Raw genomic sequence first — 57,671 nt, 5'->3', positions numbered from 1 at the left:
GTGTATCTGTAGCGGGTGCGTTAACTGAGGAAATGGTTCGTACAATGAATGACGATGCAATTATTTTTGCAATGGCAAATCCGGTTCCAGAAATTATGCCGGAAATTGCAAAAGCAGCAGGCGCAGCTGTTGTTGGGACTGGTCGCTCTGACTTCCCGAACCAAGTAAATAATGTACTAGCATTCCCTGGTATTTTCCGTGGTGCACTTGATGTACATGCTACGCAAATTAATGAAGAAATGAAAATGGCAGCTGTACAAGCCATTGCAGAGCTTGTAACGGCAGATGAGTTAAATGCGGATTATATCATTCCGGCACCGTTTGACGCGCGTGTAGCGCCTCAGGTAGCGGCTTACGTTGCGAAAGCGGCGATGGAGACAGGAGTAGCTCGCCGTCAAGTAGATCCAAATGAAGTTGCTGAGAAAACAAAAAAATTAGCGCTGATTGGTAAAGAGTAAGCGAGGAATTTCCATTGACATCATCAAATACAAAAGTATATCTCGAAATTGTAAAGAAAATCCGTTCCATTATGGAAGAGGATGGTTTAGTAGCAGGTGATCGATTACCATCTGAGCGTGAGTTAAGTGCACGTTTAAATGCCGGGCGTTCATCTGTACGGGAAGCATTGCGAGCTTTAGAACTCGTAGGATTAATTGAAACAAGACGCGGAGAAGGGACGTTTATTCGAAACTTTTATGATAACGGTCTTGTTCAACTAATCGCACCATTTTTATTACAAGATGAGAAAACAATTCGTGATTTGTTACAGATGAAACGATTACTTGAAAAAGATATTCTTCGAATCGTATGTGATTTACCGAAAGAAACGTTTTCTAATGTATTAGGTATGTTGCGACAAGTTCTTAAAAAGGACGAAAGTTCAATCCAGGAGTTCCATCAAACGTTTTTTAAAACACTTATTGAACAAGTGGACAATTATTTACTGTATCGTGTTTGGAGAATTGTAAATGATTACGTTGCGACTCTTTCTTATGAAATTTCATTAGAATCTATAGAAACTTATAGAAAGCTTTATGAAGCGCTATACGAGAAAAAAGAAGAAGAGGCGCTAAAAATATATGATGAATTAATGGGAAACATGCAGTTTCACTCGTAATGTATAAAATTTGTCGAAATGACCATGACACGTTATGACAAACAATCTATCGCATAGCGGTTAAAGTTAAACGTAAAGAGAGAGGTTATGAGTGCGTGTTCAAAAAGGAGCGATCTTTACTGGACTTTTTGAACATCCTCTATTAGACAGATTGAGAAGACAAGGCTAACATCGAATTTTGGTGTTAGCCCAGTTTTCTTCTTACCCTAACCTTAGCTCTCAACAAAGGGGGTCAAATTGTGCTAAGAGATTTATTCGTAAAAAAGAAAAAGTATGCTGCAATTCCTTCAGAACAAGTACGAAGAGATGTGCCGGACGGTGTTATGACAAAATGTCCGAAATGTAAGAAAATCATGTATACAAAAGAGCTTCTGAAAAATTTAAAAGTATGTGTGAACTGTGGTTATCATCATCCGATGAATGCGTGGGAGCGCCTTGACAGTGTATTGGACGAAGGTTCATTTCGTGAGTACGACAAAGAGATGGTTTCGGTAAATCCACTTGGGTTCCCAAATTATGAAGAGAAGCTAGAGAGTGATCGCAAGAAAACAGAATTAAACGAAGCGGTTGTGACAGGTGAAGGAACAATTGATGAAATGCTTGTTGTGATTGCAGTAATGGATTCTCGTTTTCGAATGGGCAGCATGGGCTCTGTTGTAGGCGAAAAAATTGCACGTGCAGTTGAAAAAGCATACGAGTTACAAGTTCCATTTATTATCTTTACTGCATCGGGCGGCGCGCGCATGCAAGAAGGTATTTTAAGTTTAATGCAAATGGCAAAAACGAGCGTAGCTTTGAAAAAACATAGCAATGCTGGAGGATTATTTATTTCTGTTATGACTCATCCGACAACAGGCGGTGTTTCGGCAAGTTTTGCTTCACTTGGTGATTATAATCTTGCAGAGCCAGGTGCACTTATCGGCTTTGCTGGTAGACGTGTAATTGAACAAACGGTGCGTGAGAAACTGCCAGAAGACTTTCAAACGGCAGAATTTTTATTAGAGCACGGTCAATTGGATGCGGTTGTGCATCGCAATGATATGAGAGAATCGCTCCGTAAGATTTTAGAAGTTCATCAAGGAGGGGAAACGGCTGTATGGCAGAGTTAGAATTTGAAAAACCAGTTGTTGAGCTAAGAAATAAGATTCGTGAACTAAAAGACTATACGAACAACAGCCAGATGGACTTCAGTGAGGAGATTCGTATTTTGGAAGGGAAGCTAGAAAATCTAGAGGAAGAAATATACGGCAATATGAAAGTATGGGATCGCGTTCAAATTGCTCGTCATGCAGAACGACCGACAACGCTCGATTATATTGAGCACTTATTTACTGATTTTTTTGAATGTCATGGAGATCGTCTATATGGCGATGATGCAGCGATTGTCGGCGGCATTGCGAAATATGATGGGATGCCTGTAACGGTAATTGGGCACCAGCGCGGGAAAGATACGAAAGAAAATATTCGTCGTAATTTTGGAATGCCTCATCCAGAAGGATATCGAAAGGCGCTACGTTTAATGAAGCAAGCTGAGAAATTTAATCGCCCGATTATTTGCTTTATTGATACGAAAGGTGCGTATCCTGGTAAAGCTGCTGAAGAACGTGGTCAAAGTGAAGCGATTGCCCGTAATTTATTTGAAATGGCAGGGCTTACTGTACCAGTTATTTGTATCGTTATTGGTGAAGGTGGTAGCGGTGGTGCACTAGGTCTTGGAGTAGGGGATTACATTCATATGCTAGAAAATTCCACTTATTCTGTTATTACACCAGAGGGAGCGGCAGCGATTCTTTGGAAAGATGCAGGAAAAGCGAGGGAAGCTGCTGAAGCGATGAGAATTACGGCAGCGGATTTGAAAGAATTAGGTGTAATTGACGAAATTATTCCAGAAGCGCGTGGCGGTGCGCATCGTAACATTTTAAAACAATCAGAAAACATCGACCTAATGCTCAGAAAAACATTCCAGCAATTAAACGGTATCTCGAAAGAGGAATTAGTCGAAAAACGTTATGAAAAATATATGAAAATTGGGCAAGTTTCGTTTTCAAACGCTTCCATTTGGATAAAATAAGAAAAGCGTGCGTTCCACTTCGCGAATGCACGTTTTTATTGTGAAAAGACACATCTTCTCCATTGTATTTTTATATTTCTTCATGTTATTTTATTATAAGGCAAATAATCTTTATGAGGTGAGTACAAATGAAACGTATTGGTGTATTAACAAGTGGTGGAGATTCACCTGGTATGAATGCTGCCATTCGTGCAGTTGTTCGTAAAGCGATTTTCCATGATATAGAAGTATATGGTATTTACCATGGATACGCTGGATTAATTTCTGGTCATATTGAAAAATTAGAACTTGGTTCTGTAGGCGATATTATCCACCGCGGTGGTACAAAATTATATACAGCGAGATGTCCTGAGTTTAAAGACCCAGAAGTACGACTAAAAGGAATCGAGCAATTAAAGAAGTTTGGTATTGAAGGACTTGTTGTTATTGGTGGAGACGGTTCTTACCAAGGTGCTAAAAAATTAACAGAGCAAGGATTCCCATGTGTCGGCGTACCAGGTACAATCGATAATGATATTCCTGGAACAGATTTCACAATCGGTTTCGATACAGCGTTAAACACTGTTATTGATGCGATCGATAAAATTCGTGATACAGCTACATCTCATGAACGTACATATGTTATTGAAGTAATGGGGCGTCATGCTGGAGATATCGCATTATGGGCTGGTTTAGCTGATGGTGCAGAAACAATCTTAATTCCAGAAGAAGAGTATGACATGCAGGATGTAATTGCTCGTTTAAAACGTGGTAGTGAACGTGGAAAGAAACATAGTATTATCGTGGTAGCTGAAGGTGTTGGAAGTGCAATTGACATCGGTAAGCAAATCGAAGAAGAAACAAACTTTGATACTCGTGTAACTGTATTAGGTCACGTACAACGTGGTGGATCACCAAGTGCACAAGACCGTGTTTTAGCAAGCCGTCTTGGCGCGAGAGCAGTTGAACTGTTGATTGAAAACAAAGGTGGACGTTGCGTAGGTATTCAAAATAACCAACTTGTTGATCATGACATTATCGAAGCGTTAGCTCAAAAACATACGATTGATAAAGATATGTATCAGTTATCAAAAGAATTATCTATCTAATCGGCGTAATGTCAAATACTTGGGAACGGTTTCATAATTTTCGGAGGTGCAATATGCGTAAAACAAAAATTGTATGTACTATAGGTCCTGCTAGTGAAAGTATTGAAAAATTAGAGCAATTAATCGGAGCGGGTATGAACGTTGCTCGTTTAAACTTCTCTCATGGTAGCCATGAAGAGCATGGAGCGCGTATTAAAAACATTCGCGAAGCTTCAAAGAAAACTGGTAAAACAGTTGCAATCTTACTTGATACAAAAGGTCCAGAAATCCGTACACATGATTTCGTAGACGGACAAGCTGAACTAGTAACAGGTGCAGAAGTAGTTATCTCTACAGAGCAAGTATTAGGAACTGCAGAGAAGTTCTCTGTATCTTATGCTGGTCTTTATGATGATGTAGACCCAGGTTCTCGCATTCTAATTGATGACGGTCTTATCGAACTAGAAGTGATCGAGAAAGCTGCCGGAAACATCCGTACAAAAGTATTAAACAGCGGAACTGTAAAAAATAAAAAAGGTGTTAACGTACCAAACGTAAGCATTAAGCTTCCTGGTATCACTGAAAAAGACGTACAAGATATCATATTTGGTATCGAGCAAAAAGTTGATTTCATTGCAGCATCTTTCGTACGTAAAGCAGCTGACGTATTAGAAATCCGTGAATTATTAGAAGCACACAATGCAGGGTTCATCCAAATCGTACCAAAAATTGAGAACCAAGAAGGTATCGATAACATCGATTCAATCTTAGAAGTTTCTGACGGTTTAATGGTAGCTCGTGGTGATATGGGTGTGGAAATTCCGCCAGAAGAAGTACCATTAGTACAAAAGCGTCTAATCAAAAAATGTAACGTATTAGGTAAACCGGTTATTACAGCAACACAAATGTTAGATTCTATGCAACGTAACCCACGTCCAACTCGTGCGGAAGCGAGTGACGTAGCGAACGCAATCTTCGACGGTACAGATGCAATCATGCTTTCTGGTGAAACTGCAGCGGGTCAATATCCAGTAGAAGCAGTAACAATGATGGCGAACATCGCAGTACGTGTTGAAAAATCATTGCAATATGAAGATATGTTCAAAAAACGTATTAAAGAGTTCACTCCAACAATTACAGATGCGATTAGTCAATCTGTTGCACATACAGCGCTTGCTCTTGATGTAGCTGCAATTGTAGCTCCAACAGAAAGTGGATACACTGCAAAAATGATCTCTAAATATCGTCCGAAATCTCCAATCGTAGCTGTAACATCTGACGAGCAAGTGGGTCGTCGTCTTGCACTTGTTTGGGGTGTGCAAGCATTTATGGCTGGAAAACGTGCAGCATCTACTGATGAAATGTTAGATACTGCGATTCAAACGGTTATGGATGCAGGTCTAATCGAACTTGGAGATACTGTTGTAATTACTGCTGGTGTTCCAGTTGCTGAAACTGGTACAACAAACTTAATGAAAATCCATGTTGTTGGCGAAGAGATCGCTAAGGGACAAGGGATTGGTCGTAAAGCAGCAAAAGGTAAAGTAGTTGTAGCGAAAACAGCTGCAGAAGCTGTAGCGAACGTAACAGAAGGTGACATCCTTGTTACAACAAGTACGGATAAAGATATGATTCCTGCAATTGAAAAAGCGGCAGCTCTAGTTGTAGAAGAAGGCGGCTTAACAAGCCATGCAGCTGTTGTAGGTGTATCAATCGGCATTCCAGTTATCGTTGGTGTAAATGGTGTAACAGCAACTCTAAAAAATGGCCAAGAAGTAACAGTTGATGCAGCGCGCGGAATTGTTTATAATGGACATGCGGAAGTGCTATAAGAAGTAATATGGAGAGAAGGATAGGAGTCCTTCTCTTTTTTTTTACAATTTAAAGATAAAAATCATTCTGAAAAAGTGGGGCTTTCATTAGTCGAAAAGGATTACCCCTTAGATAGGTGTTGTTTGAAGTCTTAAAACCTTGTAAGAAGGAATTGTTTTGTGATTAGTAAGGGAAAGTCTAATGTACTTCTTGGAGGGAATTAAGGGCTATCTCGACGTTGTGAGCGCATTTTATTAGCTCAGTGCCTTGTTTTTATTTGAATGAAATGAGGGGTATTGTGCTTTAAATATAACGAAGGAAAAGGTGTGAGAGTATGAAGTGGCTTCTGTTTCTTTTTATTTTAATTCCTACAGTTGAAGTGACAGTGCTCATTGGTTCTAGTCATTTAATTGGCATGTGGCCAACTTTCGCTATGATTGTGTTTACGGCTGCCCTTGGTGCTTATTTAGCAAAACAACAAGGGTTTATGGTACTAAGAGAAATTCAGTCAAGATTGAATAGAGGGGAAATGCCAGGTGATGCCGTATTAGATGGGATCTTTGTCTTTATAGGTGGAGTCCTTCTGTTAGTACCTGGATATGTAACGGATATAATAGGGTTTGTTTTTATATTTCCACTAACAAGAAAGCTATTTAAGCCTGTTGTAATGAAATGGTTAGAGTGGAAATTAAGAAGGAACACAACCGTTATCGTGCAAAAATAACACTTAGAACGCGATTTGTTCTAAGTGTTATTTTTTGTCGAATTACAAAATGTATAATTATTCATTTGTAGAAAAAGGAAGAAATACCAATAATAATTATGTGTAAAACAGAATAAAAATGTAAAACGGTGTTTAAAAGGGTGTTTTTATGCAAAAACAAGGGAATTACCCATAACATATGGATAATTCCCTTGTTCTATTTGTGAGTAGTAAGACCCCGTCTCAAGGTTCAGAGGGAAACGAGGAAGAGAAGGTGGGCTGATGAAGAAAACCCCACGGATTAAAGTTTTACTTTATTTTAATGGTGACCCTTTAATAAATTTCCATAAATCATGAAATACATGGGCCTTGTGCAATGTGTTTAATAGTACTAATGTAACTGGACCGATGATTAATCCTAAAAAACCATATAGTTTAAATCCGACGAACAATGCAATAAGCGTCGATAATGGATCGAGTCCGATGTTGGATGATAACACTTTTGGTTCCATGATTTGTCTTTGAACAATGACAACAATATATAAAATAAGTAGGCCGATTGCGAAGGCTGTATCTCCTGTGAAAAATACATAGATAACCCAAGGAACAAAGACTGCTCCTGTTCCTAAATAAGGAAGTAAGTCTACAATTCCTGTAATGATTGCAATTGTGATAGCATACGGTACACGTAAAATTAATAATCCGATTAGTACGATGACGGTTGTCATAGACACAAGTGTGAGTTGTGCCTTTACAAACCCAAATAGTGCTTTTCGTAAATCGACAAAAATAGTTTTTCCGTATCCGTGTAGGCGATTTGGCAGCAAGCGTTTTCCTTTATGAGCAAGTGCATGCCAATCAAAACTAATAAAGAAAGTTGCTAATAAGATAAAGACAAGAACTGTTAAAGTTGTTGGGAGTGCACTAATGAAGTTTGTTAATCCGCTTATAATAGCAGTCAACAAGTCCTTCATCTGCTTTGTTGCGTCCGTTCCTAGATTTTGAATGTTTTGTGTAATGGTATATTGTTGTGATTCACCAAGATGATTAAATTTAGAAATTAAATCATCATATAAAGGCATAATATTATTGAGTGCAAATTGCTGTGCATACTGTACAATTGCTGGAAACTTCTCTGTGACGATTTGTAGTAAGTAAGTTGTGGCGGAAATCGCTTCTGTTACAAGATACGTAACGAGTCCGACTAAGGCGCCAAACACGAGAACTAAGCTGACGAGTACCGCTAAGGCACGGGGAAATTGTAATTTTTGATTGAGAAAATTTACGACTGGATTAATCAAGTAAGCAAAAGCTAATGCGATGATAAAAGGGTATATAAGACCTGAAACATACAAAAGCGCATAAAACCCAATTATTGTTGCTAGAATGACAAATATAAGTCGCAATATCATATACAGTGAGTTTCGATTCAAAGGTGTTTACCTCCCATTCCAAATCGTATTTATGTTATAGTGGAATGATGGATTTATCCCGCTATTTACGGGCGGTGTAAAGCAATTTGCTCGTAAAAGCCTGACGGCGAGGGCTAATTGACAGTAAAAAATCCCCTATACTGATTGACAAGAGCCTCATTTAATCTACTTTTTATTTTACCTGTTTCTTATAAGAAAAGAAAGGAGAGTGCTTGTCTTTCTTGGTAAATGTAAACATCGTATTTAAGGGGTTGAAGGTCTGTATATATCATCTATATTGATTGATAAATACTTATCGTTTATAGCATGTATAACGATGTGTTTAACAGAATTTTTTTTTGTAAACAGGTTCATTATTTTCAGAAAGGAAGTGTAATCATGATTAGTCAATCCACGTTATTTTTATTCATACTTCTTATTATTGGACTTATTGCTAAAAATCAATCACTCACTGTAGCAGTTGGTGTTTTATTTTTATTAAAGTGGACGTTTTTAGGAGATAAGATTCTACCATATCTACAAACAAAAGGAATTAATCTTGGTGTAACGGTAATTACGATTGCGGTTCTTGTTCCAATAGCTACGGGTGAAATCGGATTTAAGCAGTTGAGTGAAGCGGCTAAATCTTATTACGCATGGATTGCTTTAGCGTCAGGAATAGCGGTCGCTCTCTTGGCAAAAGGAGGAGTACAGTTATTAACGAGTGATCCTCATATTACAACTGCGCTCGTATTTGGAACAATTATAGCAGTTGCGTTGTTTAATGGAGTCGCTGTAGGACCATTAATTGGAGCGGGAATTGCGTATGCGGTGATGAACATTATACAAATGTTTAAGTGAAAAATTTTATTGTAATATAAATTTTTTGAATTCTTTCCATTCACAAAAGTCAGATAATTGTTTATAATGTAATTAGAAAACTTTTCAAAGGTTACATAGCAGCGAAGACTTACACCAGATAAAATAAAAACAACATAAAACAATTTTTACTGATGTTGTTTTATGTTGTTTTTATCATAAACTCTTCGAAACTAGTTTTCCTCACCATCTGTTGTTCTAAGCGTGAGGATTCGAGGAGAAACTCACGCTCATGCTTTACAACAAGCAATGGAACTACAAGATGGGAACATCACAGCAAATTTGCATGATCGTGCATTTTGCTTGCCTAAAGAGTGAACGGGCGTTCATAATTTATATGGGGAAGCAAACAAATATAAGGGAGCAAGGTTGGGAGAATTTTCAGAAAAAGGAGAGAGTGTAATGACTGTTATTCGAGGTTTAGAAGGGGTAGTAGCAACAACATCATCCGTGAGTTCTATTATTGACGATACATTAACGTATGTTGGGTATAATATTGATGATTTAGCGGAAAACGCTACGTTTGAAGAAGTGGTATACTTACTGTGGCATCGTAAACTTCCTAATGAAGAGGAATTAAATGAGTTAAAAGAATCTTTATCGGAATATTCTAAAGTTCCAAGTGAGATTTTATCATATTTAAAACAAGTAGATTTAAAGATTGCACATCCGATGTCAGTTTTACGAACAGCGATTTCCATGTTATCATTATACGATGAGAGTGCTGAATTAATGGATGAGAAGTCCAATTATTTGAAAGCGGTTAAATTACAGGCTCAAGTAGGTACTCTTGTTGCAGCATATGCAAGAATTCGTAAAGGTTTAGAAGTTGTTGAGCCACGAAAAGATCTATCATTAGCTGCAAACTTTATCTATATGTTAAATGACCGCGAACCAAATGAAGTAGAAATCGAAGCTTTTGATAAGGCGCTTGTGCTTCATGCGGATCATGAATTAAATGCTTCTACATTTACAGCACGTGTTTGTGTTGCGACGCTTTCAGATGTATATTCTGGAATTACAGCAGCAATTGGTGCTTTAAAAGGACCTCTTCATGGCGGTGCGAACGAAAATGTAATGAAGATGTTAAAAGAGATTGGTGAAGAAGAAAATGTAGAGTCCTATATTCATAACGCACTTCAAAATAAAGTTAAGATTATGGGATTTGGCCATCGCGTATATGAAAATGGTGACCCACGTGCGAAACATTTACGTGAAATGTCTAAGAGATTATGCGTGCTTTTAGGAGAAGAGAAATGGTATAATATGTCTATCAAAATCGAAGACATTGTCACAAAAGAAAAAGGTCTTCCACCAAATGTCGATTTCTATTCTGCTTCTGTTTACCATTGTTTAGGAATTGATCATGATTTATTTACACCAATCTTTGCGATTAGTCGTATGTCAGGTTGGTTAGCTCATATTTTAGAGCAATATGAAAACAACCGTTTAATCCGTCCGCGTGCTGATTATAATGGACCAACGCATCAACGTTATATCCCATTAGCGCAACGATAAGTTAAAAACACTATTTTGATAGTGTAAATACACTTTCAAAAGTCTGATTTTTTTGCAAAGATGTAATGATTGGAATATTTTAATTTGACTAACGGTTTGAACTGAGGGTTTTATTCCCTCAGTTTCATACATATGAAATTTCAAACATGGGGGTTATCACAGTGACGACAGGAGAAAAAATTACTGTAACGAATGGTGTTATGAATGTACCGAACAATCCAATTATTCCTTTTATTGAAGGAGATGGAATTGGACCAGATATTTGGGCAGCAGCATCTCGTGTATTAGAAGCGGCTGTTGAAAAAGCTTATGATGGTGAGAAGAAAATCGTTTGGAAAGAAGTGCTTGCAGGGGAAAAAGCATTCAACCAAACAGGTGAATGGTTACCAGAAGAGACGTTAAATGAGATCCGTGAATACTTGATTGCAATTAAAGGCCCACTTACAACTCCTGTTGGTGGTGGTATCCGTTCTCTAAACGTAGCACTTCGTCAAGAATTAGATTTATACGTATGTTTACGTCCAGTTCGTTATTTTGAAGGTGTTCCTTCACCTGTAAAACGTCCGGAAGATACTGATATGGTAATTTTCCGTGAAAATACAGAAGACATTTATGCTGGTATTGAATATGCACAAGGATCTCCAGAAGCGCAAAAAGTGCTTGAGTTCTTAAAAGAAACAATGGGTGTAAATAAAATTCGCTTCCCAGAAACATCAGGAATTGGTATTAAACCAATTTCAGAAGAAGGGACAAAGCGTCTTGTTCGTGCTGCGATTCAATATGCAATTAACGAAAAACGCTCTTCTGTTACATTAGTTCATAAAGGAAACATTATGAAATTTACAGAAGGTGCTTTCAAAAACTGGGGCTATGAAGTAGCGGAACAAGAATTCAGTGATAAAGTATTTACTTGGGCTGAATATGACCGCATTGTTGAAAAAGATGGTAAAGATGCAGCGAATAAAGCGATGGCAGCAGCTGAAGAAGCTGGTAAAATCATCGTTAAAGATTCTATTGCAGATATCTTCTTACAACAAATTTTAACACGTCCACGTGAGTTCGATGTTGTTGCAACAATGAACTTAAATGGCGATTATATTTCTGATGCACTTGCAGCACAAGTAGGTGGCATTGGTATTGCACCTGGTGCAAACATTAACTATGTTACTGGGCATGCTATTTTTGAAGCTACACATGGTACAGCTCCAAAATATGCAGGTTTAGATAAAGTAAATCCATCTTCTGTCCTTCTTTCGGGAGTATTATTATTAGAGCATTTAGGATGGAATGAAGCTGCGAAATTAGTAACTGCTTCAGTAGAAAAAACAATTGCTTCAAAAGTGGTAACATATGACTTCGCACGTCTTATGGATGGTGCAACTGAAGTGAAATGTTCTGAATTTGCTGATGCCCTTATTAATAATATGGACTTAGCGGTAATCAAAAACGCATAATTTAAAGTGAGGGAGAAATTATGACAATCAAACGCAAAAAAGTATCAGTCATCGGTGCAGGATTTACAGGAGCAACAACAGCATTCTTATTAGGACAAAAAGAGCTTGCAGATGTTGTATTGGTGGACATTCCACAACTGGAAAATCCAACAAAAGGGAAAGCGTTAGATATGTTAGAAGCAAGCCCTATACAAGGTTTTGACGCTAACATTATCGGCACGTCTGATTACGCAGATACTGCTGATTCTGACGTTGTTGTTATTACAGCGGGTATTGCACGTAAACCAGGTATGAGCCGTGATGATTTAGTAGCGACAAACTCTAAAATTATGAAAAGTATTACACAAGATATCGTAAAACATTCACCAAACGCAATTATTGTTGTGTTAACAAATCCAGTTGACGCAATGACATATTCTGTATTTAAAGAAGCTGGATTCCCGAAAGAGCGCGTTATCGGTCAATCTGGTGTATTAGATACAGCGCGTTTCCGTACATTCATCGCACAAGAATTAAATCTTTCTGTTAAAGACATTACAGGATTCGTTCTTGGTGGTCACGGTGATGATATGGTACCTCTTGTACGTTATTCTTATGCAGGCGGTATTCCGTTAGAAACATTAATTCCAAAAGAGCGCTTAGATGCAATCGTAGAGCGTACGCGTAAAGGCGGCGGTGAAATTGTAAGTTTACTAGGAAACGGTAGTGCATACTACGCACCAGCTGCTTCTTTAGTTGAAATGACTGAAGCGATCTTAAAAGATCAACGCCGCGTATTACCGGCTATCGCATACCTTGAAGGTGAATATGGATATAGTGACCTTTACCTAGGTGTACCAGTAATTCTAGGTGGTAACGGAATTGAAAAAATTATCGAATTAGAACTTCGTGAAGAAGAAAAAGAAGCGTTAGATCGTTCAGTAGAATCTGTACGTAACGTTATGAAAGTTCTTGTTTAATACAAAATATATGGTAGAAAAAGATTCGGACTCCGAATCTTTTTCTACTATTTAGAGTATTATTTTTTTAAAATAACATGAAAACGCTATCATTAATTGTATCCTACAATGGAAACATAGACTTATAATATACATTGCCCTCATTATAGTAGCGCTTCGGATAATATATTGCTTTTGGTAGGATAATAAAATAAAACTTGGAGGGGGATTGTAACATGTTAAAGAAAAAAATTCAAATTGGTCGTCGAATGGATGAGATTACAGTAGGAGAAAAGTTATCTATCACTGAAAAAATTGAGGATAAAGATCTATTATTGTATTTAGGATTAACAAATGATTCCAATCCGTTATATATCCAGCATGATTATGCATCCCAAACTCCGTATGAAAAGCCAATTGTACCAAGCATTATGTTAACGGGTATAATTACAACGGCAGTTACAAAATATTTACCAGGTCCAGGTAGTCATGTTGTTAGGAAAGATCTAACTTTTGTGAAACCAGTTCATCATTATGAAACATTGCAAATTCATTTTGAAGTTGTAGCGGTTTCGGAGGAAGAACATACAATTGATATGCGTGTATTCGCTTATGATGAAAAAGAAGAAGTAGTTGTAAAGGGTGTATTAACGGTAGCACCGCCTTACAAATCGGCTTCTATTTTAGAAAAAGCATTAGATAATTTTTAATAATGAGTTCGTGTGTAATAAAAAATCGTACTAATCTATCATATGATAGATTAGTACGATTTTAAGTATAACTTAACTGAAAAAACCTTCTACAAACCCTTCTGAGAAATCAACGATGCTAGTGTGTAATGTTCCCCAGTTTGAAAAGCAGACAGTAAAACCAACTACAAATAATAAAGTGAAGCCAGGTAGTACCCATTTTTTGCGATTCATTTTGAATCCTCCCTTAATTTATAAATCTTTATGTTTAAATTTAATAATGTTAATTGTTACATTTTAAGGAGAGAGAAGCCAAGTGGGTATCTGTCTTTAACCACGTGGCCAAAGAATAATAAACACACCAATAAGGCAAAACGCTGCACCAGCCCAATCGAACAAATCAGGTGTTTTCTTATCAATCATCCATCCCCATAGTAAACTCATTACAATAAACACGCCGCCGTAAGCTGCGTATATACGGCCGAAACTAGAAAATACTTGGAATGTTGCAATTACGCCGTATAAGCATAAAATGATCCCGCCAATTAGGCCAAACCAAATGGAACCGCCTTCTCTTATCCATTTCCAGATGAGGTATCCACCACCAATTTCAGCTAGTCCGGCAAGAATGAAAATAACAGCTGCTTTAAACATGAATATGTACCATCGCTTTCTATTAGATATATTTTCCTGTATAACTATAGTACAATCAAACTTAGTGAATAGACAATTCTATTGAGAGGGGAATTGTTTTCTAGTATGATGAGAATAACGGGGAAATACTAGGATGAAGAAGGTTTCAAGTCTATAACTTGGAGGAAGAGAATGAGTAATAGAATTTTAGTTGTTGATGATGAGGAGTTTATTTTAACTTTAATTGAATTTAATTTGCAGCAAGCAGGATTTGAAGTCATAACAGCAATGGATGGCGAAGTGGCACTGCATAAAGCGACAACTGAACGTCCAGACCTGATCATATTAGATTTAATGCTTCCGAAAATGGATGGTATGGAAGTGTGTAAAGAATTACGTTTACAGCGTATTATGACACCTATTTTAATGTTAACAGCGAAAGATGATGAATTTGATAAGGTGTTAGGTCTTGAGCTTGGGGCAGATGATTATATGACAAAGCCGTTTAGTCCGAGGGAAGTTGTTGCTCGTGTGAAGGCAATTTTACGTCGTACGAAATTGCAAGAAGAACAAGTTCCAGAAGTGCAGGATGAAAATAGCATTATGATTACTGATTTAAAAATTTTACCTGAGTTTTACGAGGCGTATTTCCAGGGGGAAAAGCTAGAGCTAACGCCGAAAGAATTTGAGCTACTTGTATATTTAGCAAAGAATAAGGGCCGTGTGTTAACACGTGATCAGTTACTAAGTGCTGTATGGAACTATGATTTTGCTGGAGATACAAGAATCGTCGATGTTCATATTAGTCATTTACGAGATAAAATTGAAAAGAATACGAAAAAGCCAGCATACATTAAAACAATTCGTGGATTAGGTTATAAATTAGAGGAGCCAAAGGGGGATGAATAAATTCCGCTCGAGGCTTCTCTTTACATTTGTTTCTCTGATTATTCTTATTTTAGTTGGACTAGGGGTACTGCTCGAAACGGTGTTTGAGAACTACTATATTGATCACGCGAAAGAAAGAACAGTAAAAGAGACAAGATATGTTGCTTCATTGGTAGAGGTAGAAGGCATTGATCGCGTTTTAAAAAAGCCAAACATATTTGAGCAATTTGAAGAGCAAGTTCCTGTTTCAATTATATTTGTTGATGAAGAGAAGAAGGTCAAATATAGTAACAGCAAAGAATCTGTATTTAGTCAAGCAACAATTGAGGAACTTTCCTCTGAAACAGCAAAACAAAAAAATAGAGTGATTACGAAGGAAACAAGTGATAACAATGTATTTTATCATGCAGTGTTTGTTCAAGATACAGAGGGGAAACAAGGGTATATCATTATAAAGAGTACAATAGCTCCTTTGCAAGATGTTCACCAAAAAACGTGGGGATTATTAATTATAGGATTTGTGATTGCTTGTCTTGTTGTTGTTTTTCTTGGTGTGAAAATTACAGGTCAATATATTCGTCCGATAGAGTCTGTTACGAAAGTAGCGATTGAATTAGCGAAGGGGAATTATAAGGCACGTGCTTATGAAAGTCATTCAGATGAAACTGGGATGTTAAGTAAGGCAATTAATATTTTAGCGCGTAATTTACAAGAAATGACGTTAGAGCAAGAAATGCAACAAGATCGTTTACATACACTGATTGAAAATATGGGAAGCGGTATGATTTTAATTGATAGCCGCGGCTATATAAGTCTTGTGAACCGCTCGTATAAAGAGATTTTTCATGTAACGGATGAAGAATATTTAGATCGCTTATACTATGAAGCGTTTCTTCATGCAGAAATCATTGAACTTGTGGAAGAAATTTTTATGACAGAAGTAAAAGTGCGGAAGCAAATGCTGCTGCCACTTAGTATTGAAAGAAAACATTTTGAAGTATATGGCGCGCCGATTATCGGGACGAATCATGAGTGGAAAGGGATTGTTCTTGTATTCCACGATATAACAGAACTAAAGAAACTAGAGCAAATGCGAAAAGACTTTTTAGCGAATGTTTCCCATGAACTAAAAACGCCAATTACTTCTATTAAAGGATTTTCTGAAACACTACTTGATGGAGCGATGGAAAATCAACAGTTTTGTGAGCATTTTTTACACATTATTTTAAAGGAAAGCGAACGTATGCAAGGCTTAATCGAAGACTTGTTGGATCTATCAAAGATTGAACAACAAGGCTTTAAGCTAAATATGGGTACCGTTGATATAAAAGGATTACTGGAAGAAATTCAAATGGTACTAGATAAAAAGTCACAAGATAAAGATATTATTTTACAAGTGGACATTAACAAGTCAGTTTTTGTTATTGGGGATTCTAGTCGGTTGAAGCAAATCTTTATCAATTTAATTAACAATGCAATTCTGTATACACCTTCTGGAGGTACGGTATCTGTTAAGTTGTTTGAAGATGATCATAGTGTATATATCAAAGTGTCTGATACAGGAATTGGGATTAGTAAAGAGGAAATTCCACGTATTTTTGAACGTTTTTATCGGGTAGATAAAGCAAGAAGTCGAAACACAGGCGGGACAGGGCTTGGATTATCGATTGTAAAACATTTAGTAGAAGCGCATCATGGGACAGTTACTGTAGAGAGTGAAGTAGGAGAAGGAACAACATTTACAGTAACCTTGCAAAAAGTCGCTTTAGGGAAATGAGTTTCACATTCCCTTAGATGATGGACATTTACATTATATTAACAATAGCTTCATTAAACATTAATAAAGTCCTGTTAATATAATAGATGAAAACCCCTTCATCCAAGGAGTAATTTTGGACGAGAATAGGTGCTCTATTCTCGTCACTTCCCTTTTTGTGAAATTGCTTTATGTAACTTTTGTCAAAGTGTTATACGAATAGGATACGGAGATTTCATTCATGAGATATTGTGAAAACATCTCCATTGTATATTAAATATATGTAGTAGGAAGAACCGTTGTTTTTCTTCTCTCTGTTAGTCGTGTTAATATAGAGAGAAGGAAAAGACGGTTTTTTCTATATAAAAACTCGTTGAAAATTTGTATGAGGAGGTTTTCGATTTGGAAAAAAAGGTTGTATTAGTCGATGGAAATAATATCGCGTATCGTGCTTTCTTTGCACTGCCGCTTTTAAATAATGACAAAGGTATACATACGAACGCAATTTATGGTTTTACGATGATGTTAATGAGAATATTAGAAGAGGAAAAACCAACGCATATGCTTGTTGCGTTTGATGCGGGGAAAACAACATTTCGCCACAAAACATTTAGTGAATATAAAGGAGGGCGTCAAAAAACGCCGCCTGAATTGTCAGAGCAATTCCCATTTATTCGTGAGCTACTAGACGCGTTTCATGTGCCACGTTATGAGTTAGAGAACTATGAAGCAGATGACATTATGGGTACACTGGCAAAAGAAGCGAGTGAACAAGGTGCCCACGTAAAAGTTATTTCTGGAGATAAAGATTTACTGCAGCTTGTTTCTGATAACACGCTTGTATGTATTCCGCGTAAAGGAATTACAGAAGTAGATGAATATACGAAAGAAGCTTTATTTGAAAAATATAGTTTATCACCACAGCAAATTATCGATATGAAGGGTCTCATGGGAGATCAATCTGATAATATTCCAGGTGTGCCAGGTGTTGGTGAGAAGACGGCAATTAAATTGTTAACGCAATTTGAAACAGTAGAAGCCGTATATGAGAACATAGACAAAGTAAGCGGAAAGAAACTAAAAGAAAAATTAGAAGCAAATAAAGAGCAAGCGCTCATGAGTAAAGAACTTGCGACGATTATTACGGATGCTCCGATTACAGTACATGTGGATGATATCGAATATAAAGGATATGAAGCGAGTGACGTCATTCCGATGTTCGAGAATTTAGGCTTTACTTCCTTATTAAATAAGCTTGGTGCGTCTTCTGAAGAAACGGCGCCAGCTGAATTAGATGATATTTTGTTTGATATTGTAGAAGAAGTAACAGAAGAGATGCTACAGCAAGATAGTGCGATTATTGTGGAAGTACAAGAAGATAATTACCATAGAGCCGACATTCAAGGGTTTGGTATTCAAAATGAAAATGGTTGCTATTTCATCCCGAGTGATATTGCGCTCAAATCTGAAGCTTTTATGAAGTGGCTTGCAGATGATGAAATGAAAAAGTATACGTTTGATGCGAAACGTGCCATTGTTGCACTTAAGTGGAAAGGTGTAGAAATTAGAGGGGTCGATTTTGACTTGCTAATTGCCGCTTATTTACTTGATCCAGCTGATACAGATAAAGATTTCCGTGCCGTAGCGAAAATGAAAGAAACACATGCTGTTCAATCTGATGAAGAGGTATATGGAAAAGGTGCAAAACGTACGGTTCCTGAGCAAGAGGTAGTGGCAGAACACGTAGCTCGAAAAGTACATGTACTATACGATGTGCACAAAACATTTGTAGAAGAACTACAGAACAATGAACAATATGAACTGTTTACAGAGCTAGAAATGCCGCTTGCCCGTGTGTTAGCTGAAATGGAAGTAAAGGGCGTCAAGGTTGATACAGAGCGCTTACGTAATATGGGAGTTGAGCTTGCTAGAAGGCTTAAGGAAATGGAACGAGAAATTTATGAGCTTGCTGGAACAGAGTTTAACATTAACTCACCGAAGCAGCTCGGCGTAGTTTTATTTGAAAACTTAAATTTACCGGTTATTAAAAAGACAAAAACAGGGTATTCTACATCGGCTGATGTATTGGAAAAATTAATGGGGCATCATGAAATTATCCCTAATATCTTACATTATCGTCAATTAGGGAAATTGAATTCTACCTACATTGAAGGATTATTAAAGGTAGTTCATGAAGATTCTTCTAAAATTCATACCCGTTTTAACCAAGTACTGACGCAAACGGGCCGACTAAGCTCTACAGAACCAAATTTACAAAATATCCCGATTCGCTTAGAGGAAGGAAGAAAGATTCGCCAAGCATTCATTCCTTCAAAAGAAGGATGGGTTATGTATGCAGCCGATTATTCACAAATTGAACTGCGTGTCTTGGCGCATATTGCAAACGACAAAGGGTTAGTGGAAGCGTTCCAGCATGATATGGATATTCATACGAAAACAGCAATGGACGTATTTGGCGTTGGAAAAGATGAAGTAACATCGAATATGAGACGTCAGGCAAAAGCTGTTAACTTTGGAATTGTATATGGTATTAGCGATTATGGACTTTCGCAAAACTTAGGAATTACACGAAAAGCGGCAGGGGAATTTATTGAAAAGTATTTTGCGAGTTTCCCTGGAGTAAAAGAATATATGGATGAGATTGTACAAGAAGCAAAGCAAAAAGGGTATGTTTCTACATTATTAAATCGCCGTCGTTATATTCCAGAAATTACGAGTCGCAATTTTAATTTACGCGGCTTTGCTGAGCGTACTGCGATGAATACTCCAATTCAAGGTAGTGCAGCTGATATTATAAAAAAAGCGATGATTATTATGGCAGACCGCCTAGAAGAAGAAGGTTTACAAGCGCGTCTTCTTCTTCAAGTACACGATGAATTAATTTTTGAAGTGCCAAAAGAAGAAGTAGAAAAGTTAGAGAAGCTTGTACCTGAAGTAATGGAGCATGCAATTGAACTTGCAGTTCCGCTAAAAGTTGATTACTCTTACGGTCCAACTTGGTATGACGCAAAATAAGGAAGTGATTGAATGCCTGAATTACCAGAGGTTGAAAATGTTAGAAGGACACTTGAAAACCTTGTAACCGGAAAAATAATTAAAGATGTGATTGTAACATATCCAAAATTAGTAAAGCGACCAGATGACGCTGAGCTCTTTAAAGAAATGTTACGCGGTGAAACGATTGAACGGATTGAACGAAGAGGTAAGTTTTTACTTCTTTATGTAACAAAGTACGTTATTGTTTCACACTTGCGTATGGAGGGGAAATATTTACTTCATAAAGAGGACGAACCAATTGATAAACATACGCACGTGCGTTTTCAGTTTACAGATGGTACAGAGTTACACTATAAAGATGTGAGAAAGTTTGGTACGATGCACCTCTTTAAAAAAGGTGAAGAATTCGACAAAATGCCACTTGCTGATTTAGGGCCTGAGCCATTTGACGCTGAACTGACACCAGGATATTTGCAGGAGAGATTGAAAAAGACAAACCGCAAAATAAAAGTTGTACTATTAGATCAACGTCTTTTAGTTGGGCTTGGGAATATATATGTAGATGAAGTTTTATTCCGTTCCGGGATTCACCCGGAACGAGAAGCTTCATCTTTAACGAAAGCCGAAATAGAAAAAATTCATGAGGCAACTGTCGCAACATTAGCGGAGGCTGTTGAGCGCGGAGGAAGTACAATCAGAACGTATATCAATTCGCAAGGACAAATCGGCTCGTTCCAAGAGCTTCTAAATGTGTATGGAAGAAAAGGTGAACCATGCGTAACGTGTGGGAGTGTGATTGAAAAGACAGTGGTTGGTGGACGAGGAACGCATTATTGCCCTATGTGCCAGCCAAAAAGCTAAGAAAGATATTGTTTTCTAATAACATCGGATAGGCATTTGTCATATACATACAGCAAAGCTATGTATAGGGAAGGAGCTTACCGATGTATCATTATTTCTCTCTTATTTTATTAGCTTTTACATTAAGTTTAGACAGCTGTAGTGTAGGGCTTACGTATGGTTTGCGGAGCGTGAGGATTCCGTTAAAATCGATACTTATCATTGGAATGTGTTCAGCGGCTGTCATGCTTGTTTCGATGGGAATTGGACATATGATTGCTAAGGTGTTTTCTCCAGTGATTGCAACGCGCATTGGCGGAATCGTTTTAGTGGCTATTGGTGCATGGGTGTTGTATCAGTTTTTTCGGAGTGAGAAAAAAGACGAACCGCAGCAAGAAGAGAAAGTTTGGAAGTTAGAAATTGCTTCGCTTGGATTAGTCATTCAAATTTTACGGAAGCCGACTGTTGCCGATTTTGATAAATCAGGCACAATTTCTGGTGGAGAAGCCTTGCTTTTGGGGATCGCTCTTTCAGTAGACTCGTTTGGAGCAGGAATTGGTGCATCCTTACTAGGATATACTCCTGCTATGATGGCGGTGTTAGTTGCCGTTATGAGCTCTCTGTTTTTATTTATTGGAATGAGGCTAGGAACGGTTTTATCGAATATGCGATGGTTACAAAAATTTACGTTTCTACCTGGGATTTTACTTATTATTATTGGAATTTGGAAAATGTAAGTGGGAGCGTGGAACATAAGTTTCACGCTTCTATTTGTAAGGAGGAGAATGATGACAATTGTAATTGGATTAACAGGAGGCATTGCAAGTGGGAAAAGCACTGTTTCGCAAATGTTTCGTGAGTTAAACATTCCTGTTATAGATGCGGATATTATTGCTAGGGAAGTTGTAGAACAAGGTAAAGAAGCATATAAAGAAATTGTAGAGGTATTTGGTGAAGAAATACTGCAAGTAAATGGGGAGCTAGATCGTCAAAAGCTTGGAAGTATTGTATTTCATAATGAAGAAAAACGATTGCATTTAAACAAAATCGTTCATCCTGCTGTTCGGAAAGAAATGAATGCTCAGAAGGATATGTACATAAAGGAAGGCGTGCAAGCGGTTGTACTAGATATTCCACTTTTATTTGAAAGTAAGCTAACGAGTCTTGTTGATCAAATTTTAGTTGTAGCTGTATCACCTAGTACGCAGTTAGAGCGTTTAATGAAGCGGAATGGTTTTATAGAAGAGGAAGCAAAAGCACGCATTCATTCACAAATGTCTTTAGCAGAGAAAGTAACATTAGCTAATAAAGTTATTTATAATGATGGCACAATTGCGGAGACAAAAGCACAATTACAGCTCATTTTAAAAGAGTGGAACATCATTAATTAAAAAAATGTAAAATTAGTGAAAATGCTTAGTGACATATCTCCTTTTTGTGTTATACTATTATTGGGATTAGAGATAAATAGTATAACGCATTCAAGGGGGATAACATATTATGATTCGTGTGGCAATTAATGGATTTGGACGTATTGGGAGAATGGTATTTCGTCAAGCAATAAAAGAAAGCGCATTCGAAATTGTAGCAATCAACGCAAGCTATCCATCAGAAACATTAGCGCATTTAATCAAGTATGATACAGTTCATGGCAAGTTTGACGGAACAGTAGAAGCATTTGAAGATCATTTATTAGTGGATGGGAAAATGATTCGCCTTCTAAACAACCGCGATCCAAAAGAATTGCCTTGGAAAGACTTAGGTGTTGAAGTTGTAATCGAAGCAACGGGTAAATTTAATGCAAAAGAAAAAGCGATTCTTCACGTAGAAGCTGGGGCGAAGAAGGTTATTTTAACGGCACCTGGTAAAAATGAAGATATAACAGTTGTAGTTGGTGTAAACGAAGAACAATTAGATATTACAAAACATACTGTTATTTCAAATGCATCTTGTACAACAAACTGTTTAGCGCCTGTTGTTAAGGTGCTAGATGAACAGTTCGGAATTGAAAACGGTTTAATGACAACTGTTCACGCTTATACAAATGACCAAAAAAATATTGATAACCCACATAAAGATTTACGAAGAGCACGTGCTTGTGGACAGTCTATTATTCCTACAACAACAGGTGCTGCGAAAGCATTAGCGAAAGTTCTTCCGCACTTAAATGGAAAACTTCACGGAATGGCACTTCGCGTTCCAACACCAAACGTGTCTCTTGTTGATTTAGTAGTAGATGTAAAACGTGATGTAACAGTTGAAGAAATTAATGAAGCGTTTAAAACTGTTGCAAACGGTGCGCTGAAAGGAATTGTAGAGTTCAGCGAAGAACCTCTTGTTTCTATCGATTTTAATACAAATACACATTCTGCTATCATTGATGGCCTATCTACAATGGTAATGGGAGAGCGTAAAGTTAAAGTGCTTGCTTGGTATGATAACGAGTGGGGTTACTCTCGCCGTGTTGTAGATCTTGTGAAGTTAGTTGTCACTGAACTAGCAAAACAAGAAAATGTACAACACATTTAATGATAGAAAAGGAGGCAAGCGATTGCTTGTCTTCTTTTTTTTACTTTTTTTGAAAAGGAAAAATATTATTCAAGTATATCTTTGTCAATGGTACATATGAAAGAACATTGTGATTGCTGTATTTGTGAATTAAATATTCTTTTTGGGAAAAAGTAAAGAAGAGAATATGACAAAAAAACGAAAAAACTGTTGTTGCAAAATGAAAATAAACAAAGTATACTAACACTCGTAAACTTAAGAGCTGAGGTACGTAGTCACTACTTAAAGGGTTAGGACCTCTCTGGACTAACTTTCCCCCGTGGTAGTGGAGCAAGCCAAATTGCAAATTAGTTTTCAATTCGAACAGTTAGATTAAATTTACAAGGGGGAACTGTAGAATGGATACTATGGACACGATGGGCCGTCACGTAATCGCTGAACTTTGGGATTGCGATTTTGACAAGCTTAATGATATGCCGTTTATTGAACAATTATTTGTGGATGCAGCACTAAGAGCAGGTGCTGAAGTACGTGAGGTTGCTTTTCATAAGTTTGCACCGCAGGGTGTAAGTGGAGTGGTAATCATTTCGGAATCACACTTAACAATTCATAGCTTTCCAGAGCACGGTTATGCAAGTATTGATGTTTATACTTGTGGGGATCGTATTGATCCAAATGTTGCTGCAGAGTATATTGCAGAAGGTTTAAATGCGAAAACGCGAGAGAGCATCGAGCTTCCTCGAGGCACAGGTAGCTTCGAAATTAAGCATAGAGAAACAAAAGCTCTTTAAAAAAAAACATAATTGATTTAAAATGTAAAGAGGTGTATAATGCACCTCTTTTTTTAGTTTATATAAGGTGGAATTTCTGTTAGTAAGAGAACCATACCAATTAAATTTTTATGAGGAAACGAATCTCCTGTCTAATTATGTTGTTTTTAATGGATTTTGAGTTGGGAGTATTACTACCCATGAAAGTAGGGTAAGTGTGAAGTTGAAGTGGTAAGCATAGATAAATAGGTTATATAATGTTGTATATATTTTCACGTGTAAGTAAAGTAAGAAAAATAAAGATTAAATTGCAAGGGAGTGAATGAGTTGCGTTGTCCATCCTGTTTTCATAATGGTACAAGAGTATTGGATTCACGTCCGGTAGATGAGGGGCGCTCCATTCGAAGAAGAAGAGAGTGTGAAAGTTGTTTAAATCGATTTACGACATTTGAACGAGTAGAAGAACCACCTCTTATTGTTGTAAAAAAAGAGGGAACAAGAGAAGAGTTTAATAAAGAAAAGATTTTGCGTGGATTAATTAAAGCGTGTGAAAAAAGACCTGTATCATTAAAACAATTAGAAGAAGTAACGCAAAATGTAGAGCGTGAACTTCGAAATTTAGGAATATCAGAAGTGAAAAGCGATATGATCGGCGAAATCGTCATGGAAGCACTTCGAGATATTGATGATGTTGCTTATGTACGATTTGCTTCTGTATATCGTCAATTTAAAGATTTAAATGTATTTATTGAAGAATTAAAAGATATACTGCAAAAAGAACGAGAATAAAGTGGAACTTGGAGCCTACAAATAGTGGGGGAAAGAGCTAGAAGCGTAAGCTATTAGCTCTTTTTCACTAAGGAGTTATATACGTAGAATGGGCGAAAGAAAGGAATTGCAAGGATGGAAAAACAGTCATGGATGGAGCTATTGCCAATTGATCGTTATAAAGTAAGTGCAAAAGGGTTGCTGCATAGTTACGATCGCAAGGTATTAACGATGTTATATCAACCATTAGTAGGTAGCAAGGCTTTTAGCCTATACATGACGATGTGGGGAGAGTTAGAGCAGGATCGTGTATTTGGAAAAGAGAATACACATCACTCTCTTATGGTAACGATGCAAATGCAGCTTCCAGAAGTGTATGAAGAACGGGTGAAATTAGAAGCGATTGGGCTTTTAAACGTATATATAAAAAAAGAAAAAGATATTCGAATGTTTATATACGAGCTTCAGTCGCCGTTATCACCAAAACAATTTTTTGATGATATTGTCCTGAGCATCTTCTTGTATAATCGATTGAGTCGTGCAAAATATAATCAAGTTAAGCAATATTTCTTAGAAGAAGAGTTTGATTTTACTTCTTATGAAAATGTTACGCATTCCTTTAATGATGTATTTGGGTCTTTTAATCCAGGTCAATTTGAACATGCACAAGAGGAACTTCGAATTCCGAGTAACGCAGTTATGCCTGGCAATGCGAAAGGAACGGCTCCTAATCTTTGGAACGATTTCTTTGATTTTTCTTTATTTGTGGAAGGGTTATCGACTCTTGTGCCGCGAAAAGCGATTACGGATCAAGTGCGGGAATGTGTGGTTACACTTTCCTATGTGTATGGTGTGGATGTGCTATCGATGCAAAACATTGTGCTTGGAGCAATGACAGAACTGCAAACGATTGATATGGAAAGGCTTCGCAAAGGAGCGCGTGATTGGTATCAATTCGAAAATGGTCAAGCGCTTCCAGTGTTAAGTGAACGAGTGCAGCCTCATTCTTCACGTACGATGAAAGAGAAAGAGCCGTCTACCCAAGAAGAGATGCTCATTAAACAGCTGGAAGAGATTCCACCAAAACAATTGTTAAAAGAAATCTCAGGCGGTGCAGAAGCGACAAAAGCAGATTTGCAAATTGTAGAAGAAGTAATGATGAATCAAAAATTAACGCCAGGTGTTGTCAATGTACTGATTTATTATGTAATGCTGCGTTCAGATATGAAGCTTTCCAAAACATATGTTGAGAAAATCGCAGGGCATTGGGCACGAAAAAAGGTCGGTACCGTATCAGAAGCAATGGCATTGGCGAAAGAAGAGAATCGCCAATATCAAGAGTGGGCTGAGACGAAGAAGAAGGGCCGTACATCGAAAAAAACAGTACGGAAAGAAATGGTGCCAGATTGGCTGAAAGAACAAGCGAAGGAACAACCAAAAGAACAGTCTAAAGATCTTGCAAATGTGCCGGAAAAACCGAGCAAGTTAGAAGAAGAAAGAAAGAGATTGGAAGAAGAGTTAAAAAAATATAAGCGTGATTAATAGAGGAGAATGAACGCTCTTTGAGGTGAAAGAATGGAGCATATTCAAAATTCATTTGCAAAGTTAATGCAAAATGAAAATTTTAAAAATAGATATGAAGTGTTAAAAGCAGAAGTTATGGCTCATCCGCGTATAAAAGAGTTTGTAGAAGAACATAAAGGTGAAGTCACGACTTCCATGATAGAGCGAAGTCTTGTGAAGCTATATGAATACATTGGACAAAGCGTTGGATGCGCAGATTGCCCAAACTTAGAATCCTGTAAAAATATGATTCAAGGGTATGAACCGAAATTGATTATTCAAGGTAAGATGATTGATATTCAATATGATCGCTGCGTAAGAAAAGTGGCTTATGATGAGAGGAAGAAACAAGAGAAGCTCATTCAAAGTGTATATATGCCGAAGGATATATTGCAGGCGTCTATGTCTTCTCTCGATTTATCTGATGGAAATCGCTTTGAAGCAATTCGTGCTGCGAATGAATTTTTAAGTGAGTATGAGCCAGGGAAGAAAGTACAGGCATTGTACTTCTATGGACCGTTTGGTGTTGGGAAAACATTTGTTTTGGGAGCAATTGCTAATGAGTTGGCTCAGAGGAAGGTCAGTTCAATGATTGTATATTTGCCTGAATTTTTACGTGAAATAAAAAGTTCGCTGCAAAATAATACGATTAGCGAAAAAATTGACGCAGTAAAATATGTGCCGGTATTAATGTTAGATGATATTGGAGCAGAAGCGATGTCAAGCTTTGTCCGTGATGATGTACTAGGTGCCATTTTACAATTCCGTATGCTTGAAAACTTACCAACGTTCTTTACGTCTAATTTTGATTTTAAACAGTTAGAACATCATTTAACGTATACACAGCGCGGAGAAGCAGAAGAAATGAAGGCGGCTCGGATTATGGAGCGCATTAAATATTTAGCGAAGCCGGTTCCGATTGGCGGGAAAAACCGTCGTCATACGTAAAGAGCGAGCATAATGCTTGCTCTTTTTATTTATCTATACGTTTGAAAATTCATACGAGCTTGTATCATTTTTTTTCTACTCCCTTAATATATATAAAATTAGCAAGGATTATAGGATGAAGCTTTCATCAGTATGGAGAAGTTATTTCTACATAGAGCCCAGCTTACACGAACTGAACTCTTATGGGGCTTGAGAGAAAGCAACTCTGTAAGCGGGATAAAAGGGGGGGCAAGAGTGATTGAAATTTGTTTCGAAGAAAAAAATGATGCTGCGCACGTATATCAACAACTGATAAAGAGAACGGAAAAGCTATATAAAGAAACGAGTGTTTATTTATATGAACAAAAGGTAACAATTCATATTCCAATATGCGAATCGAATTATATTGAGAAAGTTTTAATACCAGTACTCCTTTATTTTATTGTTAATATAAAACAAAATGAATGGATTCGTGCCATTTTAAAAGAAAAGTTTTTTTACGAAGAACAAGAAGAATGCCATCAAATTTTACATATGGCACATGCTATTTTAAATGGAAAACGAAAAGGGCTTGCTTCGGATTTAACACGTAATCAAATTGAAGATCGTATTATGTCTTCTTTAAAAGGGTGGATCTGTGACCCGCTTTCGTTTTCTTTTTCATCTTATATTCGTTTTCGTCTCCGCGCATATAGGGAGATGATTCATCGACTTGCGGAAGTAGCGATTGATGAATATAAAATGGAACAAGAATATCAAATGTTTGTAGAAATGCTACGGCAACAGGTGAGTAGCCGTAAATCACGGTTATCTTGCATACATCTTGTATTTGATGAAAGCTTTATTTTTTATGATGAAAAAGGAATACGTTTAAAGCAGGAGAAATTGGTTCAATATATAGATGAGGAGTTACTAACTAAGCAGAGTGTATATATTGACACGAAGGTAATTGCACCGCTTCTTTCTATTGCACCGAAAACGATTTATTTGTATACGAAAGAGCAAGATCACAATATGATCGTTACCCTTCAAAATGTATTTCAAGAACGAGTTCAATTATGTGCACTACATGAATTTGAGCGCAACGTGAAAAATTTAAAAAATAAGGGGAACGCCCTTGATTTTCTAAGTTTTTGAGCATATAATTACCTACATAAATGAAATATATTGAAATGTCACGATGAGGACAAGAGTAATTTGCTACGATTCTCAGAGAGGGAAGCCTTAGGGTGTGAGCTTCCTAGTACGAGTTTATTACTTACCACCTCTAAACTTTAGCAGTGAACGTTTTTCTAGTAATTGCTAACGGTCAACACCGTTATGTTGTACTTGAGCAATTAACAATTTGGTTAATTGAAACAAGGGTGGAACCACGAATTCAACACTCGTCCCTTTTTACGGGATGAGTGTTTTTTATTTTGAGAAAAAGAGGAGTGACCAGTGATGGCAGATGTAGTTAAAATTACTTTCCCTGATGGAGCTGTGAAGGAGTTTCCAAAAGGAACAACAACTGAAGAAATCGCAGCTTCTATTAGCCCAGGCTTAAAGAAAAAGGCTGTGGCTGGAAAATTAAATGATGAGATGATTGATCTTCGTACACCAATCGAAGAAGATGGTGCAGTTTCAATCATTACATTAGACTCTGAAGATGGCTTGTACATTTTACGTCATTCAACAGCTCATCTTTTAGCGCAAGCGTTAAAACGTTTATATAAAGATGTGAAACTTGGTATTGGTCCAGTAATTGAAAATGGCTTCTACTACGATATCGATATGGAAGAGGCAATTACAGTTGAGGACTTCCCAAAAATCGAAAAAGAAATGCAAAAAATTGTGAACGAGAACTTAGAAATCGTTCGTCATGAAGTACCACGTGCTGAAGCACTTCGCCGTTATGAGGAAATTGGAGATGAGCTAAAATTAGAATTAATTAACGATCTTCCTGAAGATGCTGTTATTTCAATCTATGAACAAGGTGAATTTTTCGACCTTTGCCGCGGTGTTCATCTTCCATCTACAGGGAAAATTAAAGTATTTAAATTGTTAAGCGTTGCGGGTGCTTACTGGCGCGGCGATAGCAATAATAAAATGCTACAACGTATTTACGGTACTGGATTCGTGAAAAAAGCAGAATTAGATGAGCATTTACGTATGCTTGAAGAAGCGAAAGAGCGTGACCACCGTAAATTAGGTAAAGAGTTAAAATTATTTACAAATAGCCAAAAAGTAGGACAAGGTTTACCACTTTGGTTACCAAAAGGTGCAACAATCCGTCGTATCATTGAGCGTTACATCGTTGATAAAGAAGCAAGCTTAGGATATGACCACGTATACACTCCAGTTCTAGGAAGCAGAGAGCTTTATGAAACTTCTGGTCACTGGAATCACTACCGTGATGGTATGTTCCCATCAATGGAAATGGACAATGAAGAATTAGTGCTTCGTCCAATGAACTGCCCTCACCATATGATGGTGTATAAAAATGATATTCACAGCTATCGTGAATTACCAATCCGTATTGCGGAGCTTGGAACAATGCATCGTTATGAAATGTCTGGAGCATTATCTGGATTGCAACGTGTACGTGGAATGACTTTAAATGATGCGCACATTTTCGTTCGCCCAGATCAAATTAAAGAAGAGTTAAAACGTGTTGTAAACCTAACTTTAGAGGTATACAAAGACTTCGGTTTAGAAAACTATTCATTCCGCTTATCTTATCGTGACCCAGAAGATACTAAAAAGTACTATGCTGACGATGAAATGTGGGAAAAAGCACAAGGTATGTTGAAAGAAGCGATGGATGAAATGGGTCTTGAGTACTATGAAGCTGAAGGTGAAGCGGCATTCTATGGTCCAAAGCTCGATGTTCAAGTTCGTACTGCACTTGGAAAAGACGAAACACTTTCAACTGTACAATTAGACTTCTTACTTCCAGAACGCTTTGAATTAACTTACGTTGGAGAAGATGGTAAACCTCATCGTCCAGTTGTTATTCACCGAGGTGTTGTATCAACTATGGAACGTTTCGTTGCCTTCTTAATTGAAGAGTACAAAGGTGCATTCCCAACATGGTTAGCGCCAGTTCAAGTACAAGTAATCCCAGTTTCTCCGCAAGTACATTTAGACTACGCGAAGAAAGTACAGGAAGACTTACAACGCGCTGGTATCCGTGTTGAAGTAGATACTCGTGAAGAGAAAATTGGTTACAAAATTCGTGAAGCACAAATGCAAAAAATTCCGTATATGCTTGTAGTAGGTGACAATGAAGTGGCTGAAAACGGCGTAAACGTACGTAAATACGGTGAACAAAAATCAGAAACAATTGCATTAGATGCATTTGTTGATATGATTAAAGTTGAAGGAAAACGCTAAGAAAGAGCCGCGGTATGCCGCGGCTTTCTTTTATGTTGCTAAGGATAAAAACTAGAAATAATAACCAAACAACACTTATCATAAAAAAGTATTGCATGTATTCGTGTTGTTTGTTACAATATTTCTTGTTGTTAGTAAAACGCGTCTTCTTGACAGACGTTATATCCTATGATAAACTCATCAAGGATAATAGAATATTGTTTTGTAGAACAAGTAGAAGCACCCGCTTCTCACCTGATTGACGCATATGCAGTTAGCAGGTAAATGTCTTTCTTACTTAAGATCGTACAAGTGTGGGTGTTCGTATGCCCACACTTTTTTGTTTGGGTTCTACGACTACAAACGTATTCTAAGAAAACCTTGGAGGTGGCTTACTATTAGCAAGGATATGATGATTAACGAGCAAATTCGTGCACGTGAAGTACGTTTAGTTGGTGCGAATGGTGATCAACTTGGCATCAAGTCTCGTAATGACGCTTTAGACTTAGCTGCAAATCTTAATCTTGATTTAGTATTGGTTGCTCCAAATGCGAAACCGCCAGTATGCCGCATTATGGACTACGGTAAATTCCGCTTTGAGCAACAAAAGAAAGAAAAAGAACAGCGCAAAAATCAAAAAGTAATTAGCATGAAAGAAGTTCGTTTAAGTCCAACAATTGATGAACACGACTTTAACACAAAACTTCGTAATGCTATCAAGTTTTTAGAGAAAGGCGACAAGGTTAAAGCGTCAATTCGCTTTAAAGGACGTGCCATTACTCATAAAGAAATCGGTCAACGTGTCTTAGATCGCTTCTCAGAAGCTTGTGCTGAAGTTAGTACAATTGAATCTAAGCCTAAAATGGAAGGACGTAGTATGTTCTTAGTTTTAGCACCGAAAAACGATAAGTAATAGATAGAGGAGGAAATACCTATGCCTAAACAAAAAACTCATCGCGGCGCTGCAAAGCGTTTCAAAAAAACTGGATCTGGTAAACTTAAGCGTGACCACGCTTATACTAGCCATTTATTCGCTAACAAATCTACAAAAGCTAAACGTAAACTACGTAAAGCTGGTCTAGTAAGCGCTGGTGACTACAAACGTATTCGTCAAATGCTTGACAACTTAAAATAAGTTCGGTTGATATATAGAACACACTAGGAGGTAATATTATGCCAAGAGTAAAAGGTGGTACAGTTACTCGTAAACGTCGTAAAAAAATGATTAAACTAGCGAAAGGTTACTACGGTTCTAAAAATACTTTATTCAAAGTTGCTAACCAACAAGTAATGAAGTCTTTATTATATGCGTTCCGTGACCGTCGTCAAAAGAAACGTGACTTCCGTAAATTATGGATCACTCGTATTAACGCAGCTGCTCGCATGAATGGTCTTTCTTATAGCCGTTTAATGCACGGTTTAAAACTTGCTGGTATCGAAGTTAACCGCAAGATGCTTGCTGACTTAGCTGTTCATGACGAAAAAGCTTTCACTGAATTAGCAACAGTTGCAAAAAGCAACTTAAAATAATTGTTTAAAAACCTTAGAAGATTTTCTTCTAAGGTTTTTTTATTTTTAATCATTCCATAATTAGAATCGTTTTCTTTTCTTCTATTGTATTAATATGAATTTGTAAGAACTTTTTGTACCTATAACGAGAGGCGTTTACATGAAGGAAAGGAAAATTAACGGACGTGTTATGCTTAATATGAGAAAATCAGTATGAAAGTTGTAACAACATAGAAGAATATAGTAGAACATACAGTAAAAAAGTCAGAGGAGATTCCTCTGGCTTTTTTACTGTAGTTTTTATTATAAAGAAAGGAATCTTTCCTAGTGGAAATGACACTGTTATAATGGAAAGATGATATGGAAGTTTCATCATATGTAGATAATGTTTAGATGATTTAGGGACAAGCTATTTCATAAAGGGATAGGAAGCTAATTAGATAGTAAGGGGTAGGATTTTTTAGCTTACAATAAATATGAGATGAAACAACATTGTTTTATGCGATGTTGGAGGAGGAATAGAATGGACTTACTACAACTATTTAAATTACAAAAAGAATTAGATGATCGTATTGTAAAAGGGCATGACTTACAACCGAAGAAGCTATTAAAGGAAAAGATGTTAGCACTTCTTGTTGAAATTGGAGAACTTGCAAATGAAACACGTTGTTTTAAATATTGGAGCACCAAGCCAGCAGCTGAGCGTGAAGTTATACTTGAAGAATATGTAGATGGTTTGCACTTTATTTTATCGATTGGAATTGACTTAGGAATTGATAAAAACTTCTTGTTTTATAAATGTGCACAAACGAACAAAACACAAGTTGAAATTTTCTTAGACACATATGCAAAAGTGATTCGTTTTACGGACCAACCATCTATTACAAATTATATTGAACTATTTACAAGCTATCTTCGCCTTGGACAAGCTCTTGATTTTGGACAAGAAGAAATTGAAAAAGCATATTTAGATAAGAACGAAGTAAATCATCAGCGCCAAACACAAGGATATTGATTTGATTTTTGAATATTTCGATTTAATTATTGTATAATTAATTTATTGAAGAAAAAGGAGGGTATTGGTAATGACAAAATTAGACGCGACATTGACAATGTTAAAAGAATTAACAGATGCACGTGGGATCGCAGGGAATGAACGCGAACCACGTGAAGTAATGAAAAAGTATATCGAACCGTTTGCAGATGAACTTTCTACAGATAATTTAGGAAGTTTAGTTGCGAAAAAAGTTGGGGAAGAAAACGGTCCGAAAATTATGGTAGCTGGTCACTTAGATGAAGTTGGTTTCATGATTACGCAAATTGATGACAAAGGTTTCCTTCGTTTTCAAACAGTTGGTGGCTGGTGGTCACAAGTTATGCTTGCGCAGCGTGTAACAATCGTAACGCGTAAAGGTGATGTGACAGGTGTGATTGGTTCAAAACCACCGCACATTTTACCAGCGGAAGCTCGTAAAAAACCAGTTGAAATTAAAGATATGTTCATTGATATTGGTGCTTCTAGCAAAGAAGAAGCAATGGAATGGGGCGTACGACCAGGAGATCAAGTTGTACCATACTTTGAATTCCAAGTGATGAAAAATGAAAAGATGCTGCTTGCAAAAGCATGGGATAACCGCATTGGTTGTGCAATTGCAATTGATGTGTTAAAACAATTAAAAGATGAAAAGCATCCAAACGTTGTATACGGTGTTGGAACTGTTCAAGAAGAAGTAGGTCTTCGCGGTGCGAAAACATCTGCACATTATATTAAACCAGATATCGCATTTGCGGTAGATGTTGGTATTGCTGGTGATACACCAGGAGTAACAGAGAAAGAAGCGCAAAGTAAAATGGGTGACGGACCACAAATCATTTTATATGATGCATCAGTCATTGGACATACTGGGCTTCGCAATTTCGTAGTTGATGTGGCGGATGAATTAGACATTCCTTATCAATATGATTCTGTAGCTGGTGGCGGGACTGACGCAGGTGCAATTCATGTTTCAGTCAATGGTATTCCATCTATGGCAATTACGATTGCAACTCGTTATATTCATTCTCACGCAGCAATGTTACATCGTGATGATTATGAGAATGCAGTGAAGTTAATTGTAGAAGTTATCAAACGTCTTGATAAAGAGACTGTACATAATATTACATTTAACTAATAAAAAAAGCGAAGACATCTCTTCGCTTTTTTATATTTCAAAAGGTTTTTCTAATCCAGCGGCAGCGTGGGCTCCTAAAATAATTAACCTTGTTAGTTGCATTGCCATAAAGTGCGGCGAGTAAATCATACCTTTTTTTAGCCATGATATAATCATTCCAAGATGAGCACCTGTTACATAACTAATCAGAATATCGCGTGGGATCATGAGTTCTTCATCATTTGGCTGTGAAATGGATAAGCTTAACGTTAAATGTGTTTGAATTGTTTTCATCATTTTATAAAAAAAGTTTCCTGCTGCTTTTTCACCAAGCATGACGTTATAAAAGGTAGCATTTTCAGCGATGTGCTCAAATAGGGCTAGAAAAGTTGGATGAGGGGAGTTAAATATAAGCTGAAAATCTTCCTTATTATGCCTTTTGGGCCTAATTATTTCGGTAAGCTTTACTAACATTTCCTCGATACTTTTATCTAATAAGTCATATTTGTCATGATAATGGCTATAAAAGGTAGCGCGATTGACAGGAGCACGTTCAGCAATATGCTGAACTGTTACATTTTCAAATCCTTTTTCGCCTACTAAAGCGACAAAAGCATCCTGTATTAATTGTCTCGTTCGTTTCACACGTGGATCGTTTGTATTTTTAATAGACATTTTATTTCTCCTTGCTGAATTTTAACCACTTAAACAACAAATAGATAGTGAAATGTTGGATAACCAACATATATGCTCAAATTGTCGGTTGTAGATTCAAAATAATTATTTATAATTATAAACGATATTCCTTTAGAAAACAGCACCGCAAGCATGCAAACAAAGGATTGTTTTGCATAGCGAAAGGTGTGCTTTTTTTGTTTAATTGTTAATATAATTAACAATTAAACAGTATAAACAAAAGGAGTAAAAATAGTTTAGGAAAAAATTATATTCGATATAAGGAGAGGAATGCAATGAATCAGTTTCGAAGAATGGTGATTATCAACATCATCACATTAATTGTATTAGTTGGCGGCGGTATTGGCGCTTATTACTATTACAACCAAGCGGAAAACTATTTAAAAACAGATAATGCAAAGATCGATGGCAAAGTAATCCCGATTGCATCGCCAGTAGCAGGTAAGTTAACAGAATGGAAAGCTGAAGTAGGTAAGAATTACAATGAAAACGATAAATTAGGTGCTGTTTCTGTAGCGGGTCCAAATGGTGAGCAAACGGTAGATGTAACAATTCCAAAAAATGCAACAGTTGTTCAATCAAATGCAACGACAAATGCGTTTGTTGGGGCAGGTAGTCCAATTGCCTATGCATACGATATGAATGATTTATGGGTAACAGCAAATATTGAGGAAACAGATATTGATGATGTGCAAAAAGGTCAAGAAGTGGATGTGTATGTAGACGCATATCCTGATACAACATTAACAGGAAAAGTAGAGCAAGTTGGATTAACAACAGCAAATACATTCTCTATGCTTCCATCAAGTAACGCAACAGCGAACTATACAAAAGTAACACAAGTTGTACCAGTTAAAGTTTCATTAGATCATAGCAAATCAGTTAATATTGTTCCTGGAATGAATGTGACAGTTCGTATTCATAAGTAAGGGGGGAAGATAAAATGTCCTCAGGTTTAATTGTAGGATATGCAGTATTTTGTATCATCGTCTTCTTCCTTGTAAATCGTCTTTTAAGAAAGAAAAAACCGAACGTGGGAGAAGAACAAGTCCCAGCCGTAAATAAGATAGAAACAAAGCAATTAGAGCAAGAACCTTCTAATGTAGTCGAATTAGAAGCATCGAAACAAGAAGCACCAAAGCAAGAAAGAGCGAAACAGCAAATGCCGATAGCAGATGTTAATGTAAAAGCAGTGGTAGCGGTATTAATTCTTGGTATGTTCGTGTCTATTTTAAATCAAACGATCATTAATGTTGCATTGCCTCCATTAATGAATGAGTTCAATGTATCAACTTCAACAGCTCAGTGGTTAATCACAGGATTTATGCTTGTGAACGGGATTTTAGTGCCAATTAGTGCATTTTTAGTTTCTCGGTTCACGTATCGCAAGCTATTTGTAGCAGCGATGTTGTTCTTTACGGTAGGATCTATCATTTGCGCTACATCTGGAAACTTCACAATGATGATGACCGGACGCGTAATCCAAGCAGTGGGTGCAGGGATTTTAATGCCAGTTGGTATGAACATTTTCATGACGCTATTCCCGCCTCATAAACGTGGAGCCGCGATGGGATTACTTGGAGTGGCAATGATTTTAGCACCAGCTATCGGACCAACTGTAACAGGTTGGGTGATTGAAAATTATAGCTGGAACTTAATGTTCTATGCGATGTTTGCCATTGGTTTAATCATTACATTCCTATCTTTAAAATTCTTTACATTAGCTCAGCCAGTTTCTAAAACGAAGCTAGATGTATTTGGTGTTATTAGTTCAAGTATCGGGCTGGGTAGCTTACTGTATGGATTCAGTGAAGCTGGAAATAACAGCTGGAGCAGTGCAGAAGTTGTTATTTCACTTATTATCGGTGTCATTGGTATAGTGGTATTTATTTGGAGAGAGATGACAACGGATAATAAGATGCTTGATTTACAAGTGTTTAAATATCCAACATTCACTTTCACATTATTAATTAATGCAATCGTAACGATGGCACTATTCGGAGGTATGTTATTACTTCCAGTCTACTTGCAAAACATTCGTGGCTTTACGCCAATCGAATCGGGTTTATTACTTCTTCCAGGATCATTAATTATGGGGATTATGGGACCAGTTGCAGGGAAGTTATTTGATAAATACGGCATTCGTCCCCTGGCGATTGTTGGATTAGCGATTACGACATTCGCGACATATGAATTTACAAAGTTATCGATGGATACACCATATAGCGTTATTATGATGGATTATATTATACGTTCAATTGGTATGTCATTCATTATGATGCCGATTATGACAGCGGGTATGAACGCACTGCCGATGAAATTAATTTCTCACGGTACAGCAACGCAAAATACATCAAGACAAGTAGCGGGTTCAATTGGTACAGCAATCTTAATTACAATTATGACGCAACAAACAACGAATCACGTTGCAGATTACGGAAATATGATAACAAAAACAAATCCAATTTTAGTTGATAAAGTACATGGAATGGGACAGAGCTTAGCATCCGTGGCTGGATCAGCACAAGCAGGAGATGCGATGAGCTCGCAACTATTATTTGGACAAATTTCGAAGTTGTCTGCGATTAACGGCATTAATGACGCTTTCTTAATCGCAACAATATTAGCGGGTATTGCCTGGGTGTTATCACTATTCTTACCATCAGGAAATAAACCAAATCGAAAAGCAGAGAATTAATTTTCTCTGCTTTTTTTCTTACATTGATGGACATATGCCCATCAATGTAAGAAAAATTAAATCCCCTATACGTATTAGCTGAAGAAATTACGTGTTCCCTAAAACGAAAAAATAAACTGAAAAATGGCTGTAAATCTATTGAAGTCAAATGATAAACTAAAAATATATTTTTACATACAAATTTTTAATAGAATGATCCGACTTAATTTAACTCTAAAAAATCGGGAAATATATTTCTGCTTCATCCACAATGTATTTGAAGGGAATGATGAAATTTGGATTGGTTAGACAGAATCAATAGGGCAATGAATTATATCGAACAAAATTTATCAAGTGAAATAAATGCTAAAGAAGTAGCAAAGTTGGCTTGCTGCTCTGAGTATCATTTTCCAAGGATGTTTTCATCTATAACAGGTTTAACTTTATCAGAATATATCAGGCGGAGACGTCTATCGCAGGCGGCATTTGAACTGCAAAATAACACAGTTGTTCGCATCATTGATCTTGCACTTAAGTATGGGTATGATTCTCCAGATGCTTTTAGTCGCGCTTTTAAGAGTCTTCATGGGGTCACTCCGACAGAGGCGCGTAGTAACGGGATCGAATTAAAGGCCTTTCCGAGAATTTCCTTTCAAATTACGATTAAAGGGGATGTAGAAATGGATTATAGAATTGAAGTGCTAGATTTTGAGATTGAGATCGTAGGAGTGAAACAAAAAGTCGTTACAAAGAATGCTTCCAATATAATTCCTACATTATGGGAAGAAGCGAATAAGAATGGATTACTGCAACGACTCGTAGACATGTCATGGGAAAATCCACAATGCAAATTAGAAGGGATTTTAGGTGTATGTGGAAAACAAGCCGCCATTACAGATGAAGAATTTGATTATTTTATGGGATGTCGTTATAAGGGGGAATTCACTGGCGATATGGAGAAAATAGTGATGCCGAAAAGTACATGGGTTGTTTTTCCAAATGTTGCTGCTGCTTGGGAGCGTCTATACACGGAATGGTTACCTACTTCAGGATACGAATTGGCAGACTTTCCTTGCATTGAAAATTATTTAGCACCTGATAGAGAGCCAAATAGTGAGCTTTGGGTTCCTATACTTAAGAATGAATAAATTTTAGGGATATGATGATTGAATTGCTTAATACCAGTTGTCTATTTTCTATTATTTTATAATTGATGCGTATATCATATATAGAGTAACGAAACCGTCCAATTTCTCAGCGTTTAAATTGAGAGATTGGGCTTTTTATCATGGCATTTCTTAACTCATGTAAATGCAGTGTAATACAAGAACAGGCAGAAAATAGATTGTCGAAAAGTGTTAAAAGATGAGGTGTTTGAACTTGTTGTAAAATAACAAAAGAGGTATCGCTGAGCAGCGATACCGTTTCTTTATAAAAGTGCCAGTGTATTGTTCATCATATGAAACAAAATAGCTGGAATGATTGAATTCGTCTTCTTACATAAAACAGCCATGAATAGTCCCATAATGAATGTAGTAACCATAACACCTAATGAATATGTATGGCCTATTCCAAAGAGGAAACTAGAGCCGATTGCAGCTACCCAAAATGGGAAACGCTGCTGAAAGAAATGAAGGATAATGCCGCGGCAGATGAGCTCTTCGAAAATGGGGATAAATACAGCACTTCCTAGCAGTAATAAGAGTTTATACTGTTTTAACACCTCCAAATTTAAAGCGGAGGATTGTTCCTTTGTTGCATCAGGAAATAGGTGCATAAGTATAAATGAATTAATAACAATACTTAGTCCAAAGAAAAGAAATAAGTATATATATGTACTAACCTTTTTGAGTGCTTTGAAGTTAATCGCTGGAACAATCAAGTTTCTTAGCGGTTCGTATTTGTAAATAAATAACAATAAAATTCCTAATAGTAATAATGAGTTTCCGGTATCTTGAATGGATGTGATTAAGGTGATTTGTTTTTGATCAGTAACCTCTTCGGAATAAATAAGAACTGGAAGGCCTATGAAAAGTTCGGATATGAGCCTTGTCCCATAGAAAGCAAACAAAAAAGACCCAATAAATTGTCCCCATGACATGGAGTATTGCTGATTGTACGTAAGCTGTGTTGTTGATTGCATATATTGAATCCTCTCTTTTATTTATATATATGATTATACACACATAATATAAAACTGTCATTTCTGAATATTACATATATATAAGTGTTGAGTTAAATATTAGTAAGAAATATATAAATTTTGATAGAAATAGATAATGAGAAAACGAATGAATAAGTGTAGGGTGTATGAGAAAGGAGATATAAAATAATAAAAAGAGGTATCGCCACGTAGTGATACCTCTTTTGTGAGTTCATTCACTTTGATTAACAAATGTGTTCACCTCTTTTATTTACAGTAATATGAGCAGAGGATGTCGATTGTTGAGTTTGTAATTCGCGATCTACCATTTTGTCTAATTGCTGAATTGCTTTCAATGCTTTTTCATAAGAAATTGTCCGGTAGTGATGCGCTCCGCCTGGCTCTTCATCTGCTTCGTCCGCCCACTTAATAATATTTTGTAGAGGTGTTCTTTCAATTGTTTGTTCTACTAGAAAAGAATCGGTATGCAGGAGAATAGCAACAGAAATTTCCTTTGCTTGCTTCGGGTGTTCCCCTAATCGGATTAATAATTTATGAGCTCTTTCTGCTCCTTTAATCGCATGTATATCATTCTTTTTATACAATTCATAGTCCCATTCTCCGCCTGTGTACCATGTATGATGTCCTATGTCATGAAGAAAACCAGCCTTTGTTGCCGCATCGACTGAGGCGTGGTGCTTTTTGGCTAAGTGAAACGCATGGTAAGCGACGGCAATCGCATGGACCATTCCAGAACGGTTTACGTATTTTTGTGTAATATGATGTTTGAAAATTTGTTCAAGCGTAATACGGTGCATAAAACATTCACTCCTTTTATCTATTGATGTATATAAAGAAAATCGATAGGTTTAAATGTATTTTGAACATTGTACTCCATCACGTTATGTTAGTAAAGTAGAAATGTTTAGGAGAGGAGAATTTATTGTGAACATAAAAGTCACCTTAGATGATGCTAAGGTGACTTCCTACTGCTTATTTTTTTAATCCTTGCTCAAGTGTTTCTAACATCTCATGTTTTCCATTTTCGTCGGCATTTTGCCAAATGACTTCAAATAAAACCCCAAGACCTGGAAGCATTTTTTCTTCACCACTTTGAATTGCTTCTACAATTGTCTCTTGTAACTCGCCTTGCGTATTTCCTGCAACGTTTGCTAATACGGCACCGCGTAGATTAAAGTTCATTCTTTTCACCTCTTCTTCTGAATTGAAACTGACGTTAGTTTTTGTTCTTTTTTATGTAAATATGTATGAAAAATAGGCTATAATGAGAAGACAAGAAGAGAGGGAATACATAGAATGAAAAACATTGATTCAGTACAAAATCCGCGTGTAAAGCAGTGGAAAAAGCTGCAGACGAAAAAAGAGCGCGATAAAAAAGGGTTATTCTTTGTAGAAGGATTCCACTTAGTGGAGGAAGCTTTAAAGGCAGGAATTATTACAGAACTTATTGTTTCAGATCAAACAGACCTTCCGAAAGATTGGACGGTTACTGACGTTGAAATGTATATTGTACCTGAAGCGATTGTAAAGGTACTTCGCGAGACAGAAACGACACAAGGTGTATTTGCGGTTTGTGAGAAGCATGAGAAAGAAGTAGATCTTACAGATGGGAAATTTCTATTATTAGATAGCTTGCAAGACCCAGGTAATTTAGGAACGATTATTCGTACAGCAGATGCAGCTGGTATTCATGCCGTTGTACTTGGAGAAGGCTGTGTGGACGCCTATAATAGTAAAGTGCTTCGTTCTACACAAGGTTCTATTTTCCATTTACCGATTGTAAAAGGAAACTTAGAAGAATGGATAGATAAGCTAAAAGAGAAGAATGTTCCTGTATACGGAACAGCTCTGGAAAATGGAGTTCCTTATGGAGAAGTGACACCGACAGGAAGTTTTGCATTAATTGTAGGAAACGAAGGAAATGGTGTACGCCAAGAAATTCTTACAAAATGTGATCAAAACTTGTATATTCCAATTTACGGCGGGGCAGAATCATTAAACGTTGCGGTTGCTGCGGGGATTTTAACGTATTATTTACAAAGCCCGGTTGCGAATCGATAAAAAACTTCTTATAATAAATTGAAGTACATGTTCATGATGTACATATAATAAAAGTAAAATAATGAAAAACGTTGATAGAGAAGAGTAGCTTGCAAAATCGCCATATAGGGAGAGAGTGCCGTAGACTGAAAGCATTCTTATGGTAGACGGAAGTGAATTCACCTCTGGAGTTGACGCCAGGACCATTGATATGTAAAGGCGTTCCGGTCAAAGCTGACCGTTATAACAATTAAGTGGGCAGACTTGTTCTGTCAATTTAGGGTGGTACCGCGAATTTACCTCGTCCCTTTTTGGGAGCGAGGTTTTTTTATTTTTAACATTAGGAGGGTTCCAAATGGAAGCACGTTTAAAAGAGCTAAAGCAAAAAGCGTTAGAGCTGATTGAAGAAGCGAAAGAGCTAAAGGGCTTAAATGATGTACGCGTAGCGTATTTAGGAAAAAAAGGTCCAATTACAGAAGTATTACGCGGCATGGGGAAAATATCTCCAGAAGAGCGTCCACGTATGGGAGCATTAGTAAATGAAGTGCGTGAAGCAATTCAAACACGTTTAGAAGACAAAATTAACCACTTAGAAAAAGCAGTAATTGAAGCAAAATTAGCATCTGAAACAATTGATGTTACATTACCAGGTCGTCCTGTAGAAACAGGTTGTCATCATCCATTAACAGCTGTTGTTGAACAAATTGAAGATGTATTTATCGGTATGGGTTATGAAGTAGCGGAAGGAACAGAAGTAGAGAAAGATTACTACAATTTCGAAGCATTAAACTTACCGAAAGATCACCCAGCTCGTGATATGCAAGATACATTCTACATTACAGAAGAAACGTTACTACGTACACATACATCTTCTGTGCAAGCAAGAACGATGGAAAACAATACAGAAAAAGGTCCAATTAAAATTATTTGCCCTGGTAAAGTGTATCGCCGCGATGATGATGATGCGACGCATTCTCATCAGTTCATGCAAATTGAAGGTCTTGTAATTGATAAAAATATTCGTATGAGTGATTTAAAAGGTACACTGCAAGTATTTGTGAAAAAGATGTTCGGTGAAGATCGTGAAATTCGTCTTCGTCCAAGTTTCTTCCCATTCACAGAACCATCTGTTGAGATGGATATTTCTTGTATGATGTGTCATGGTAAAGGTTGCGGCACTTGTAAGGGAACTGGCTGGATTGAAATTTTAGGTGCAGGTATGGTTCATCCAAACGTGCTTGAAATGGCTGGCTATGATTCAAAAGAATATCAAGGATTCGCATTCGGTATGGGTGCAGAGCGTATCGCAATGTTAAAATACGGCGTTGATGACATTCGTCATTTCTATACAAACGATGTACGTTTCTTACAACAATTCAAACGAGCGTAAGGGAAGGAGAGGATAAATATGTTCGTATCATATCGTTGGTTACAAGAGTATGTAGATATTAAAGATGTAACAGCACAAGAACTAGCAGACAAAATCACGAAAAGTGGTATTGAAGTAGAAGGCGTTGAAGTATTAAATAAAGGTGTAAAAGGTGTTGTAGTTGGTCACGTATTAGAATGTGAAAAGCACCCAGAAGCTGATAAATTAAGCAAATGTCTTATTGACATCGGTGAAGAAGAGCCAGTACAAATCATTTGCGGTGCTCCTAACATTGCAAAAGGTTTAAAAGTACCAGTTGCAAAAGTTGGCGCTGTTCTTCCTGGTAACTTCAAAATTAAAAAGGCAAAACTACGCGGTGAAGCTTCTCACGGTATGGTTTGTGCATTGCAAGAACTTGGCATTGACGGGAAACTAGTTGCGAAAGAATATGCAGACGGTATCTTCATCTTCCCAAGTGACGCTGAAGTTGGCGCAGATGCACTTGAAATCTTAAACTTACATGATGAAGTATTAGAACTTGGTTTAACGCCAAACCGTGCTGATTGCTTAAATATGTTAGGTGTTGCATATGAAGTGGCTGCTATTTATGGCCGTGAAGTGAAACTTCCAGCTATCAACTTACAAGAATCAACTGAAAAAACAGCTGATTACATTTCTGTAAGTGTAGAAGCGAAAGAAGAAAATCCATTATACATTGCGAAAATGGTTAAGAACGTAAAGATTGGTCCATCACCAATGTGGATGCAAACTCGCCTTATGGCAGCTGGTATTCGTCCAATTAGTAATGTAGTTGATATTACAAACTACATTTTAATGGAATACGGTCAACCATTACACGCGTTTGACTATGATAAATTAGGTTCAAAAGAAATCGTTGTTCGTCTTGCGAAAGAAAGCGAAAAGATTCAAACATTAGATGATCAAGAGCGTACATTACAGAACCACCACCTTGTTATTACAAATGGTGAAAAAGCTTTAGCTGTTGCTGGTGTAATGGGTGGAGCTGATTCTGAGGTTACAAATGATACAGTAAACGTTCTAATTGAGTCTGCATACTTTGCAGGTCAAACAGTGCGCCGTACATCAAAAGATTTAGGTCTACGTAGTGAATCAAGTGCACGTTTCGAAAAAGGAATCGATCCAACACGTACATTTGAAGCAATTCAACATGCAGCAGCTTTAATGGCGAAATATGCTGGTGGCGAAGCGCTTGAAGGTGTAGTAGAAGTTGATAACTTACAAGTGCAAGAACGTACGGTATCAGTTACAACTGAAAAAGTAAACCGTGTATTAGGAACAGAAATCACTGCTAGTGAAATGGGTACAATCTTTACAAACTTGAAGTTCCCATTTACAGAAGTAGAAGGGACATTCCATGTGAACGTACCAGTACGTCGCCCTGATATTACAATTGCAGAAGACTTAGTAGAAGAAGTAGGTCGTCTGTACGGTTATGATCATATTCCAGTTACATTACCAACTGGTACAATGACACGTGGTAAATTAACAGTAGCACAAACAAAACGTCGTAAAGCACGTCGTTACTTAGAAGGTGCTGGTTTATATGAAGCAATTACGTATTCATTAACAAGTGCCGATAAAGCGAAACAATATATGGTTGAGCCAAACGAACAATCTCCTGTAAATCTTGCACTTCCAATGAGTGAAGAGCGCAGTCAACTTCGTTTAAGCTTAGTACCACAATTGTTAGAAGCAGTTTCATATAATAACGCTCGTAAAAATGACAGTGTTGCATTATATGAAGTAGGTTCTATTTTCTTACCAACAGCAGAAGGCGAGCTTCCGAAAGAAGAACAACATCTTGCTGGTGTTATGACAGGTCTTGCTCTTCATCATGCATGGCAAGGTGAGAAGAAAGTTGTAGACTTCTTCGTTGCAAAAGGTGTGTTAGAAGGATTATTCGACGTACTTGGCGTTGCAAGCAGCATCACATATGCTCCTGCAAAACGTGAAGGCATGCACCCAGGACGTACAGCTGATATCTTACTAGATGGAGAAGTGATTGGTTTCATCGGTCAATTACACCCAGAAACGCAAAAACAATTAGATGTGAAAGATACATTCGTATTTGAATTATCTCTTGTAAAAGTATTCGGTGCAGACGTAGAAGAAACTTACTACTCAGCAATTCCACGTTTCCCATCTATGACACGTGATATGGCGGTTGTAGTGGCTAAGGAAGTAAAAGCTGGCGAAATGAAGCAAGTAATTGCGGAAGCAGGCGGAGAACTTCTAAAAGAAGTAACACTATTCGACTTATACGAAGGTGAAAAAATGGAAGAAGGCAAGAAATCACTTGCATTCTCTATGAACTACTTTGATCCAGAACGTACATTAACAGACGAAGAAGTAACAGAAGCACATAACCATGTATTAACAGCGGTAGAAGAGAAATTTGGTGCGGAGTTACGTAAGTAAAAAAGCAGCCTTGTGGCTCATAGCCATCAAGTTAAAGTTATGTATAATTTTTACCAAAAACAGCTACCCTTTCATGGAGTATCCATGAAAGGGTAGCTGTTTTTATGGAAGAATTACAATTATTAATTCAGGAATTAAAGAATACATTTTCACTTTCATTTTTAGAATCATTTGCACATAGGGCAGGAATGATTCGACATAAAAGAAAATGTAAAGCGCAGGATATCGTTTCTTTATGTGTCTTTTTAAGTAAAACAGTTGAAACAGAATCTTTCGCGAGGTTATTTCATCAAAATATTTGTTCAATTCCATCGATAGGAGATGATTTCAAACGAATTCGAATCCTAGACTCTACTATGTTTCAACTTCCCCATCACTAATAATTTAAGTGTTAACAGGAAAAAAGAAGGTAAACCTAAAAGGTACAGAAAATACGAAACTCTCAAATCAAGAGGATAGCTAAATAGTTACATTTTTTCATTTGAATATCCCAACTTTTTATTTTCCATGTTATGATAGATATGTTAATGAATTGAAGGGGTGGTTTTATGAAGTTTGGGAAAATGGGATTAGTTGTTGCGGCAAGTTTAAGTCTTTTCGCTTTATCTGCGTGTGGAAAATCTGCAAAAGAAACAGTTGTTTCTTCAACAGAAAGCATTTTAAACGCAAAGCAAATGGAATCAAGCAGTTCAATTTCTTTTAAATTCGATTCTAATGCGAAAGATATGAAAAGAGAAGATAAAGTGGCAATGGATATGTTAAAAAACATATCAGTTACAGTTGATTCAAAAACAGATAAAGATGCAAAAAAAGACGAAGTAACAATTGGTGCAAAGGTTAAAACAGATGCAATGAAAATGGATATATCGATTCCAATGTTTATGGATGAAGGGAAAGAGGCTTTATATGTAAAAGCGAATAATGTAAAATCACTATTACAATTAGCTGGCGTTCCTGGTGATAGTTTTTCTACTCTAGAAGGAAAAGTTATCAAAATGGATATGAAAGATTTAGGAGAAGTAGATACAAAAGAATCTGCGAAAATCCAAGAGAAAGTACAAAAATCGTTATTAGATGCAATCAAAGCGCTTCCTGAAGACAAATTTACAAACGAAAAAGATGTATACACTGTGAAATTAACAGGTAAAGATTTAAAAACAGTGATTGAAAAGCTATTTGATGAAATTTCTACAATGAAAAATTTCACTGGAACAAAACAAGAAATTGCAGACTTTAAGAAAGAATTGAAAGATGCAAATCTTGATAAATCTTCTATTTCTTTAATTTATACAATGGATGGAAAAACAATTAAAAAACAGGATGCAGCAATTCATGTCGAAGCAAAAAATCCTGAGAACGAAAAAGAAACAATTAAATTTGATATGAATATTAAATCTGATATCAAATCGATCGATAAACCAATCAAATTCACATTCGATACTTCTGAAAAGAACATTGTTCCAATGGATGAGTTACAAAAAATGATTGGTGAATTTATGAATCAATCCATGAGTGGCGGGAAAGTAACTCCTGTTCAACCAGCTCCAACGGAACCTGCAGCATAAAAAATCCTTAAGGGGCATAGCTATCAAGTTAACAAAAATAAACCAGATGCTGAAAAGCATCTGGTTTATTTTTGCCTGAGTGTGTAGAAAAAGTCGTAGTTAGTTTAAATGAATTAAATGAACAATACGATTTTTTCATTGAGACATTAGAAAGAGAAGAATTATCTGAATTTATTGTAGAAGTAGAAGAAGACATAACCGAAGAATGGAGAGAGTGGTAAGGTTCACTTTATCAACAGGACGCCTTGCATCTTTCCCTCGAATGTAGTACATTAATTTTAGTTTAACAAAACGAAAAACGATGATAAGGAAAAGTAGTATATACTATAATCCAAAGCGAGTCAGGGACGGTGAGAGCCTGATGAGGCGGTATATGTGAAGAACACCTTGGAGTTGCTAACCGAAATTGAAACTTGTATTCAAGAGTAGACTTAGACGGGAATCCGGCCTGTTACAAACCGGGAAGTATGTAAATACATACGAGTTAAAGTTGGTCTTTATGACAAATTGGGTGGTACCGCGAAGTTTAACCTTTCGTCCCTTTATGGATGAAAGGTTTTTTTGTATTCAAATATATCAGCAAAGGAGAATTTCACTATGGAAAACACATTAGTAAAAAGTCTGTATAGAGATACAGATAAATACGCAGGTCAAACAGTACAAGTATCAGGGTGGATTCGTAACTTACGTGATTCAAAAGCATTTGGTTTCATCGAATTAAACGACGGTAGCTTCTTCAAAAGCGTTCAAATCGTTTTCGATACAGAATTAGATAACTTCAAAGAAATTGCGAAACTTCCACTTAGCTCTTCAGTTAAAGTAGAGGGTAAAGTAATTGCAACACCTGGAGCAAAGCAACCATTTGAAATTAAAGCAGAAAAAATTGATATCGAGGGCTTATCAGATTCTGATTACCCACTTCAAAAGAAGCGTCACACGTTTGAATACTTACGTACAATCGCTCACTTACGTCCAAGAACAAATGCATTCTCTGCAACGTTCCGCGTGCGTTCTATCGCAGCGTTTGCGATTCACCAATTCTTCCAAGAGCGTGGATTCGTACACGTTCATACACCAATTATCACGGGTAGTGATACAGAAGGTGCAGGCGAAATGTTCCGCGTAACAACGCAAGATTTAAACAATATACCTAAAGGTGAAGACGGACAAGTTGACGAATCAAAAGACTTCTTCGGTAAAGAAACAAACTTAACGGTAAGTGGACAGCTGAATGCTGAAGCTTATGCATTAGCGTTCCGTGATGTATACACATTCGGACCTACATTCCGTGCTGAAAACTCAAACACAACTCGTCACGCAGCTGAGTTCTGGATGGTTGAGCCTGAGATTGCATTCGCTGAATTAGGTGATGTAATGAACCTTACAGAAGATATGCTGAAATATGCAATGAAATACGTATTAGAGCATGCACCAGAAGAAATGGAATTCTTCAACAGCTTTGTTGATAAAACAGTTCTTGAGCGCATGAACAACGTAATCAACTCTGACTTTGGCCGCATCACATACACAGAAGCAATTAAAGTACTTCAAGAATCAGGTGCTGACTTCAAATACCCAGTAGAATGGGGCATTGACTTACAAACAGAGCACGAAAGATACTTATCAGAAGAAATCTTTAAACGCCCTGTATTCGTAACTGATTATCCGAAAGACATTAAAGCATTCTACATGCGCTTGAACGAAGATGGAAAAACAGTAGCTGCTACCGACCTTCTCGTTCCTGGCATCGGCGAATTAATCGGCGGAAGTCAACGTGAAGAAAGAATGGATGTTTTAACAGACAGAATTAAAGAATTAGGCATGAACGAAGAAGACTACTGGTGGTACTTAGAACTTAGAAAATACGGCGGTACAAAACACGCTGGATTCGGCCTTGGTTTCGAGCGCTTCCTAATGTACATCACTGGCATGGCTAACATTCGTGACGTCATTCCATTCCCAAGAACTCCAGGTTCTTCGGAGTTTTAATATAACAAAAAAGTGAGAGCAATTGCTCTTGCTTTTTTTATTTAGAAGAGGATGGAACTAGATTCGAAATCTTATCAAGTATTTTGAGCTAGGATAAAAAATGTTGTTCATAGTTCTCTTTCCATTTCATATATAGTAAAACGAATGAATCATTTATGGAAATTGGGAGAGGGGTTTTGGGAAAATGGGGGTAATTAATAGGTGTGCAGAGTGGACAGTGCGTGACAAGTATGTAGTCATCACGGGAGCGACAAGTGGGATTGGGCTAGCGGCGGCTAAGGTACTTGCGGAACGCGGTGCAAGGCTAGGGATTATTGCACGAAACGAAGCGAAAGCAAATGATATTGTGACTCAAATTAAGGGTTCAACGAATGGTAATGCAGTGGTAGATATATTTCTAGCTGATATGGCTTCTCAGAAGTCAATACATCAAGTAGCTACTGACATTCTAGAGAAGTGCCCTAGAATAGATATATTAGTTAATAATGCTGGTGCTTTATTTCAAACAAGGCAAATTACGGAGGACGGCTTGGAGATGACCTGGGCGGTTAATCATTTAGCTCCATTCCTACTTACTAATTTGCTACTTGGCCGTTTAAAGGAAAGTGCCCCCGCTCGCGTTATCACTACCGCATCTCATGGTCACAAAATGGCTAAAAAAGGAATCGATTTTAATGATTTAGATGCAGAAAAACTTTATCGTGGTGTTAAGAAATTAATGGGGGGTCCTACGATGCGTTATGGGCAAACCAAATTAGCTAACATCTTATTTACCTCTGAGTTGGCACGGCGACTAGAGGGGACAGGTGTCATAGCTTCCTGCTTCGATCCAGGACTTGTAGCCACGAATTTCAACCAGGATAATGGTCTCTCGGCTCGCTTAACTATGGCAGTAATGAAACCTTTCTCTCGCACACCTGAGGAAGGAGCTGAAACTTTAGTATGGCTAGCAGAAACAACTGACATTATCGATCATAGTGGTTATTATTATGCTAATGGGCAAGTGGAAAGGCCATCTGAGGTTGCATTGGATATGGATGCCGCAAAGCGTCTATGGGATATTAGTGAAGAGCAAACTCATCTCTTAGGAAAGTAAAATTAGCGTTAATAGAAGTGAAAGTGTAAGAGTGACTTTATACGGATTGGATCGGCAGTATATATTTTGATTGTTATGCTGTATAGTTTCTTGCCTCTAAGTAAAAAGTAACGCGAAGGGGTGAATAAAATGGGCAGAAAAGTAAAAAAAGATCCTTCTAGAGCAAGTCTTGGTTCCTCGCAAGTCGAAGGTCAAGGAACTACAACAAACGAAACGGGTTCTTTTAAAGTATCTTCATCAAATAAGAGACAAAAACGAAGCTAAACATATATAAATAAGAGTAGTCATGTCGACTACTCTTATTTATATGTTTTTATTTTGTTTAGTTCATTTATATATTGTCGATACTGAAAAATAGCTATTTTTTCAATAAACGAAATGCTTTTTCTGTATTTGCAAAGTGAAGTTTCACAAACTCAGGAAGCCGTTCTTTTCCTAGCTTTTGAATTAATTTAACTGCAGCGATATCAACTTGCTTACCCGCTCCTTTTGGAAGTGGCATACCGGCTTTTTTGCTGAGCTCATCAAACTGCTTTACGAATGAGTAGCGAGCTAAAATAGAGGCTGCTGCAACTGCTAAATGAACACTTTCACCTTTAGTTGCGAAATACACGTTTTCACGCTGTACTTCTTTTTGTTTTGCTAAGTATTTGTAATATGTATCAGGCTGCGTGAATTGGTCTATTAAGATGCCTTCTGGTTTTGTAGGTGCAATCTTTGCTAGTAAATTTGTAAGAGCCTTATTGTGTAAGAGCGCTTTTAGTTTCCCCTGATTGTTTCCTTTTTCGAATAGTTCGTTATATTTTTCATTATGCAAAACGAGAGAACTATAAGGAACAACGTTAAGTAACTGTTTTGCAATTTCGGCAATTTGCGCATCATTTAAGTTTTTAGAGTCTTTTACACCAAGTTCTTTCAATAATGGAATTTGCTTTGCGTCTACATATACAGCAACAACTGTCATCGGTCCGAAGTAATCTCCAGTACCCACTTCATCAGATCCAGCTATAGACATTGTTCCAATGGAAGCGGGCGGGGCATAGCGGTGCGAATTTGCAGTTTTTTTACCAGAAGATTTCGGCACTTGAGAAACATTTTGCCAACGTGCAGCTTCTTCCTCTGCACGAGTACCTTGAAACATTACTTTGCCTGATTTATAGGCCGTAATTGTACAAGATGGAACTTTCGCCATAAAGATACCACCTTGCGGAACTTTTGGGGCAATTGCTTGTTTATATTGTTGTTTCATATCCTCAATTATTGCAGGATTTGTTTGGATTACGATAGAATTTGACAAAGTAGTCGCTCCTTTTTCAATATTGTTATTTTTATCATATCGGATTGTTCTTTCTGTTTCCATATTATGATGGTTCATGGTATGATAAACTTTAGGATTCTGTACGTGATTGGAGGCCGGTGAGTTGTCACAACAAAAGGGAAATAAAAGTCGAATTAATGTAGAAATCTATGGTCAGCAATATTCAGTTGTTGGCGATGAAAGTACAAGTCATATCCGCATGGTAGCAGCGATTGTGGATGATAAAATGCGCGAACTCAATGCCAAGAATCCTTCGCTTGATACGAGTAGACTAGCGGTATTGACGGCGGTAAACGTCATACACGATTATATAAAATTAAAAGAAGAACATGAGAAACTAAAAGAAAGTATGACAAAAAAAGGAATGGAATAACATGATTGATATTATTATCATATTACTGCTTGTTATGGGATTTTTCCTCGGCTTAAGAAGAGGGTTTGTCCTACAACTTGTAAAGTTAACAAGCTTTATTATCGCATACCTTGTTGCATACTGGTACTGCAAAGATTTAGCGCCAGTACTTGAGAAATTTATTCCGTATCCATTCGATCAGAACGTATCTGTGCCAGAATGGATTGATGCAAATAATATCGAAGCAGTATTCTATCAAGCAATTGCGTTCATTGTATTATTTATTATTACAAAAATCGCGCTTTCATTGCTTGGGAATTTGCTGAATATGTTTACAGAAATCCCAGTTATAAAACAGGTAAATGCGTTTGCTGGAGCACTTCTTGGTTTCTTAGAAGTGTATATTATTCTGTTTGTCTTAATTATTATTGGAACTATTCTTCCGATTGAACAGGTACAAACGCCACTGCAAAAATCATCAATTAGCAAAATAATTGTAGACGATACACCGATTCTTTCTGAAAAGGTGAAGGAACTATGGCAGCCAGGTAGCAGAGTATAACTTCTCTTTTTTCGGAAAGAGAAGTTTTTTTTCTATGAAAGAAAGGCGGGGAAAGAATGAAAGTAAATAAAAAACAAGTGATTAAATTATTGGAGACAATCGGCCTTTTTATGGAGCTTAAGGGCGAAAATCCATTTAAAATATCTGCATTTCGTAAAGCCGCAGCAGCATTAGAAAGCGATGATCGTAGTCTTTCTGAAATTGAAGATTTCACAAAGATTCCGGGTATTGGAAAAGGAACAGCAGCGGTCATTCAAGAATATATTGAAGCTGGAACTTCAGAAGTATTAGAGGAGCTTGAAAAGGAAGTGCCAAGCAGTCTATTACCGTTATTAAAATTACCAGGGCTTGGTGGTAAAAAAGTAGCGAAGTTGTACAAAGAGCTTGGCGTTATTGATATGGAAACTTTGCAAAAGGCTTGTGAAGAAAATAAAGTACAGGCACTTGCGGGATTCGGTAAGAAAACAGAAGAGAAAATATTAGAAGCAATCGCTCAAGTAGGCTCTCGTCCAGAGCGATTACCGATTGCGATGGTCTTACCTATTGCCGGGGAAATAGAGAAGAAATTGTCGAATGTCCAGGAAATTGTTCGATTCTCTCGCGCTGGTAGCCTGCGCCGCGTTCGCGAAACGGTAAAAGATTTAGATTTTATTATCGCAACGGAAAATCCAGTAGCAGTACGTGAACATTTACTGCAATTTGATAATATGATTGAAGTCATTGCGAGCGGTGATACAAAAGTATCCGTTCGTCTTCAATATGAATATGATATTTCAATTGATTTCCGTCTTGTAAAACCTGAAGAATTTATTACAACGCTTCATCATTTCACAGGTTCAAAAGATCATAACGTAAGAATGCGCCAAATTGCAAAAGATAAAGGTGAAAAGATTAGTGAGTACGGTGTGGAAAATTTAGAGACAGGTGAAGTGAAGACGTTTGAAACAGAAGAAGCATTCTTTGCTCATTTTGGTCTACCATTTATTCCACCAGAAGTACGTGAAGATGGAAAAGAGCTTGAGTTGATTAAAGAATATCCAAATTTAATTCAGTTCTCTGATATACAAGGTGATTTACATATGCATACAACATGGAGTGACGGTGCTTTTTCAATTGAAGAAATGGTACAAGCATGCCGCGGGCGTGGGTATAAATTTATGGCAATTACGGATCATTCCCAATACTTGAAAGTAGCGAACGGTTTAACGAAAGAGCGTCTTCGTGAACAAGGAAAAGAGATTGAACGTATTAACGAAAAATACTCAGATATTACAATTTTACGCGGAATCGAAATGGATATTTTACCAGATGCAACGCTCGATTTTGATGATGAAGTATTAGCGGAGCTTGATTATGTCATTGGTGCAATCCATTCTAGCTTCTCACAAGACCGTGAAACAATTATGAAACGCTTGCGTACAGCAATTGAAAATAAACATGTTACGATGATTGCCCACCCAACAGGTCGTCTTCTTGGACGCCGCGAAGGGTACGATGTAGATACAGATTTACTGATTGAACTCGCAAAAGAAACAGATACAATTTTAGAATTAAACGCGAATCCGAACCGCTTAGATTTAAGTGCGAAACTATTAAAGCAAGCACAAGATGCGGGCGTAAAAGTAGCGATCAATACTGATGCGCATACACTTGAAATGTTAGAAGATATGGAAACCGGTGTAGCGGCAGCTCGTAAAGGGTGGATTCAGAAAGATACCGTGATTAACACATGGGATATTGAACGTTTATTAGATTATATTAAACGGAATAAGTAACACAAGGGGGACGTGCAACTTATGTTAGAACGAACGTTGCGTGTATTAGAATATAACAAAGTAAAAGAACAATTACTTGAGCATGTTGCTTCTTCACTTGGTCGTGATAAAGTGAAGAGCCTCGTGCCAAGTACAGATTTTGAAGAAATTGTAGAAATGCAAGAAACAACAGATGAGGCAGCAAAAGTCATTCGCTTAAAAGGGCATGTACCGCTTGGCGGAATTTTTGATATTCGTCCGAATGTAAAACGTGCGAAAATTGGAAGTATGCTAAGCCCACATGAACTGCTCGATATCGCAAGCACGATGTATGGTAGCCGCCAAATGAAGCGGTTTATTGAAGATATGATCGATAATGGTGTAGAGCTTCCAATTTTAGAAACACATGTTGCGCAAATTGTGTCTGTATATGATTTAGAAAAGAAGATCACAAACTGCATTGGGGATGGAGGAGAAGTAGTCGATAGCGCGAGTGATAAACTGCGCGGCATTCGTAACCAAATCCGCACTGCAGAAAGCCGTATTCGTGAGAAACTTGAAAATATGACGCGTTCTTCAAATGCCCAAAAGATGTTATCAGATGCAATCGTTACAATTCGTAATGATCGCTATGTAATTCCTGTGAAGCAAGAATACCGCGGTGTATATGGTGGTATTGTTCATGATCAATCTGCATCAGGACAAACGTTATTTATTGAGCCGCAAGTCATTGTGGAACTAAATAACGCATTGCAAGAAGCAAAAGTGAAAGAAAAACAAGAAGTAGAACGCATCTTAATGATGTTAACAGAAGAAGTAGCAGTCGAAGCTGATATTGTGTTAGCAAATGTAGAGGTTATTGCAAATCTTGATTTCATTTTTGCAAAAGCTTTTTATGCAAAGCGTATTAAAGCAACAAAACCAATTGTAAATAATGAGCGTTATATGGATTTACGACAAGCCCGTCATCCACTTATCGATCCAAAAATCATTGTGCCGAATGATATCATGCTTGGTAAAGACTTCACAACAATCGTTATTACAGGTCCGAATACAGGTGGTAAGACAGTTACATTAAAAACAGTCGGCATTTGTGTATTAATGGCGCAATCTGGTCTTCATATTCCAGTATTAGACGAATCAGAGATTTGTGTGTTTAAAAATATCTTTGCTGATATTGGTGATGAACAATCGATTGAACAAAGTTTAAGTACGTTCTCCTCTCATATGGTGAACATTGTAGATATATTAGAAAAAGCTGATTTTGAAAGCTTAGTATTATTTGATGAATTAGGTGCTGGAACAGACCCACAAGAAGGAGCAGCACTTGCGATTTCTATTTTAGATGAGGTATATAACCGCGGAGCACGCGTTGTCGCAACGACGCATTATCCGGAGCTAAAAGCATATGGTTACAACCGTGAACAAGTTATTAATGCGAGTGTGGAGTTTGATGTAAACACACTAAGCCCAACTTATAAGTTATTAATTGGTGTACCAGGACGCAGTAACGCTTTTGAAATTTCAAAACGTCTTGGTTTATCTGATCGAGTAATTGATCGTGCTCGTAATCATATTAGCACCGATACAAATAAAATCGAAAATATGATTGCGAAGCTAGAAGAAAGTCAAAAAAATGCAGAGCGCGAATGGACCGAAGCAGAAGAGCATCGTAAACAATCTGAAAAACTTCATCGTGAATTGCAACGTCAAATTATTGAATTTAACGATGAGCGTGATGAAAGATTATTAAAGGCACAAAAAGAGGGCGAAGAAAAAGTAGAAGCTGCGAAAAAAGAAGCAGAAGGCATCATTCGTGAACTTCGTCAACTGCGTAAAGCACAGCTTGCAAACGTGAAAGATCATGAGCTTATCGAAGCGAAAAGTCGCCTAGAAGGTGCAGCGCCAGAGCTTGTGAAAAAACAAAAAGTAAAAGTGAAAAACACTGCGCCAAAACAACAATTACGAGCAGGCGATGAAGTAAAAGTATTAACGTTCGGGCAAAAAGGACAATTGCTGAAAAAAGTAAGTGATACGGAGTGGAACGTTCAAATTGGTATTCTGAAGATGAAAGTGAAAGAATCTAATATGGAGTATATTAATACGCCACAACCTGTTGAGAAAAAGGCAGTCGCGACTGTTAAGGGAAGAGACTATCAAGTTTCCTTAGAACTTGATCTTCGCGGTGAACGTTTTGAAAATGCAATGATACGTGTAGAAAAATATTTAGACGATGCACAGCTTGCAAACTATCCACGCGTATCCATCATTCACGGAAAAGGAACAGGAGCACTTCGTCAAGGTGTACAAGATTACTTGAAAAAACATCGTGGTGTGAAAAACTTCCGCTATGGTGATATGGGCGAGGGAGGCCTCGGCGTAACAGTTGTCGAATTAAAATAAGCACAAAACCAGGCAAAAGGGGTAAACCATTATGTTTATGGACAAACTTGCAAAAGTATTGTTAGCTTGTTGCGGCATGTTTTTGGTGATTGGAGTTATTTATTTAGTGTTTTTTGCGAAGTAAGGAAGCGTCAATCTCGGCATAAGTTAACGCCTGAGATTGACGTTTTTTCTTTTCGGATAATCTATAAGAAAAAAGGAATACGACATGAAAATTAACCAATTTATAAGCGAAGTATTATCCTGCTCAAGGCGAGAAACAGACCGCCTCATTAAAGCGGACCGCGTGGCAATTAACGGTGAGGTTTGTACGCACGGTGCGATTGTTACGGTGAACGATATTGTAACGATTGATGGTAAAACAATCGAGAAAGAAGATAAAGAAAAAATCTATATTGCCTTTCATAAACCAGTAGGGATCACTTGTACTGCTGCGGAACATATTGAAGGAAATATCATTGAGTACATCAATCATCCAGAGAGAATTTTTCCAGTTGGTCGCTTAGATAAAGCGTCGGAAGGATTGATTTTGCTAACAAACGATGGAGCGATTGCCAATCAAATTTTACACGGAGATCATGAGCATGAAAAAGAATATATTGTAACGGTTGATAAGCCATTTACAGATTGGTTTATTGATGGAATGAGCCGTGGTGTGAAAATTAAAGATGGAATGACAAAACCATGTAAAGTAACCAGGGTAGATCACTCGACATTTCGAATTGTTTTAACGCAAGGAATGAATAGACAAATTCGCCGAATGAGCCGTGTGTTTGGATATACAGTAACGAAGCTACAACGGGTACGAATTATGAATATTAAGCTTGCTGGATTAGAAGCTGGAAAGTGGCGAAATGTCACAGAGCAAGAGTTACAACAATT

The 57,671-nt window shown here is 37.2% G+C and carries 54 protein-coding genes, 1 pseudogene and 4 other annotated features (2 of these 59 only partly in view); of the genes and pseudogenes, 47 read left to right on the top strand and 8 right to left on the bottom strand.

What is annotated here, in order from left to right; genetic code table 11:
* The 7 genes from M014_RS0122180 to M014_RS0122150 form a co-directional block, all read left to right on the top strand.
* Nucleotides 1–458: the end of an NAD(P)-dependent malic enzyme gene (locus M014_RS0122180; protein ID WP_176527668.1), read on the top strand. 751 nt of this gene lie to the left of the window's left edge; 458 of the gene's 1,209 nt are visible here — the last part of the coding sequence; its start codon lies off the left edge, out of view; its stop codon occupies nt 456–458.
* 14 nt (nt 459–472) lie between these two features.
* Nucleotides 473–1,117 carry a FadR/GntR family transcriptional regulator gene (locus tag M014_RS0122175; RefSeq protein ID WP_026593641.1) on the top strand — a complete coding sequence of 215 codons (645 nt, stop codon included), beginning with the start codon at nt 473–475 and terminating at the stop codon, nt 1,115–1,117.
* A gap of 239 nt (nt 1,118–1,356) precedes the next feature.
* Nucleotides 1,357–2,226 carry an acetyl-CoA carboxylase, carboxyltransferase subunit beta gene (gene accD / locus M014_RS0122170; protein WP_026593640.1) on the top strand — a complete coding sequence of 290 codons (870 nt, stop codon included), beginning with the start codon at nt 1,357–1,359 and terminating at the stop codon, nt 2,224–2,226.
* Nucleotides 2,214–3,188, top strand: coding sequence for an acetyl-CoA carboxylase carboxyl transferase subunit alpha (gene accA, locus M014_RS0122165; protein ID WP_026593639.1), 975 nt, complete (start codon nt 2,214–2,216; stop codon nt 3,186–3,188). Before accD ends, accA begins: the two co-directional genes overlap by 13 nt.
* Nucleotides 3,189–3,316: 128 nt before the next feature.
* The gene (pfkA, locus tag M014_RS0122160; protein WP_026593638.1) at nt 3,317–4,276 is read left to right on the top strand and encodes a 6-phosphofructokinase; all 960 of its coding nucleotides are present in this window, start codon (nt 3,317–3,319) and stop codon (nt 4,274–4,276) included.
* A 53-nt stretch (nt 4,277–4,329) separates the two neighbouring features.
* Nucleotides 4,330–6,087 carry a pyruvate kinase gene (gene pyk, locus M014_RS0122155; protein WP_026593637.1) on the top strand — a complete coding sequence of 586 codons (1,758 nt, stop codon included), beginning with the start codon at nt 4,330–4,332 and terminating at the stop codon, nt 6,085–6,087.
* Between the two features lie 314 nt (nt 6,088–6,401).
* Nucleotides 6,402–6,791: an FxsA family protein gene (locus tag M014_RS0122150; RefSeq protein ID WP_026593636.1), complete on the top strand. Its 390-nt coding sequence runs from the start codon at nt 6,402–6,404 to the stop codon at nt 6,789–6,791.
* A 293-nt stretch (nt 6,792–7,084) separates the two neighbouring features.
* Here the strand turns inward: M014_RS0122150 and ytvI are convergent, their stop codons facing one another.
* Nucleotides 7,085–8,203: a sporulation integral membrane protein YtvI gene (gene ytvI / locus M014_RS0122145; protein WP_026593635.1), complete on the bottom strand. Its 1,119-nt coding sequence runs from the start codon at nt 8,201–8,203 to the stop codon at nt 7,085–7,087.
* Between the two features lie 378 nt (nt 8,204–8,581).
* On the opposite strand from ytvI, the gene M014_RS0122140 reads away from it, so the two are divergent.
* From M014_RS0122140 to M014_RS0122115, 5 genes are all read left to right on the top strand, one after another.
* Complete coding sequence (locus tag M014_RS0122140) at nt 8,582–9,043, top strand: DUF441 domain-containing protein (RefSeq protein ID WP_026593634.1); 462 nt, start codon at nt 8,582–8,584, stop codon at nt 9,041–9,043.
* A 387-nt stretch (nt 9,044–9,430) separates the two neighbouring features.
* Nucleotides 9,431–10,579: a citrate synthase gene (gene citZ, locus M014_RS0122130; RefSeq protein ID WP_026593633.1), complete on the top strand. Its 1,149-nt coding sequence runs from the start codon at nt 9,431–9,433 to the stop codon at nt 10,577–10,579.
* Nucleotides 10,580–10,740: 161 nt separating this feature from the next.
* Nucleotides 10,741–12,033, top strand: a complete 1,293-nt coding sequence (icd, locus tag M014_RS0122125; protein WP_026593632.1) for an NADP-dependent isocitrate dehydrogenase — start codon at nt 10,741–10,743, stop codon at nt 12,031–12,033.
* Nucleotides 12,034–12,053: 20 nt separating this feature from the next.
* A complete protein-coding gene (mdh, locus tag M014_RS0122120) occupies nt 12,054–12,992 on the top strand; it encodes a malate dehydrogenase (RefSeq protein ID WP_026593631.1) in 939 nt (312 codons plus the stop codon).
* A gap of 215 nt (nt 12,993–13,207) precedes the next feature.
* A complete protein-coding gene (locus tag M014_RS0122115) occupies nt 13,208–13,681 on the top strand; it encodes a MaoC/PaaZ C-terminal domain-containing protein (protein ID WP_026593630.1) in 474 nt (157 codons plus the stop codon).
* A gap of 72 nt (nt 13,682–13,753) precedes the next feature.
* On the opposite strand, the gene M014_RS29795 is transcribed toward M014_RS0122115, so the two are convergent.
* Both M014_RS29795 and M014_RS0122105 read right to left on the bottom strand, forming a co-directional pair.
* Nucleotides 13,754–13,894, bottom strand: a complete 141-nt coding sequence (locus tag M014_RS29795) for a hypothetical protein (protein WP_197030418.1) — start codon at nt 13,892–13,894, stop codon at nt 13,754–13,756.
* A 96-nt stretch (nt 13,895–13,990) separates the two neighbouring features.
* Nucleotides 13,991–14,314 carry a YnfA family protein gene (locus tag M014_RS0122105; RefSeq protein WP_026593629.1) on the bottom strand — a complete coding sequence of 108 codons (324 nt, stop codon included), beginning with the start codon at nt 14,312–14,314 and terminating at the stop codon, nt 13,991–13,993.
* A 171-nt stretch (nt 14,315–14,485) separates the two neighbouring features.
* Between M014_RS0122105 and M014_RS0122100 the strand changes: the two genes are divergently transcribed.
* The 18 genes from M014_RS0122100 (at nt 14,486) to M014_RS0122015 (ending at nt 34,365) form a co-directional block, all read left to right on the top strand.
* The gene (locus M014_RS0122100) at nt 14,486–15,202 is read left to right on the top strand and encodes a response regulator transcription factor (protein ID WP_026593628.1); all 717 of its coding nucleotides are present in this window, start codon (nt 14,486–14,488) and stop codon (nt 15,200–15,202) included.
* The gene (pnpS, locus tag M014_RS0122095; protein ID WP_026593627.1) at nt 15,195–16,958 is read left to right on the top strand and encodes a two-component system histidine kinase PnpS; all 1,764 of its coding nucleotides are present in this window, start codon (nt 15,195–15,197) and stop codon (nt 16,956–16,958) included. The genes M014_RS0122100 and pnpS overlap by 8 nt, the downstream gene beginning before the upstream one ends.
* A 381-nt stretch (nt 16,959–17,339) precedes the next feature.
* Nucleotides 17,340–19,973, top strand: a complete 2,634-nt coding sequence (gene polA, locus M014_RS0122090; RefSeq protein WP_026593626.1) for a DNA polymerase I — start codon at nt 17,340–17,342, stop codon at nt 19,971–19,973.
* A gap of 12 nt (nt 19,974–19,985) precedes the next feature.
* The gene (gene mutM, locus M014_RS0122085) at nt 19,986–20,816 is read left to right on the top strand and encodes a DNA-formamidopyrimidine glycosylase (RefSeq protein ID WP_026593625.1); all 831 of its coding nucleotides are present in this window, start codon (nt 19,986–19,988) and stop codon (nt 20,814–20,816) included.
* 83 nt (nt 20,817–20,899) lie between these two features.
* Nucleotides 20,900–21,532 (top strand): sporulation membrane protein YtaF, encoded by a 633-nt coding sequence (gene ytaF, locus M014_RS0122080; protein ID WP_026593624.1) that lies wholly within the window; start codon nt 20,900–20,902, stop codon nt 21,530–21,532.
* 51 nt (nt 21,533–21,583) lie between these two features.
* Entirely contained in the window at nt 21,584–22,186 is a 603-nt protein-coding gene (gene coaE, locus M014_RS0122075) for a dephospho-CoA kinase (protein WP_026593623.1), read from the top strand.
* A 109-nt stretch (nt 22,187–22,295) separates the two neighbouring features.
* Entirely contained in the window at nt 22,296–23,324 is a 1,029-nt protein-coding gene (locus M014_RS0122070) for a glyceraldehyde-3-phosphate dehydrogenase (protein WP_026593622.1), read from the top strand.
* Nucleotides 23,325–23,710: 386 nt separating this feature from the next.
* A complete protein-coding gene (speD, locus tag M014_RS0122065) occupies nt 23,711–24,094 on the top strand; it encodes an adenosylmethionine decarboxylase (RefSeq protein ID WP_006096185.1) in 384 nt (127 codons plus the stop codon).
* Nucleotides 24,095–24,400: 306 nt separating this feature from the next.
* Complete coding sequence (gene nrdR / locus M014_RS0122060; protein WP_012095725.1) at nt 24,401–24,862, top strand: transcriptional regulator NrdR; 462 nt, start codon at nt 24,401–24,403, stop codon at nt 24,860–24,862.
* Between the two features lie 114 nt (nt 24,863–24,976).
* Nucleotides 24,977–26,383: a replication initiation and membrane attachment family protein gene (locus tag M014_RS0122055; protein ID WP_026593621.1), complete on the top strand. Its 1,407-nt coding sequence runs from the start codon at nt 24,977–24,979 to the stop codon at nt 26,381–26,383.
* A 33-nt stretch (nt 26,384–26,416) separates the two neighbouring features.
* Nucleotides 26,417–27,352, top strand: coding sequence for a primosomal protein DnaI (gene dnaI / locus M014_RS0122050; RefSeq protein WP_026593620.1), 936 nt, complete (start codon nt 26,417–26,419; stop codon nt 27,350–27,352).
* Nucleotides 27,353–27,586: 234 nt separating this feature from the next.
* Complete coding sequence (gene ytxC / locus M014_RS0122045) at nt 27,587–28,468, top strand: putative sporulation protein YtxC (RefSeq protein WP_026593619.1); 882 nt, start codon at nt 27,587–27,589, stop codon at nt 28,466–28,468.
* Between the two features lie 31 nt (nt 28,469–28,499).
* Nucleotides 28,500–28,727: a binding site (T-box leader), on the top strand.
* A gap of 47 nt (nt 28,728–28,774) precedes the next feature.
* Nucleotides 28,775–30,706 (top strand): threonine--tRNA ligase, encoded by a 1,932-nt coding sequence (gene thrS / locus M014_RS0122040; RefSeq protein WP_026593618.1) that lies wholly within the window; start codon nt 28,775–28,777, stop codon nt 30,704–30,706.
* Between the two features lie 205 nt (nt 30,707–30,911).
* Nucleotides 30,912–31,033: a sequence feature (ribosomal protein L20 leader region), on the top strand.
* 61 nt (nt 31,034–31,094) lie between these two features.
* Nucleotides 31,095–31,598, top strand: coding sequence for a translation initiation factor IF-3 (gene infC, locus M014_RS0122035; RefSeq protein ID WP_000973214.1), 504 nt, complete (start codon nt 31,095–31,097; stop codon nt 31,596–31,598).
* Between the two features lie 21 nt (nt 31,599–31,619).
* Complete coding sequence (gene rpmI / locus M014_RS0122030; RefSeq protein ID WP_012095718.1) at nt 31,620–31,820, top strand: 50S ribosomal protein L35; 201 nt, start codon at nt 31,620–31,622, stop codon at nt 31,818–31,820.
* Nucleotides 31,821–31,858: 38 nt separating this feature from the next.
* Nucleotides 31,859–32,215, top strand: coding sequence for a 50S ribosomal protein L20 (gene rplT, locus M014_RS0122025; RefSeq protein ID WP_026593617.1), 357 nt, complete (start codon nt 31,859–31,861; stop codon nt 32,213–32,215).
* 502 nt (nt 32,216–32,717) lie between these two features.
* On the top strand, nt 32,718–33,209 hold the full coding sequence (locus tag M014_RS0122020) for a dUTP diphosphatase (protein ID WP_026593616.1): 492 nt from the start codon (nt 32,718–32,720) through the stop codon (nt 33,207–33,209).
* Between the two features lie 70 nt (nt 33,210–33,279).
* Nucleotides 33,280–34,365: a M42 family metallopeptidase gene (locus M014_RS0122015; protein WP_026593615.1), complete on the top strand. Its 1,086-nt coding sequence runs from the start codon at nt 33,280–33,282 to the stop codon at nt 34,363–34,365.
* 30 nt (nt 34,366–34,395) lie between these two features.
* Here the strand turns inward: M014_RS0122015 and M014_RS0122010 are convergent, their stop codons facing one another.
* A complete protein-coding gene (locus M014_RS0122010) occupies nt 34,396–35,019 on the bottom strand; it encodes a TetR/AcrR family transcriptional regulator (protein WP_026593614.1) in 624 nt (207 codons plus the stop codon).
* Nucleotides 35,020–35,315: 296 nt separating this feature from the next.
* Between M014_RS0122010 and M014_RS0122005 the strand changes: the two genes are divergently transcribed.
* The 3 genes from M014_RS0122005 to M014_RS0121995 all read left to right on the top strand — a co-directional run bounded on the left by M014_RS0122005 (nt 35,316) and on the right by M014_RS0121995 (nt 38,865).
* Complete coding sequence (locus tag M014_RS0122005) at nt 35,316–35,969, top strand: HlyD family secretion protein (RefSeq protein WP_026593613.1); 654 nt, start codon at nt 35,316–35,318, stop codon at nt 35,967–35,969.
* A gap of 14 nt (nt 35,970–35,983) precedes the next feature.
* Nucleotides 35,984–37,738 carry a DHA2 family efflux MFS transporter permease subunit gene (locus M014_RS0122000; protein WP_026593612.1) on the top strand — a complete coding sequence of 585 codons (1,755 nt, stop codon included), beginning with the start codon at nt 35,984–35,986 and terminating at the stop codon, nt 37,736–37,738.
* Between the two features lie 275 nt (nt 37,739–38,013).
* On the top strand, nt 38,014–38,865 hold the full coding sequence (locus tag M014_RS0121995) for an AraC family transcriptional regulator (RefSeq protein ID WP_026593611.1): 852 nt from the start codon (nt 38,014–38,016) through the stop codon (nt 38,863–38,865).
* Nucleotides 38,866–39,146: 281 nt separating this feature from the next.
* Here the strand turns inward: M014_RS0121995 and M014_RS0121990 are convergent, their stop codons facing one another.
* The 3 genes from M014_RS0121990 to sspI all read right to left on the bottom strand — a co-directional run bounded on the left by M014_RS0121990 (nt 39,147) and on the right by sspI (nt 41,063).
* Nucleotides 39,147–39,860 carry a CPBP family intramembrane glutamic endopeptidase gene (locus tag M014_RS0121990; RefSeq protein WP_026593610.1) on the bottom strand — a complete coding sequence of 238 codons (714 nt, stop codon included), beginning with the start codon at nt 39,858–39,860 and terminating at the stop codon, nt 39,147–39,149.
* Between the two features lie 245 nt (nt 39,861–40,105).
* The gene (locus tag M014_RS0121985; protein WP_026593609.1) at nt 40,106–40,678 is read right to left on the bottom strand and encodes an HD domain-containing protein; all 573 of its coding nucleotides are present in this window, start codon (nt 40,676–40,678) and stop codon (nt 40,106–40,108) included.
* A gap of 175 nt (nt 40,679–40,853) precedes the next feature.
* Entirely contained in the window at nt 40,854–41,063 is a 210-nt protein-coding gene (gene sspI / locus M014_RS0121980) for a small acid-soluble spore protein SspI (protein ID WP_017153966.1), read from the bottom strand.
* 114 nt (nt 41,064–41,177) lie between these two features.
* Here sspI and M014_RS0121975 point away from each other — a divergent pair, with 114 nt between their 5' ends.
* The 9 genes and pseudogenes from M014_RS0121975 (at nt 41,178) to M014_RS28795 (ending at nt 50,664) form a co-directional block, all read left to right on the top strand.
* A complete protein-coding gene (locus tag M014_RS0121975; RefSeq protein ID WP_026593608.1) occupies nt 41,178–41,942 on the top strand; it encodes a TrmH family RNA methyltransferase in 765 nt (254 codons plus the stop codon).
* A 62-nt stretch (nt 41,943–42,004) separates the two neighbouring features.
* Nucleotides 42,005–42,233, top strand: a binding site (T-box leader).
* Nucleotides 42,234–42,276: 43 nt separating this feature from the next.
* Entirely contained in the window at nt 42,277–43,311 is a 1,035-nt protein-coding gene (pheS, locus tag M014_RS0121970; protein ID WP_026593607.1) for a phenylalanine--tRNA ligase subunit alpha, read from the top strand.
* Between the two features lie 18 nt (nt 43,312–43,329).
* Complete coding sequence (pheT, locus tag M014_RS0121965; protein ID WP_026593606.1) at nt 43,330–45,750, top strand: phenylalanine--tRNA ligase subunit beta; 2,421 nt, start codon at nt 43,330–43,332, stop codon at nt 45,748–45,750.
* A 104-nt stretch (nt 45,751–45,854) separates the two neighbouring features.
* Nucleotides 45,855–46,127, top strand: a pseudogene (locus M014_RS27410) (IS4 family transposase); the annotation flags it as partial.
* 171 nt (nt 46,128–46,298) lie between these two features.
* Nucleotides 46,299–47,315 (top strand): hypothetical protein, encoded by a 1,017-nt coding sequence (locus M014_RS0121955; protein WP_026593605.1) that lies wholly within the window; start codon nt 46,299–46,301, stop codon nt 47,313–47,315.
* Nucleotides 47,316–47,386: 71 nt separating this feature from the next.
* Nucleotides 47,387–47,536, top strand: a complete 150-nt coding sequence (locus M014_RS29790) for a hypothetical protein (RefSeq protein ID WP_197030417.1) — start codon at nt 47,387–47,389, stop codon at nt 47,534–47,536.
* Between the two features lie 71 nt (nt 47,537–47,607).
* Nucleotides 47,608–47,860, top strand: a binding site (T-box leader).
* 52 nt (nt 47,861–47,912) lie between these two features.
* Nucleotides 47,913–49,304 carry an asparagine--tRNA ligase gene (asnS, locus tag M014_RS0121945; protein ID WP_026593604.1) on the top strand — a complete coding sequence of 464 codons (1,392 nt, stop codon included), beginning with the start codon at nt 47,913–47,915 and terminating at the stop codon, nt 49,302–49,304.
* Between the two features lie 184 nt (nt 49,305–49,488).
* Entirely contained in the window at nt 49,489–50,400 is a 912-nt protein-coding gene (locus M014_RS0121940) for an SDR family oxidoreductase (protein ID WP_026593603.1), read from the top strand.
* A 129-nt stretch (nt 50,401–50,529) separates the two neighbouring features.
* Complete coding sequence (locus M014_RS28795) at nt 50,530–50,664, top strand: YuzL family protein (protein WP_081811107.1); 135 nt, start codon at nt 50,530–50,532, stop codon at nt 50,662–50,664.
* Nucleotides 50,665–50,758: 94 nt separating this feature from the next.
* On the opposite strand, the gene rnhC is transcribed toward M014_RS28795, so the two are convergent.
* Nucleotides 50,759–51,697 carry a ribonuclease HIII gene (gene rnhC, locus M014_RS0121930; protein ID WP_026593602.1) on the bottom strand — a complete coding sequence of 313 codons (939 nt, stop codon included), beginning with the start codon at nt 51,695–51,697 and terminating at the stop codon, nt 50,759–50,761.
* Between the two features lie 124 nt (nt 51,698–51,821).
* On the opposite strand from rnhC, the gene zapA reads away from it, so the two are divergent.
* The 5 genes from zapA to M014_RS0121900 form a co-directional block, all read left to right on the top strand.
* Nucleotides 51,822–52,091: a cell division protein ZapA gene (gene zapA, locus M014_RS0121925; protein WP_000082703.1), complete on the top strand. Its 270-nt coding sequence runs from the start codon at nt 51,822–51,824 to the stop codon at nt 52,089–52,091.
* 1 nt (nt 52,092) lies between these two features.
* Nucleotides 52,093–52,632: a CvpA family protein gene (locus M014_RS0121920; RefSeq protein WP_026593601.1), complete on the top strand. Its 540-nt coding sequence runs from the start codon at nt 52,093–52,095 to the stop codon at nt 52,630–52,632.
* A 56-nt stretch (nt 52,633–52,688) separates the two neighbouring features.
* Complete coding sequence (gene polX / locus M014_RS0121915) at nt 52,689–54,407, top strand: DNA polymerase/3'-5' exonuclease PolX (RefSeq protein WP_026593600.1); 1,719 nt, start codon at nt 52,689–52,691, stop codon at nt 54,405–54,407.
* A 21-nt stretch (nt 54,408–54,428) separates the two neighbouring features.
* Nucleotides 54,429–56,789 (top strand): endonuclease MutS2, encoded by a 2,361-nt coding sequence (locus M014_RS0121910; protein ID WP_026593599.1) that lies wholly within the window; start codon nt 54,429–54,431, stop codon nt 56,787–56,789.
* Nucleotides 56,790–56,997: 208 nt separating this feature from the next.
* On the top strand, nt 56,998–57,671 hold the 5' portion of the coding sequence (locus tag M014_RS0121900; RefSeq protein WP_026593598.1) for a 23S rRNA pseudouridine(2604) synthase RluF. The gene runs 16 nt beyond the window's last position; only the first 674 of its 690 coding nucleotides appear in the window; the start codon lies at nt 56,998–57,000; the stop codon falls past the right edge of the window.

The sequence above is a fragment of the Bacillus sp. UNC437CL72CviS29 genome (assembly GCF_000482345.1).
GTDB classification, from domain to species: domain Bacteria; phylum Bacillota; class Bacilli; order Bacillales; family Bacillaceae_G; genus Bacillus_A; species Bacillus_A arachidis.
Note: the sequence above shows the minus strand (reverse complement) of the source record. Positions and strands in the feature narration are given on the sequence as shown.

Coding starts and splice junctions, on each gene's coding strand:
- M014_RS0122015 (WP_026593615.1), top strand. CDS start 33,280: ATGACAAAATTAGACGCGACATTGACAATGTTAAAAGAATTAACAGAT.
- M014_RS29795 (WP_197030418.1), bottom strand. CDS start 13,894: ATGAATCGCAAAAAATGGGTACTACCTGGCTTCACTTTATTATTTGTA.
- M014_RS0121940 (WP_026593603.1), top strand. CDS start 49,489: ATGGGGGTAATTAATAGGTGTGCAGAGTGGACAGTGCGTGACAAGTAT.
- M014_RS0122115 (WP_026593630.1), top strand. CDS start 13,208: ATGTTAAAGAAAAAAATTCAAATTGGTCGTCGAATGGATGAGATTACA.
- mutM (WP_026593625.1), top strand. CDS start 19,986: ATGCCTGAATTACCAGAGGTTGAAAATGTTAGAAGGACACTTGAAAAC.
- M014_RS0121955 (WP_026593605.1), top strand. CDS start 46,299: ATGAAGTTTGGGAAAATGGGATTAGTTGTTGCGGCAAGTTTAAGTCTT.
- ytaF (WP_026593624.1), top strand. CDS start 20,900: ATGTATCATTATTTCTCTCTTATTTTATTAGCTTTTACATTAAGTTTA.
- M014_RS28795 (WP_081811107.1), top strand. CDS start 50,530: ATGGGCAGAAAAGTAAAAAAAGATCCTTCTAGAGCAAGTCTTGGTTCC.
- rpmI (WP_012095718.1), top strand. CDS start 31,620: ATGCCTAAACAAAAAACTCATCGCGGCGCTGCAAAGCGTTTCAAAAAA.
- M014_RS0121975 (WP_026593608.1), top strand. CDS start 41,178: ATGAAAAACATTGATTCAGTACAAAATCCGCGTGTAAAGCAGTGGAAA.
- M014_RS0122020 (WP_026593616.1), top strand. CDS start 32,718: ATGGACTTACTACAACTATTTAAATTACAAAAAGAATTAGATGATCGT.
- pyk (WP_026593637.1), top strand. CDS start 4,330: ATGCGTAAAACAAAAATTGTATGTACTATAGGTCCTGCTAGTGAAAGT.
- speD (WP_006096185.1), top strand. CDS start 23,711: ATGGACACGATGGGCCGTCACGTAATCGCTGAACTTTGGGATTGCGAT.
- M014_RS0122105 (WP_026593629.1), bottom strand. CDS start 14,314: ATGTTTAAAGCAGCTGTTATTTTCATTCTTGCCGGACTAGCTGAAATT.
- thrS (WP_026593618.1), top strand. CDS start 28,775: ATGGCAGATGTAGTTAAAATTACTTTCCCTGATGGAGCTGTGAAGGAG.
- sspI (WP_017153966.1), bottom strand. CDS start 41,063: ATGAACTTTAATCTACGCGGTGCCGTATTAGCAAACGTTGCAGGAAAT.
- pnpS (WP_026593627.1), top strand. CDS start 15,195: ATGAATAAATTCCGCTCGAGGCTTCTCTTTACATTTGTTTCTCTGATT.
- pheS (WP_026593607.1), top strand. CDS start 42,277: ATGGAAGCACGTTTAAAAGAGCTAAAGCAAAAAGCGTTAGAGCTGATT.
- rplT (WP_026593617.1), top strand. CDS start 31,859: ATGCCAAGAGTAAAAGGTGGTACAGTTACTCGTAAACGTCGTAAAAAA.
- pfkA (WP_026593638.1), top strand. CDS start 3,317: ATGAAACGTATTGGTGTATTAACAAGTGGTGGAGATTCACCTGGTATG.
- M014_RS0122070 (WP_026593622.1), top strand. CDS start 22,296: ATGATTCGTGTGGCAATTAATGGATTTGGACGTATTGGGAGAATGGTA.
- M014_RS0122140 (WP_026593634.1), top strand. CDS start 8,582: ATGATTAGTCAATCCACGTTATTTTTATTCATACTTCTTATTATTGGA.
- pheT (WP_026593606.1), top strand. CDS start 43,330: ATGTTCGTATCATATCGTTGGTTACAAGAGTATGTAGATATTAAAGAT.
- mdh (WP_026593631.1), top strand. CDS start 12,054: ATGACAATCAAACGCAAAAAAGTATCAGTCATCGGTGCAGGATTTACA.
- infC (WP_000973214.1), top strand. CDS start 31,095: ATGATGATTAACGAGCAAATTCGTGCACGTGAAGTACGTTTAGTTGGT.
- M014_RS0122150 (WP_026593636.1), top strand. CDS start 6,402: ATGAAGTGGCTTCTGTTTCTTTTTATTTTAATTCCTACAGTTGAAGTG.
- M014_RS0121910 (WP_026593599.1), top strand. CDS start 54,429: ATGTTAGAACGAACGTTGCGTGTATTAGAATATAACAAAGTAAAAGAA.
- M014_RS0121920 (WP_026593601.1), top strand. CDS start 52,093: ATGATTGATATTATTATCATATTACTGCTTGTTATGGGATTTTTCCTC.
- M014_RS0121985 (WP_026593609.1), bottom strand. CDS start 40,678: ATGCACCGTATTACGCTTGAACAAATTTTCAAACATCATATTACACAA.
- M014_RS0122010 (WP_026593614.1), bottom strand. CDS start 35,019: ATGTCTATTAAAAATACAAACGATCCACGTGTGAAACGAACGAGACAA.
- accA (WP_026593639.1), top strand. CDS start 2,214: ATGGCAGAGTTAGAATTTGAAAAACCAGTTGTTGAGCTAAGAAATAAG.
- polX (WP_026593600.1), top strand. CDS start 52,689: ATGAAAGTAAATAAAAAACAAGTGATTAAATTATTGGAGACAATCGGC.
- coaE (WP_026593623.1), top strand. CDS start 21,584: ATGACAATTGTAATTGGATTAACAGGAGGCATTGCAAGTGGGAAAAGC.
- M014_RS0121990 (WP_026593610.1), bottom strand. CDS start 39,860: ATGCAATCAACAACACAGCTTACGTACAATCAGCAATACTCCATGTCA.
- M014_RS0122000 (WP_026593612.1), top strand. CDS start 35,984: ATGTCCTCAGGTTTAATTGTAGGATATGCAGTATTTTGTATCATCGTC.
- M014_RS0122005 (WP_026593613.1), top strand. CDS start 35,316: ATGAATCAGTTTCGAAGAATGGTGATTATCAACATCATCACATTAATT.
- dnaI (WP_026593620.1), top strand. CDS start 26,417: ATGGAGCATATTCAAAATTCATTTGCAAAGTTAATGCAAAATGAAAAT.
- M014_RS0122055 (WP_026593621.1), top strand. CDS start 24,977: ATGGAAAAACAGTCATGGATGGAGCTATTGCCAATTGATCGTTATAAA.
- M014_RS0122100 (WP_026593628.1), top strand. CDS start 14,486: ATGAGTAATAGAATTTTAGTTGTTGATGATGAGGAGTTTATTTTAACT.
- asnS (WP_026593604.1), top strand. CDS start 47,913: ATGGAAAACACATTAGTAAAAAGTCTGTATAGAGATACAGATAAATAC.